Raw genomic sequence first — 57,671 nt, forward strand, 5'->3', positions numbered from 1 at the left:
AACCCATCAGAGGCGGAACAGGGCACGCCCTAGCGGCTTGACGAAAACCATAGAGGCACCCCCGAATCAGCCCAGCAGAACACCGCAGAAGAAGAGCCCATCGGCCCCGAAAACTACGGCACCTCAGCTACAGCCGAGGAAGGCCTCTGGGCCAGGAAAAGGCTGGGCAGGACGAGGATGACACGCCCAAGCCATACACACATTCTGGCCAATAACCCCCAATAACCCAGAAATGAGTGCACCCCCGTCCCCTTACTTCCCCTTGTTTTCGGGGTTTTTGGGAGGACGAGGGTGCGGTTGTGACCCCAGCGGGATTCGAACCCGCGTTACCGCCGTGAGAGGGCGGCGTACTAGGCCGCTATACGATGGGGCCCTATTCAGTTTGGAGGAATTTCCATCCCTCATAAGTAATGCCCCCGTCTCCGGGAGCTTGGATAGCCTATCAGGCCATCTGTCTGATGTTCAAATCAGAGCGCTGGGCTACTAGGACTCGAACCTAGAACGACGGTACCAGAAACCGCTGTGTTGCCAATTACACCATAGCCCAATGCTTTCCGGCCCAGCCGGGGCAACAGCACTCAATCCTACAGCACGCTGTGACCGGACAACAACTCAGTGGTGAGAATCAGCCCCGCACCTCGACCAGGTCGCGGAAACGAGCGATCCGCTTCAGCGAGGACTCACGTCCCAGCAGTTCCATGGACTCGAACAGCGGCGGTGAGACTCTGCGCCCGGACACCGCTGAGCGCACGGCGCCGAAAGCCTTGCGAGGTTTGAGCCCCAGGCCATCGATCAGCGCCTGACGCAAAGCGGCCTCGATGTTCTCCGTGTTCCAGTCCGGCTGGGCAACACTCTCCAGAGCCGAGCTGGCGGCGTCGAGCGTCTCCAGGACCTGATCCCCCAGTCCGCTGTAAGCCTTCTCCTCGATCTCCAGGGCCTCGTCGGGCACTAAGAGGAAAGCCATCATATCCGCGCCCTCGGCCAGCAGGGCGATGCGCTCCTGCACCAGCGGGGCGGCACCGTCGAGCAGTTCGGCTTCGCGCTCTGAGAGCTCCTCCCCGACCAGCCCCAGAGCACGCAGATACGGCACCAGACGGTCTCGGAAGTCCTGAGCTTCGAGCTTGCGGATGTGGGTGCCGTTGATCGCCTCGGCCTTCTTCACATCAAACCGTGCGGGGTTGCCGAGCACATCGGCGATGTCGAAGTTCGCCACCAACTCCTCCACGGTGAAGATGTCCTCATCAGCAGACAACGACCATCCCAGCAGGGCCAAATAGTTCAGCAGGCCCTCCCGGATGAACCCGCGGTCACGGTGGTGGAAGAGATTCGACTCCGGGTCCCGCTTGGAGAGCTTCTTGTTCCCCTCCCCCATCACATAGGGGAGGTGCCCGAAGGCCGGCAGGTATTTGGCCACGCCCACGGCGTAGAGGGCGCGGTAGAGGGCGATCTGGCGCGGTGTTGATGACAGCAGGTCTTCTCCGCGCAGCACATGGGTGATTTCCATGAGCGCGTCATCTACTGGGTTGACCAGGGTGTAGAGCGGCTGGCCGGTGGCGCGGACCACCACGAAGTCCGGGGTGGAGCCGGCCTTGAAGGTGATCTCTCCCCGCACAAGATCAGTGAAGGTGATGTCCTCATCCGGCATGCGCAGCCGCAGCACCGGCTCCCGGCCCTCGGCCCGGAAGGCGGCGATCTGATCGGCGGTCAGCTCGCGGTCGTAGTTGTCATAGCCCAGCTTGGGGTCACGCCCTGCCGCCTTGTGACGCTCCTCGACCTCGGCCGGTGAGGAGTAGGACTCATAGATGAACCCTGCCTCGGCCAGCTTGGCGATCACGTCCTGGTAGATCTCTCTGCGTGCTGACTGCCGGTAGGGCTGGTGCGGTCCACCGACCTCAGCGCCTTCGTCCCAGTCGATGCCCAGCCAGCCCAGTGCCTCCAACAGTTGGTGGTAGGAGTCCTCGGTATCGCGGGCCGCATCAGTGTCCTCGACCCGGAAGATCAGCTTCCCGCCGGTGTGCCGGGCGTAGGCCCAGTTGAACAGTGCGGTGCGGATCAGTCCCACATGCGGGGTGCCGGTGGGTGAGGGGCAGAAGCGAACACGCACCGGTGTGGTGGTCTCCACAGCCGGGATGTCACGGGGAGCAGCAGCGGGGGTACTCATGGTCAGGTGGGGTTCTCCTTGGAAGGTGAGGTCAGGCGTCGTCGTCTGCTCAGGCGCGGAAGGTGTTGAGGAGGGTGCCGATGCCCTCGATCTCGGCCTCAAAGGTGTCCCCGTCGGAGAGCAGACCCACCCCGGCCGGGGTGCCGGTGAGGATGACATCGCCGGGCAGCAGGGTCATCGCCTGGGAGATGTAGGAGACCAGCTCGGCCACGCCGAAGATCATCTGCGAGGTGTTCCCGTCCTGAACGGTGGTGCCGTTGTGCGTGCCAGTGATGCGCAGCGCCTCCGGGTCCAGCTCGGTCTCGATCCAGGGGCCCAGCGGCGCAGAGCCGTCGAAGCCCTTGGCCCGGGCCCATTGGTTGTCAGAGCGCTGAGCGTCGCGTGCGGTGAGGTCATTGGCCACGGTGTAGCCGAAGATGACCTCCGGCACCCGTTCCAGGGGCACGTCCTTACAGATCCGGCCGATCACCACGGCCATCTCGGCCTCATAGCTGACCTGATCCGAGAAGCTGGGCAGGGTCACCGGCTCATCGGGCCCGACGACAGCGGTGTTGGGCATCAGGAACAGCAGCGGGCTGCTCGGCAGCCCACCACCCATCTCCTCAGCGTGGGCGGCGTAGTTCTTGCCCACTCCGACCAGTTTGGAGCGCGGGATGATCGGGGCGACCAGCCGGACGTCGTCGAGCTGATGAGTCTGCCCGCTCTCCTGAATGCCCTGATAGAAGGGGTCCCCGGTCAGCTGGGTGATGATCTCTTCACCGGGCTCGCCGGTGACCACTCCGTAGACGGGGTCGGAATCGGTGACGAATCGTGCAATGCGCATGAAGACACTCTATCGTTTTGGGACTGACCAGTTCCCATTGTGGAACTGGCGGGATCCCATTTGGGCGTTGGCCCGCTGACTCTCTGGCAAGATAGTTGCTATGAGCAACGATTCTTCTGCCCCACGTGGTCCCGCCCGCACTCCCCGACAACTGGCCGATCAGTTCGTCCATGGGCTCGCCGAGCTCGAGCCCGCAGTGGCCACTATGCTCGGCCTGCGCCCAGGCGACGACCGGATGCCGGACTTCTCCCCCGCCGCGGCCACAGCCCGCGCGGAGCTGGGACGGCGGGTGCTGGCGGAGTTGGACGCCTTGGAAGCAGCCTCCGGTGCCCAGGGCTCAGGGGCTGGCGGCTTCGATGAGGTGGAGGACCGATGCGCCAGGCTGCTGCGCCAGAAGATCGGCGTGGAGCTGGAAGCCTACGAGTCCGGCGAGAGCCTGCTGGTGCTGCGGAACATCGCTTCACCCATCCACAACGCCCGTTCTCTGTTCCTGATGATGCCGGCCGGCACTGATGCGGACTGGTCAGTGATCGCCCGCCGCCTGGCCGCCTTCCCGCAGAGCTATGACTCGCTGATCGAGACCCTGGAGGAGGGACGGCGCTTAGGCCTCACCTCAGCGCCACGCCAGGTGGAGACCATCATCACTCAGTTGGATGCCTGGCTGACCGGCGGGCCGGGACAAAGCGGACACCCCAGCTGGTTCCACGAGTTCGTGGCCGGCGGCCCGGACTCTCTGCGCACCGACCTGGACAGAACCGCCGACGACGCCGCGGCAGCCGTGGCGTCGATGCAGCGCTATCTGCGCGATACCTACCTCCCCGCCGCCCAGGGGACCCCCGATGCTGCCGGCCGGGAACGCTATCTGCTCAACACCCGCCGGTTCATGGGGGCCAGCATCGACCCCGAGGAGGTCTATGCCTGGGGCTGGCAGGAGTTCACGAGGATCGACGCCGAGATGCGAGAACTGGCCGAGCAGATCAGGCCGGGCGCCACCCCGGTGGAGGCCATGGCCTGGTTGGATGAGCACGGCCGCCGGGTGGAGGGTGTCGAGGAGGTCCGCGACTGGCTGCAGAACATGATGGACAACGCCATCGCCGAGCTCGACGGCACGCATTTCGACATCGCCGAGCCGATCAAGGAGGTGGAGGCGATGATCGCGCCCTCGGGCTCAGCGGCTGCCCCGTACTACACCCGCCCGTCAGTGGACTTCTCGCGCCCGGGCCGCACGTGGCTGCCCACGCTGGGGCGGACCGTGTTCCCGATCTACGACCTGGTCTCCACCTGGTATCACGAGGGCGTGCCGGGCCATCACCTGCAGTTCGCCCAGTGGGCGCATGTCTCCGGGGAGCTTTCCATCTACCAGACCACCCTGGGTTCCTCCTCCGGGATGACCGAGGGCTGGGCGCTCTATGCCGAACGCTTGATGGACGAGCTGGAATATCTGGACCCCGAGGAACGGATGGGGTACCTGGACGCCCAGATGATGCGCGCCATCAGGGTCGTGATCGACATCGGCATGCACTTGGAGCTGAGAATCCCGGAGGACTCCCCGCTCGCCGCAGAACAGACCTGGACCCCTGAGCTGGCCGGAGACTTCTTCGCCATGCATTCCGGGCGGCCGAAGGACTTCATCGACTCCGAGATTGTGCGCTATCTGGGCTGGCCCGGTCAGGCAATCAGCTACAAGCTCGGCGAGCGCGCCTGGCTCAACGGTCGTGAGGCCGCTCGCGCGGCCTATGAGTCACGCGGGGAGGACTTCGATCTGAAGGCCTGGCATATGAAGGCGCTGAGCCTGGGAGCCCTGGGCCTCGACGATCTTGAAGAGGCTCTCGCTGACCTATAGCTCACGGCCGCTGCCTGACCGGACGCACGATGATCTCATTGACGTCGACGCTCGGGTCAGCGTTGATCGCATAGCTGATCGCCTCGGCGATCGCTGAGGCAGGAATCGCGTTGGCGCGGTATTCTCGCATCGCTTCACGTGCCTGCGAGTCCGTGATGGTCTCCGCAAGTTCCGATTCGGTGACACCCGGGGTGATGGTGGTGACCCGAAGCGAAGGGTCGGATTCGATCCGCAAGCCTTCGCTGATCGCCCAGGCGGCATACTTGGTCGCACAATAGACCGCTCCTGTGGGGACCACCTCATGCGCTCCGACTGAGGCCACGGTGATGATGTGGCCGGCTTCTTGCGCCCGCATGACCGGCTGCGCAGCAGCGATCCCATGGAGCACGCCGCGGATGTTCACATCGATCATCCAGTTCCATTCTTCGATTCTTCCCTCCGCCAGGGCGGATAACGGCATGACTCCGGCGTTGTTGATCATCACGTCCAACCGGCCGTAACGCTCGGTGACATGATCGACTGCTTTCTTGACGCTGTCTGCTTCGGTGACGTCCAGGTGCAGTGTCTCAGCGGTGCCACCGGCCTGTTGAATCCGGGCAGCCAGCTCCTTGAGCCGGTCGGCACGGCGAGCGCCGAGGACTACAGTGTGCCCGTCCTGGGCAAGCTGTTCGGCGGCAGCGGATCCGATGCCGCTGGAAGCTCCGGTGATGAGCACGGTCTTCGTTGTGTGAGCAGTATTTCCGGTCGCGGTATTTCTGATCATGGCGTTCCTTTCTCGGTGGGACAGGCCCCACAATTCCGGGATCATCGCAGCCGGACCAGGCCGCACTCCACCTGGCTGCGCGAGAGGGGCTGTGGCAGGGCCAGGCTGATCGCCGTGGTTCTGCCTAAGCTTGGTGAGCATGGAGATCGGTGAGTACTTGCGCAGCCTGCGCGCACGGCTGGCGCCTGAGGCCCTCGGGCTGCCAGGGACCGGGCACCGCCGCGTGACCGGGTTGCGTCGCGAAGAAGTCGCTGTGCTGGCGGGCATCAGCGTGGACTACTACCGCCGGCTGGAGCAGGGCCGGGAGCGAAATCCCTCCGCTCAGATCGTCGAATCCCTGGCCCGAGGCCTGAATCTCTCCGCGGAGGAACGGCGGCATCTGTTCAGACTGGCTGGCTATAGCCCGCCGGTCCAGGCAGCGGTCGACACGGTCCGGCCCGAACTCGCCCGGCTGCTCAGCCGCTGGCATGACCAGGCGGCCTTCGTACTCACGGGGACCCTCGATGTGCTGGTGCCGAACGCTGTAGCCCAGATGCTCTTCCATCCGCTGTCACAATCGAAGAATCTGGCCCGGATAGTATTCCTGGACCCGGCAGCCCAGACGTTCTACCTGGATTGGGAACATGTCGCCCAGGACACCGTTGCAGTGCTGCGGCACAACTCCACCTTGGTCCCGGCAGCCAGCTTCGAGCCACTTGTTGAGGAGCTGAGCACAGCCAGCGATCACTTCCGCACGCTGTGGTCGCGCCAGCAGGTGCGTGGCAAGACCCATGCGGCCAAGCGGATGCGACACCCTGAGGTCGGCGAGCTGACCTTGGAGTTCACCGCCCTGGACATTCCAGGCACTCCGGGGCATCAGGTGGTGATCTATGACGCCGAACCGGGTACCTCCTCCGCAGAGTCCTTCGCCTTACTGCGGCTTCAGGCACACAGCACACATCTAGGGAGCACCGAGACCATTGACCTCTGCGCTGAGCATCACCGGAGCCCACGTCCACACCAACGCTGGGCAGACCAGCACAGGGCAGAGAGTTCAGACTGATCTGCAGGTAGTAGGAACCCGCATCTCAATCCATGAGATCTCGCAGGATTCTGCATATCTGATCAATGCCGCAGGAGCCTCAGTGGTGCCACTACTGGTCAACACCGTTTTCGAGGATCCTGAGCCACCGGCGCCGGACGCCTTCGATCTGAAGCCCGGCAGGCCCGCAACCTTCGCAGTGGTCAGGGGCAGGGTCAGCAGCGCCCAGATCACACAGATGCTGGTGGTCCAGCCGCAGGACCTTGTGGCCCTCGTCATCGACGGAGAGCTCATCGCCTTCGCTGGCGCACCACAGAGGGCAGCGGGCACCGACAGGCTGGACACCGGCGATCCGCGGCTGGGTCCGTGGACCGACAGGCGGCGTGCAATGACCCAGTATCTGACTCAGGACGGACGCTACACCGAAACGCGCAATGGGCGTCGCCATGCCTACACCGGACACTTCTGGCTCAACGGGGATCGCATCACGTATCTGGACGACACCGGGTTCTGGGCATTCGGCCAGTATCACCGAGGAGTGCTCCACCACGCCGGATATATCCTGCGCCCGGGTGAGTCAGGATAAGACTCAACCCAGCTTGTGGAGCCAGCCGTGCCGGTCCTCGACGGTGCCGGTCTGGATGCCCAACAGCTCATCGCGGATAGCCTGGGTCACCTCACCGGTGCCGGTGGAGGCGATGCTCTTGTCCCCGTCGACCAGCTCGCCGATCGGAGTGATGACTGCGGCGGTGCCGCAGGCGAAGACCTCGGTGATGGTGCCGTCGCTGACCCCTCGGTCCCATTCGTCCAGGGTGATCCGCCGTTCTTCCACTTTGAGACCACGGTCCTTGGCCAGCTGGATGACTGAGGAGCGGGTGATGCCCTCCAGGATGGTCCCGGTGAGCTCGGGGGTCAGCAGTCGCCCGTCATTGGTGACCAGGAAGACGTTCATGCCGCCGAGCTCTTCGATGGCGTTCTCATGCAGAGGGTCCAGGAACAGCACCTGCTGACAGCCGTTGTCAGCCGCCTGCTGCTGGGCCACCAAAGAGCCCGCGTAGTTGCCGCCGGTCTTGGCCGCGCCGGTGCCGCCCGGTGCGGCACGCACATAGTCGCGGGAGACCCAGATCCGCACCGGCTTGAGCTCTCCGCCGAAGTAGTTGCCGGCCGGGGAGGCGATGACACGGTAGCTGACCTCGTGGGCCGGCCGGACCCCGAGGAAGGCCTCGGAGGCGAACATGAAGGGACGCAGGTAGAGGGCCTCCCCGTCACCGGAAGGCACCCAGGCCTTGTCGACTGCCACCAGCTGCTCCAGGGACTCGATGAACAGCTGCTCGTCCAGCTCCGGCAGGGCAAGCCGGCGGGCGGAGGTGTTCATCCGCGCCGCATTGGCCTCAGGCCGGAAGGTGTAGATGCTGCCGTCAGCGTGCCGGTAGGCCTTCATCCCTTCGAAGACCTCCTGGGCGTAGTGCAGCACACTGGCTGCGGGATCCAGGCTGATCGGGCCGTAGGGCTCCACCCGCGGGTTGGTCCAGCCATCCTGCAGCGTCCAGTCGATCACTGCGGTGTGGTCGGTGAAGTTGGTGCCGAATCCGGGATCCTTGAGGATCTCAGCGATCTGCTCCAGCGCGGTCGGGCTGGGGTGCTCGGTGTAGGAGAAGGCTGTCATCTGCGGTCCCTTCAGCTGATGCGGGCGGGTGTGTGGAAAGTCTAACGGTGCTCAGGCTGCGGGCAAGGCCCCGGCAGTGCTGCGGACGGCGGCCACATAGGCCTCACCTTTCTCCACGGTGCTCAAGCTGGTGCCTGACCCCTGTTCGGCCCAGCGGGTCAGCTGGCTGTGCACCGCCTGCTCGATCCGCTCCGCCGCGGAACTCAGACCGAGGTGATCGAGCATCAGTGCGGCGGAGAGCACCGCCGCGGTGGGGTCGGCGACGCCCTTGCCCGCGATGTCCGGGGCCGAGCCGTGCACCGGCTCGAACATGGACGGGGCGCTGGAGTCCACATTGATCGAGGCGGAGGGGGAGAGCCCGATGCCGCCGGTGACAGCCCCGGCCAAGTCGGTCAGGATGTCACCGAAGAGGTTGTCGGTGACGATGACGTCGAAGCGTTGGGGGTCGGCGACCATATGGATGGTGGCCGCATCCACATGCATATAGTCCCAGGTGACCTCTGGGTATTCGGCGGCGATACCCTCCACAGTGCGCCGCCAGAGACCACCGGCATGGGTGAGCACATTGTGCTTGTGCACCAGGGTCAGCTTCCCGCGACGGGCCTGTGCCCGCTCAAAGGCATCGACAACGACGCGGCGGACACCGTGGGCGGTGTTCAAGGAGACTTCAGTGGCGATCTCCTGCGGCGTGCCTGTGCGCAGAGTTCCCCCGTTGCCCACATAGGGACCTTCGGTGCCCTCACGGACCACCACGAAGTCGAACGCCTCATCGGAGGCCAACGGGGTGGTGACCCCAGGGTAGGTCTTCGAGGGCCGAAGGTTCACCGCGTGGTCGAGCTCGAAGCGCAGCTTCAGCAGCAGGTCACGTTCGATCACTCCGGAGGGGATGCGCTTGTCCTGCGGGTCGGCGCCGACGGCGCCGAAGAGGATCGCATCGTGGGTGCGCAACCTCTCCAGGGTCTCGTCGTCGAGCGTCTCGCCGGTCTGCACCCAGTGGCCGGTGCCCAGGGTGTATTCGGTGTAGCTGAGGGCGACGTCGTTGTCCGTCAGTGCTGCGTCGAGGACCTTGCGGGCCTCAGCGACCACCTCCGGGCCGATGCCGTCGCCGCCGATCACCGCGATGTTAAAAGTTGATGTCATAGGGTCTCCTCACTCGAACCTCACAGCGGTTGTGAGCTCTCACAGGTCTCTAGGTGCAGTGTTCGCCTGCCGCGGTGACGAACAGGTCAGTCGTCCTCATGGCGGGGGAAGATGGGCTTCGGCTTGGCGATATGTATGCCCGGCTCCAGCCGCTGCCCGAAGGCTGCAAAGGAGCGGGGTCCCTCGTTCGAGGCGTTGGTCGCCCCGGCGTCGCCCGAGGGCGGCACGCCCAGGGCGTCCAGCAGCTTGGTGGCGGACTCCGGTATGACCGGCTGGATGAGCAGCGCCACCTTCCGGAGAACCTCGGCGGTGACATATAGCACGGTGCGCATGCGGACCTCGTCGGTCTTCTTCAGCTGCCAGGGGGCCTGATCGGCGAAGTAGGCATTGGCCTCGCCGAGCATGTACCAGGTGCGCTCCAGGGCGCGGTGGAACTCTTGGACCTGGTAGGCCTCCCGTGAGATCCCCAGCAGAGAGTCGGCTTGCTCCAGGATCGCCCGGTCGGCCTCGGCGTACTCGCCGGGTTCAGGAATCGCGCCTTCGCAGTTCTTCACGATCATGCTCAGGCTGCGCTGGGCGAGGTTGCCCAGATTATTGGCGAGGTCGGAGTTCTTCCGGCCCACCACGGCGTCGTGGGTGTAGGAGCCGTCCTGGCCGTAGGGGAACTCACGCAGCAGGAAGAACCGCACCGCGTCCAGGCCGTAGGTGTCCACCCAGGCATCGGGTGCGACCACATTGCCCACCGATTTGGACATCTTCTCCCCTGCGTTGTGCAGGAACCCGTGGATGATGACCCGCTTGGGCAGCTCGAGCCCCGCGCTCATCAGGAAGGCGGGCCAGAAGATGCAGTGGAAGCGGGAGATGTCCTTGCCGATCAGGTGCAGGTCGGCGGGCCAGAACTTTCCGAAGGCCGCGGAGTCGGTGTCCGGGAATCCCACCCCGGTGAGGTAGTTGGTGAGGGCATCCACCCAGACGTACATCACATGCTCTGGGTTTCCCGGCACGGGGACACCCCAGTCGAAAGTGGACCGAGAGATGGACAGGTCATTCAGCCCGTCCTCTACGAAACGGATGACCTCGTTGAACCTGCTGCGCGGGCCTCCGAAGTCGGGATTCTTTCGGTAGAAGTCCAGCAGCGGCTGCTGGTACTTCGAGAGCCGGAAGAAGTAGGACTCCTCCTCCACCCAATGCACTTCGGTGCCGGTCTCGATGCTGTACCGCTCCCCGTCCTGACGGACCTCGGTCTCAGACTCTGCGTAGTAGGCCTCGTCGCGCACCGAGTACCAGCCGGAGTACTTGTCCAGGTAGATGTCTCCGGCCTCCACCATGCGCCGCCAGATGTCCTGGGAGGCCTGATAATGGTCGGGATCGGTGGTGCGGATAAACCGGTCGTAGGAGATGCCGAGCACCTCATCGTCGACCTGTTTGAACACCGCGGTGTTCTTATCGACCAGCTGCTTCGGCGTCAGTCCCTGGGCTTCGGCGTTCTGCTGCACCTTCTGGCCGTGCTCGTCGGTGCCGGTGAGGAAGAAGGTCTCATAGCCGTCGAGCCGCTTGAACCGGGCCATCACATCGGCGGAGATGTACTCATAGGCATGACCGATATGCGGCACACCATTGGGGTAGGTGATCGCGGTGGTGATGTAATAGGTGGGCTTGTCTGCCATGAGGTTCAGTCTCTCAGTTCTCCTCGAGGTCCACTTCGGCGGCCAGCGCGGCGTCGACCTCAGCGGCGATGGTTTCCAGCACTCCTGGCGGCAGCGCGGTATCCACCGATAACACCGCCAGGGCCCGGCCCTCCCTGGTGTTCTGGGAGACCTGCATGCCGGCGATGTTCACCTGGTGCTCACCGAGGATCCGTCCCAGGGCCCCGACCACGCCTGGCCGGTCGGCGTATTCGAAGACCACCAGATGGTCGGTCAGTGCGATCTCCAGGTCATAGCCGTTGATGCCGACGATCTTCTGGATCTGCTTGGGCCCGGTGAGTGTGCCGCGCACCGACAGATTCTGGCCCGAGGAGGTGGAGGCGCGGATGGTCAGGGCGTTGCGGTAGTCATCGACATCGGTGGTGGTGGTCAGCCGGGTGGAGATCCCCCGCTGTTCGGCCAGCACCGGAGCGTTGACATAGCTGACCGGGTCGTTGACCACATCGGTGAACACGCCCTTGAGCGCGGCCAGCTGCAGGGCGGAGACGTTGAGCTCGGCGATCTCGCCGGCAGCCTCGGTCTCGATGTCGGTGAGCGCCTCGGAGCTCAGCGCGGTGAGCACCCGGCCTAGCTTTTCGATCAGCGGGATGCCGGGGCGGACCAGCTGATCGATGGCACCGCCTGCCACATTGACCGCATCGGGCACCAGCTCACCGTCCAGGGCGAGCCTGACCGAACGGGCCACCGAGACCCCGGCCTTCTCCTGGGCCTCGTGGGTGGAGGCGCCCAGATGCGGGGTGACCACCACGTTCTCCCGTGTGAAGAAGGGCAGGTCGGTGGAAGGCTCGGTGGCGAAGACGTCCACAGCGGCCCCACCGATGGTCCCGGCAGCCAGGGCCTCTTCGAGGTCGGTCTCGTCAATGAGCCCGCCGCGGGCGACGTTGACCAAGAAGACCGAGTCCTTCATCTTCGCGAAGGCCTCGGCGTTGAGCATCCCGACCGTCTCCGGGGTCTTCGGCATGTGAATGGTGATCACATCGGCCTTGGCGTAGAGCTCGTCCAGAGTGACCAGCTGCGCGCCGAGCTGATGGGCCCGGGCGGAGGTCACATAGGGGTCGAAGGCGAGGATCTCCATGCCGAAGGCGGCCATGCGCTCGGCCACCAGACCGCCGATCCGGCCCAGGCCGATGACGCCGAGGGTCTTCTCGGAGAGTTCGATGCCGGTGTACTGGGAGCGCTTCCACTGGCCTGCGGTCAGCGACTGGTGGGCCGGTGAGATCCTGCGCGCCAGTCCCAGAATATGAGCGCAGGTCAGCTCGGCGGCGGAGGTGATGTTGGAGGTGGGCGCGTTGACCACCATCACCCCGGCGGAGGTGGCCGCGGTGATGTCCACATTGTCCAGGCCGACCCCGGCGCGAGCCACCACCTTGAGCTTCTTGGCGTAGCCGAACACCTCGGCGTCGACTGTGGTGGCTGAGCGCACCATCAGGGCGTCGGCATCGGCGATATCGGCGAACAGCCGGGGCCGGTCGGTGCCGTCGGACTGCCGGATCTCGAAGTCGGGGCCCAGGGCATCGACGGTGGCTGGTGAGAGCTCCTCAGCAAGGACAACTACTGGTCTGGTCACAGGTTCCTTCTTCTCAGGACGGTTGAAGTCAACGGGTGGGGGTGGCCCGGCGTGCCGGGCCACCCCCACAACTCTAGTACTAGATGAGCACCGGTGTTGACTGGACGACCTCATCCGGAATCACTCATCAAGTCTGCTCTACCGGCTACATTTCTCAGGCACAGCATGTCAGGTTCTTCAGTGAGGTCCTTGATGAACGGTGACCGATCACGGGGATCTGGACATCCAAGCCCCAGGTGAGGAAGCGTTCTCTTCCTCGAGCAGTCTCAGATGCTCCCGGAGGGGGTCGGCCCGAGGCGACTGCGCGGCTTCGAAGAAGCCGAGTGCAGCCCGCCACTGCTCTACCGCCGCTGGCCGATCACCAGCTTTATCCAGGCAGTCGCCCAGCATCTTGCGCGATTGCCCCTGTTCAAAGGGATCCCCGATCTCATCGGCGAGAAGAATGCCGGCGCGAGCATGCTCCCCAGCGGCGTTCAGATCCCCGAGATGCAATTGGCAGGTGCTGATGTTGTTCAGCTGAGTCACCTCGTGCTGTCTCAGTGCGGTCTGCCGTGCCCGCTCCAATGCCCGCTGACACCACGGCAATGCGGCTGAATAGAGGTTCCGGTGGATGAGGGAAGATGCCAGATTACTCTGGGCCACCACAATGCCGGCTGCGTGATCTGTCTCTTCAAATATGGACAGAGCCTCACGAGCACGCCGCTCGGCTTCCTCATGTTCTTTCAGTGAGATCAGCACAGACGCCAGATTCGCCAACCCGCGTGCCAGGCTGAATGGATCACCCACCCGGCTGCCAATCTCCACCGATTGTTCTAGGGCGTGGCGACCCTCAGCGATCCGTCCAGTGCGGTCATAGAGTCCTGCGAGGTTGTTCCAGGCGAATCCTGCCATGCCCCAGTTCCCCAGTTCCGAAGAGAGTTCGATGCTCCTGCGGTACCTCTGCTCAGCCCCAACGTTGTCTCCCGAGCGTTCCAGCACGATACCGTAGGCATTGAGCATCGTCACCTCCTCCTCGGGGTACTCCCTCACCAATGGCTCCACTGCGCCGAAGTGATGCTGGGCGTCTCTGAATTGTCCAGCCCAGGTAAGCACCGTTCCCAGATCCACGCGCGCACGGACTTCGCCTTCACGGTCTCTGAGATCTTGAGCCTGCCGCAAAGCCTTGCTATGAAGGGCCAGCGCCTCCCCGAAGCGTCCGACTCGCAGCAACCCACCCACCATGGTTTCGGATATCTGATTGATCCCAGCTATGCCTGCAACCTGTGAGTCCTCGTGCGCGATCAGCAAGAGGAGATCGGTACAGTCTTCGAAGAACTCAGTAGCCTGATCTTGACTCATCTTCACAAGGTCGACCTCGCTACGCGGTTGTCTCGGGTGCTTTCCCTGAGACTGCGTGATCATCTGATAGGCCGACCACGCGCGAGTGACGATGTTCGCCATCAATCGAGCATGCGCCTGGCTCCGCCACACAGGCGGATCGTTATCCAAACTCACATCGGCCGCGTGCACACGGAGCAGGCTGTGAATGACGTAGCGCTTCGGCCGCGGCATCGTCAGCAAATGATGCCGGACGAGTGTGCCGAGAGCCGACTCCGGATCCTCGACCTCGCCACCAGCTAGAGCCAAGGCACACTCATGGTCCAAAAGCGCCACAGGATGAACCGCCAGTAAACGAAACATGGTCTGCACTTCAGGCGAAAGCGTTCGGTACGAAGCATCGAATGCCGCTGCCACGTCGTCGTTGAGTCGTAAGCTGTGTTGCCTGGCGCTCACCAGACTCACGTGGTCCGCCAGTGTCCAGCCCTGCTGGACTGCGACTCGCGAGGCGACCAGATTCACCGCCAGCGGCAGATTGGCCGCAGCATGAATCAGTGATGCAGCGGCCTCAGGCTCTTCAGCAATGCGCGCCTGTCCAATGGAAGAGCTGAGCAGATCTAACGATTCGTCGTCAGTGAAGACATCGAGCTGAATATGAGCGAAGCTCCAGTGGGATCCAACGAGGTGGTCGGCAGTGGCCTGAGCAGTCTCCGGGTGCAGCCGGCTGGTCACCACAACGTTCAGTCCACTCGGTTCAGGAAGAATGCGCTGAACCTGTTCCACGCTGTGCGCGTCGTCCAGCACCAGCAGGTGCTGTCTCTGCTGCAGTATACTGCGGAGCTTTTCAGCTTTGGCTTCCTCGCTGACCGACCGCTCATGATGCGGCACACCGATCAGGCGCAACAGGCCGTCCAGCACAGCAGAGGGGTCCGCCGGCGGCCCCTCAGCGCTGAATCCTCGCAGATCTGCAAGAAGCGCTTGCGTCTTGTTATCCTGCGCCTTGAAAAGTCGTGCCGCTTCAAAGGCGAGTTGTGATTTTCCGACCCCGGGCATTCCAGATATCCAGAACAAACCGCCCAACAGGATGTTTTCCAGATGTTCTTCACGCCCAATGAATTCAGAGGCAGCATCCGGTACACGTTCGGTCACTGTGACCACGTGAGCTGCTGTCAGCCGACGCTGAAGCGCACTCAGAAGCGACTCCCACCGGTGACGCTCCGATGTGTCCGCAGTGAGTGCGAACACTATGTCCAAGACAAGTCGTGCGTCCAATCGTTTCCGACCGTCTCTGAAACAGTCGTACACGGTGATGCGTCCGACCTGCGCCTCGCTGTCCGGCAACCCCTGTTTCTTCCGGTTCTGAGTGATGCGACGTGCAATCGCGGTGAAAGATAGATTCCCATGATGCCCGCGAAGATCACGCAGCATTGAAGCAATATCAGACCACGACTCCGGCACTCCAGACACTGTGGGTGCAGTTTCCTTCTGACTACTCAACGGCATACTGGAGTTCTTTCTCTCAGGAAATCTCAGGCGCGAGAATGACTTCACCATAGGGTTGCTTTTCAGAGATAACAGTAACCTCATCCCATCAGCTGAGTCCTTACTCTGCACTTCGCATCGTTCGGAATTGTTCGAAGTTGATGACTAAAGCCCTATCGCATCACCAAAGTGTGTTGTGTCGCCATGGGTCTGCACCCACAGCGGTGACATTATCACCGGCTCGACACGGAACGGTGCCGGTGCCAGAGGAAGCACTTCGTGAGTAAGGACAACACACATTCATGAGCAGAGACACTCGTATCAGCGCTAAGGGCAGCGGGGAGGCGCCCTTGAGACGTCGCACCATCGCGCTGCTCACCGCATCAGCGGTGACACTGGGCATCGGAGGTTTCACGATGCTGCCAGCAGCGGCATCTAACCCCGCGGACACCGCAAGCGTCGAAGAACTCGAACACGACGAGCCGGATGAGAACGATGACTCAGGGGTTTCCGGCAGCACCGAGGATGATGAGGATGCTGACACTCCAAAGGTTGAGGACAGCGTCGAAGCTGATGGTTCTTCTGAGCTTGAGGATTTCATTGAGGCCCTTGCGGCCGCCGCCCCTGAGGAAGACTCTGAAGAAGATGCGCTTAGCGAGATTGACGATGAGACAGCGGCTGATCATGAGGCTGTTGCTGGGGAGGTCTCTGAGCGCGTTGAAGAGGGTGACTCAAAGGACCATAGTGAGACTTCCGAGAAGACCGAGCATGAAGGCTCTGCCGATGACATGAGCATTGAAGCTTTGAATGACGGTCACGTCATTGTTCCCCATGACCTTGAGGAGAGCGGTGAAGCACAGGGCATCGCGGAAGATGCCAACGATGTTGATGCACAGATTCTTACCGCTGCCGCCAGCTCACTATCAGACATCACGGTCTTTCTGACGCCGGATTCCCTCAGCGAATACAGTGTGGCGGTGACAGGAGTCGAGATTGCCGGAACCGGACTCGAGACCGGCGAGATTGTCACGCTCCACCTTGACGGGGTGGACATCATTACCCTCGAAGCCGACCAGCAGGGCCGGTTCTTTCACCGTCTGACGGACCGTCTCTTTCCAGGAACATATAAGGTCAGCGCGGTCACCGACGGCGGAACGGCCGAACGCGACTTTACGGTGATTGAGGGCGGATTCGAACCAGAGCTCTCGCTTGGCATCACCGATACATGGACCGGTGAGTCAAGAATCTCCGAGTGGGATGTGCAGCGCATCGGATTCTCCGTTGACGCCTACGGGTTTGCCCCTGAGTCTGCTGTGAGCATTCTCCTCGGAAACGATGTCGTCGACGAGGTCACCACTGACGAGGCCGGGCTTCTCACCAGTCATGTCTCAGCAGCACTTACTCCTGGCACTCACACCATTGCACTCACCGCTCCTGAGGGCAACGCATCCACAGAGTTCGAGGTGGTGTCAGATGATGATTATTACGACGACGAAGCCGAGGATCTCGAGGCGAGACTGTCTAGGACGGTAGTGACCCAGTCCGAGGTCGCAGCGGGTGAGCTGTCGGTGCAGGCCCGCGGATTCCCTTTCGACGCGGCCTTGGACCTCTATCTCAATGACGACCTCATCGCCGGCAACGTTCCTTATCAGTCCGGCACATGGTATGAGTACGTATTAGACGAAGTACCGGTGGGCGAACATGTTGTGACGTGGCGTCACGGTGTGGGGAGCGCCTCAGCCTCTTTCACCGTAGTGGCCGATGAGCAGGGCACTCCGCCCCCCGCGGGCGCCTACGCGGGAGAAGCTGCCACCAGCGATGACTCGTCCGTTCCATTGACGTTCACCATCGATGAGAACGGCGTGCTCACGCAGTTCTCGGCCCCGCGGACCTTCGTCTGCGTCGGCGTGGAGGGCATCCCCACTGATCCGTTCGAGTTCGACTGGGATGCCCCCGCCACGCCGATCACCGTGGATCAGCCTTTCGAGATCCGCTGGGGGCATTATGAAGGGGACATCAGCTTTGTCATTTCTGGCATCGTCCATTCCGACGGAACCGCCTCAGGTGAAGCCCGCTGGCTGATTCCATGCTTCGGGGCCATCCACGATCACTGGACCGCCCAGACCGACGTGGTGCCCGAGCCAAGTCCCAGCCCCACAGAAGAGCCGACTCCCACCGAAGAACCGACTCCGAGCCCGACTGAGGAGCCCAGCCCAACCGAGGAACCAACTCCCACCGAAGAACCCGCCCCTACAGAAGAGCCCACACCAACAGACGAGCCGACGTCTGACCCTACTCCCACAGCGGATCCCTCTGAGCCGCCTACAGACCGTCCAGACTCTTCTGACCTTGACGAAAGCAACAGCGGAGGAGTTGAGGCACCGGGACAGGCCGAAGCCGGTGACACCATCACCATCCGGGTTGACACCAGCTATGCCGGTGCACTCCTCAGTAGTTGGCTGTTGCCGGATGAGATTCATCTGGGCGCCGTCACGGTCTCAGAAGAGGGTACTTTGAGTATCACCGTGCCTGACAGCACGGCGGGAGACAAGCAGATCGCCATCTACGGTGAAGATGGTCAGCTCATCGGGTGGACTCCCCTTACTGTGCAGACACGTGAGGTCGCCCCGCCTGATGTCACACCAGACGATGATCAGGACCCTGTCGACGCTGGCGAAGCTCCCATCAGCGGTGACCAAGGCGACGGCGCATCCACCGATCCGGATCAGGAAGAGGTGACCACGGAAGAAATCAAGGACACTGCCGATGCAAGTGCTGGAACTGCCGAGTCACAGGAAGCATCCGCTGAGGATGGTTCGGCTCTGGCCGCAACAGGTGCCGACATTCGCTTGGGCCTGATCGCGGCTCTGGTGCTGCTGGCAGGCACCGGACTGCTGCTGATCGTCAGGGGAAGAGTCCACGCCAGCAAGTAGGCAGATACAGATTCCTGCCCGTGACGGTGGGGCTCGATGAACCTTAGGGTTCATCCAGCCCCACCGTCTTAGGCACTTCACAGCTCGTGAGCTGCAAGCGAAGCAGGGCCCTTGACGTCAGGAACCCGTGCAAACGCTGGCGGTTTGTTTGTGCGGGCCACGTCAGGGAGCAGCGACTTCTGGCGTGAAGGCTGGCGCGAGCCAGCCGAGAGCGGAGCGGGCTCTGCCCGCCCGCGGGACTAACGCGCAGCGGTGCCCTCGGTGTAGTCGTCGTCGTTGGGGATCCAGGAGAACAACTTGCGCAGCTCACGGCCGGTGGGCTCGATCGGGTGGCTCTGGTTCTTCTCGCGCAGCTGCTGGAACTCTTTGGCCCCGTTGCGCTGATCGTTCATGAACCGCTCGGCGAAGGCGCCGGACTGGATGTCGGCGAGCACGCCCTTCATGTTCTCCTTGACCTCCTGGGAGATCACTCGCGGGCCGGAGACGTAGTCGCCGAACTCCGCGGTGTCGGAGATGGACCAGCGCTGCTTGGTCAGGCCACCTTCGACCATGAGGTCCACGATCAGCTTCAGCTCGTGGAGCACCTCGAAGTAGGCGATCTCCGGCTTGTAGCCTGCCTCGGTGAGGACCTCGAAGCCGTACTGGACCAGCTGCGAGGCACCGCCGCAGAGGACGGCCTGCTCACCGAAGAGGTCGGTCTCGGTCTCTTCGGTGAACGTGGTCTCGATGACCCCGGCTCGGGTGCCGCCGATGCCCTTGGCGTAGGCCAGGGCGAGGTCCTTGGCCTGACCGGTGGGGTTCTGCTCCACGGCGATCAGTGCGGGCACACCGCGGCCGGCCTCGTATTCCCGGCGCACCACGTGGCCGGGGCCCTTGGGGGCGACCATGGCGACGTCCACATCGGCCGGGGGCTGGATGTAGCCGAAGCGGATGTTGAATCCGTGGGAGAAGAAGAGCGCGTTGCCGGACTCCAGGTGGGGGGCGATCTCTGTGGTGTAGACATCAGCCTGGTGCTGGTCCGGGACCAGCATCATCACAATGTCACCGGCCTTGGCAGCCTCGGCCACAGTCGCCACCTTCAGGCCCTGCTCCTCGGCTTTGGCACGGGAGGACGAGCCCTCTTTCAGCCCGACGACGACGTCCACACCGGAATCGCGCAGGGAGAGCGCGTGAGCGTGGCCCTGGGAGCCGTAGCCGATGATGGCTACTGCCTTTCCGGCCAGCAGGCCCAGGTCGGCGTCGTCGTCGTAATAGAGATCAGTCACGGTGTTCTCCTTGTAGTGTGTGGTGATCGAGGTCTGTTTACTTGATGGGTTTCTCAGCCAGGACTTTTTCTGACATGGATTTGGCTCCGCGGCTGATGGCCAAGGTGCCCGAGCGGACGATCTCCCGGACACCGAAGGGCTCGAGCACACTCAGCAGCGCGTCGAGCTTATCGGCCGCCCCGGTGGCCTCCACGGTGAGCGAGTCAGTCGAGACGTCCACGATCTTGGCGCGGAAGAGCTCCACCGCCTGGGTGACCTGCAGCCTTGCCGAGGCGTCGGCCCTGACCTTGATCAGCAGATGTTCGCGCTGGACGGAGCTGCCCGGTTCCAGCTCGATGATCTTGATGACGTTGATCAGTTTGTTCAGCTGCTTGGTGATCTGCTCCAGCAGCTCAGCATCGGCATAGACCACCACGGTGATGCGGCTGAGCCCGTGGACCTCTGAGGGACCCACGGCCAGGGAATGGATGTTGAAGGCCCGGCGGGCGAAGAGCCCGGCGACTTTGGCCAGGACGCCTGGGACGTCTTCGACCAGGACCGAGAGTGTGCGACGCTTTTGCATGGTCAGTCCTCCTCGTCGAAGTCTGGGGTGAGGTTCCGGGCCACCTGGATGTCGCTGTTGGAGACTCCTGCCGGGACCATGGGCCACACCATGGAGTCGCGGGAAACTACGAAGTCGATGACCACTGGGCGATCGTTGATCTCCAAGGCTTGGGCGATGACCGCGTCGATGTCCTCGTCGCGTTCGCAGCGCAGCCCTACGCAGCCATAGGCCTCGGCGAGCTTGACGAAGTCGGGGATGCGGACGATCTCCTCCCCGCTAGGGTTCAGCGCAGTGTTGAGATCGGTGTTGGAGTAGCGGGACTCGTAGAAGAGCGTCTGCCACTGACGGACCATGCCCAGGGACGAGTTGTTGATCACGGCGACTTTGATGGGGATGTTGTTGATCGCGCAGGTGGCCAGCTCCTGGTTGGTCATCTGGAAGCAGCCGTCACCGTCGATGGCCCACACGGTCCGGTCCGGGTTGCCGACTGCCGCACCCATGGCGGCGGGGACTGAGTAGCCCATAGTGCCGAGCCCGCCGGAGTTGAGCCACTGACGGGGCCGCTCGTAGCCGACGAACTGAGCCGCCCACATCTGGTGCTGGCCGACGCCGGCTACATAGACCGCTTCCGGGCCTGAGGCTTGGCCGATCTTCTGGATGACCTTCTGCGGTGCGATGGCGCCGTCTTCGGGGGCGGTCCAGCCCAGGGGGTAAGTCTCCACCAGTCTGCTGAGACGCTGCCACCAGGAGCCGAGGTCGGGACGCTGAAGCTTGGTGAAGGCCTCCTCCACCGCGGTCTTCAGCTCAGGGATGATCTCTTTGAGCGAGCCGACGATCGGCACATCTGCATAGCGGTTCTTGGAGATTTCGGCGGGGTCGATATCGGCGTGGATAACCTTGGCCTCGGGGGCGAAGGAGTCCAGCTGGCCGGTGACCCGGTCGTCGAACCGGGCTCCGAGGGTGATCAGCAGGTCAGCCTGCTGCAAGGCGGCCACGGCGGAGACGCTGCCGTGCATGCCTGGCATGCCGACGTTGAGCCGGTGACTGTCCGGGAAAGCACCGCGGGCCATCAGAGTGTTGACCACTGGGGCACCGACTGCCTCGGCAAGCGCGGTGAACTCTTCGGCGGCTTCAGCCTTGATGAGTCCACCGCCCACGTAGAACACCGGCTTACTGGCCGCGGCGATGAGCTTGGCAGCCTCCCGCACCTGTTTGGCGTGGCCCCGGGTCACCGGTTTGTATCCGGTCAGGCCGATCTTCGGCGGCCAGGAGAAGGCGGTCTGGGCAGTCTGGGCAGATTTGGTGATGTCCACCAGCACCGGCCCGGGACGTCCCGAAGAGGCGATGTGGAAGGCCTCGGCCATCACCCGGGGGATTTCGTCGGGATCAGTGACTAAGAAGGTGTGCTTGGTGATGGGGGTGGCGATACCGACGATATCTGCCTCCTGGAAGGCGTCTGTGCCGATCACTGAGGCATTGACCTGGCCGGTGATCGCCACCATGGGCACCGAGTCCATATGGGCGTCGGCCAGCGCGGTCACCAGGTTGGTGGCGCCCGGCCCGGAGGTGGCGAAGCAGACTCCGACCTTGCCGGTGACCATCGCGTAGCCCTCTGCCGCGTGGCCGGCACCTTGCTCATGACGCACCAGGATGTGGTTGAGCTGCTGGGAATCCATCAGCGGGTCATAGGTGGGCAGGATGGTGCCGCCGGGGATGCCGAAGACATCGGTGACCCCGAGTTCCTCGAGGCTGCGGATAATCGCCTGGCTGCCGGTGACAGTTTCGGGCGCAACACTGCGCCCGGGCCCGTAGAGCCGGCGGTCGGCCGTGGTGGTGGTCAACATGGTCACTGTCCAATCCCTATCTGCCCCTGCACAGACGAAACCCCGGCCAGCGGAGTCCCTGTGCGGGGCCCTCGTGCCGGGGTTATCGATCGGTTTGCGTCAGTTCGTGATGAGCTTTACCGTTCACGCCCCGGCGGGGGCAATGACGGGTACTACTACCACTAGCATCTGGCGCATGTCTCTATACTTCCGCCCTTCCGTGATCTGAGTCAACCCCCGCCACACCTGTCTCACTATTCGGACGCTCTATGGCCTCCCTGCCGGGCAAGGCGGCTCAACGCGCTCATCAGGGATCTCTCATTCTCGCTGGGCGAGGGCTCGATGCTCATCACCTGTTCAGCAATCCGCTGCCCTAGTTCCGCGGTGTCGCTTCCCATCTCCGGTCCGGCCATGGCCGGCAGCTCCGCCAGGACGGAGGCGACCGCGGCCTCCAGGGCCAGGGCCGCCTGACGCTCACCCCACCCAGCAAGGCACAGCGCAGCCGAGAGTGCGGCCGCGGCGGGATTCGCCCAACCTCTGCCGGCGATATCCGGGGCCGAGCCGTGCACCGGCTCATACATGCTGGGGGCTGATCCTGCCGGATTGTAGTTCGCGCTGGCGGCCAGCCCCAGACCACCCTGCACCGTGGCACCGAGGTCACTGATGATGTCTCCGAACAGGTTGTCTGTGACCACCACGTCGAACCGCCCGGGGTCCAGCGGCAGATGCTGGCACATGGCGTCGGCGTGCACATAGTCGTGCTGCACCCCGGGGTAACGCTGCGCGATGTGCTCAACCGTCTCCTGCCACAGCTGTCCGGCGTGGACCAGGATGTTGGTCTTGTGGCACAGCGTGACCCGGCGACGTCGCGCCTGGGCCAGGCGGAAGGCGAACTCCACGGCTTCTGCAGTGGCGGTGGCGGTGGTCAGTGAGTTCTGGATGGCGACCGCGTTCTCTGTGCCCAGGTGGGAGAGGGACCCGCCTCCGGTGTACAGGCTCTCGGTGTTCTCCCGGATCACCACCAGATCGCAGTTCTCCGCGGTCACGCCCCTCACGGGGCTCTGGACGCCGGGATAGAGACGCACCGGGCGGATATTGACCGATTGGGAGAAGGCAACCCGCAGGGCGACGATGAGGCCGCGCTCCAAAACGCCCGGAGCCACCCGGGGATCACCGACTGCGCCCAGGAGGACGGCATCGTGGGCTCTCAGCGCTGAAACGGTGTGGTCGTCCATGACCTGTGCGGTGCGCAGGTAGTTCTCAGCGCCCAGGTTGAAATCCGTGGTCTCCAGGGTGAAGCCGAACCGTTGCGCCGCGGCTTTCATGCCGGCTAGTGCTGCCGCGGTGACATCTGGTCCAATTCCATCGCCTCCGATGACGGCCAGTGTGTATGAGCTCATCTGTGTTCTGGTCCTCTCGGTGGTGACCTGCGGCGGGCTGCGTCGAGCCGGATTCTGGGATGAGGCTTGACCGCAGAGTGTGATCTGGATCAAACTATCACTGATTGACACTGGTCTGACCAGTAATTCGTTGCCAATAGTCCCACACCATGCCATCCACCCAGCGAGGAGGACCGCCCCGATGAGCCACCGCCCTGGAACCGGGCCGCCAACCGTTCCTGAAGGTCTCCCGATCGGGTCGGAGTGGGTGCGGGGCATGCCCACCTCCCCGGTGATCTTCCCCTATGACGGGTCAGTGGTCGCCCAGGCGCCGGTTGGTCAGCCCGAGCATGCCGCCCAGGCCCTGGCCGCCGGGTCCGCCGCCGTCAAGCCGGTACGCGGACTCACCTCCGAGGTCCGGCGAAAAGTCCTTCTGCACGTCCATGACGCCCTGAGCGGGCACAGGGAAGAATTCGTCGACCTGCTGATCGCCGAAACCGGAAAGGTGCGGCGGGACTGCGAGATGGAGTTCTCCCGCACGCTGTTCACCTGGTCGGCCTCCGCCGAAGAGGTGGCACATATCCACGGGGAGACGGTGCCGCTGGACATGCAGGCCTCGGGAGCGGGGATGCACGGGTTCTGGACCCGCAAGCCGATTGGGCTGGTGGTCGGCATCGCCGGGTTCAACGCGCCGCTGCTGCTGGCCAGCCACAAGATCGCCCCTTCCCTGGCTGCCGGCTGTCCGGTGATCTGCAAACCGGCACCGGCCACTCCGCTGACCACCCTGTGGCTTGCGGCCCTGGTCCGTGAGGCAGCTGCGGCACACGGTGCCCCGGAGGAGATGGTGCAGGTGGTCACCGGGGACGCCGAGGTCGGCCGTGCACTGGTCACCGACCAGCGGGTGGCTGCGGTGTCCTTCACCGGCTCGGACGCCGTGGGTCATCAGATCGCCAGAGATGCCGCGCCACGGAAGACCCTGCTGGAACTGGGCTCCAATGCGGCACTGATCGTTGACGCCGGGGCTGACCTCGCCAAGGCCGCCGAGGCCGTGGTGCGCGGCGGATACTACTTCAACGGCCAGGCCTGCATAGCAGTCCAACGGGTGATCTGCTGCGAGGCCGTGCGTGAGGAGTTCCTCGCCGAGCTCGCTCCCCGGGTCGAGGCTCTGCGGGTGGGCGACCCGCGGGATCCGGCCACCGATGTGGCGCCGCTGATCAACCAGGCAGCCACTGAGCGCACCCTGGACTGGATAGCAGAGGCCCAGCGGGCCGGGGCGCAAGTGGTTCACGGCGGCGCAGAGACTGCCGGGACCGTGGAGCCCACTGTGCTGCTGGATGTGCCGGAATCGGTGGCGGCGTGGTGCGAGGAGGTTTTCGCCCCCGTGGTCGCTGTCCGCTCGGTGCCCGATCTCCAGGCCGCACTGGAGACGGTCAACCGCTCCCGCTACGGGCTGCACGCCAGCATCTTCACCCGTTCGCTGGCCAGCGCGTTCCGGGCTCTCGATGAGCTCGAGGTCGGAGGCGTCGTCGTCAACGAGGTGCCGGGCTTCCGCTCGGACATCATGCCCTACGGCGGGGTCAAGGACTCAGGTATCGGGCGTGAAGGGCCCCGGTTCGCCATTGAAGAGCTGACCGTCACCCGCATGGCCATCATCAGGCCGGAATGAGCAGCCCCATGTCCTCAGAGAAGACCAGCTACACCGACCTGTTCCGGCTGGATGGACGCCGCGCACTGATCATCGGCGCCGGCGGCATCGGCGCGGAGACCGCACAGGCCCTTGCCGACCATGGGGCAGATATCATCTGCGCAGACCAGGATCTCGGCCTCGCCCAGGACAGTGCTGCCAGGGTGGGCGGCGAAGCCCTGCCGCTGGATGTCACCGACACCGAGGCAGTGCGCCGCACCGCCCAGGATCTGGGGGCCCTTGACGTGGTGGTGCTGACCGCGGCGATGAATGTCCGCAAGCGCATCCTGGACTACACCCCGGAGGAGTTCGACCGCGTGGTGGAGCTGAACCTCAAGGGGACGTTCGCCGTCATCAAGTACTTCGGCGCGACGATGGTCAGCCGCGGAAACGGAAGCATCATCGTCTTCTCCTCCATCAGGGAGCAGATGGTGGAGCCGGGCCAGTCGGTCTACGCCGCGACCAAAGCCGGTGCCGTGCAGCTGGTGAAGACCGCGGCCGCCGAGTTCGGCGAGGCCGGGGTCCGGGTCAATGCAGTGGCTCCCGGCGTGGTGGAGACCTCCCTGACCCAGCAGATCAAGGCCGACCCCCAGTGGTACCGGGCCTACGCGACCAAGAACGCTCTGGGCCGGTGGTCGAGACCCTCCGAGCTGGTGGGAGCGGTGGTCTACCTCGCCTCGGACGCCGCCAGCTACGTCACCGGGAGCAGCCTTCGGGTGGACGGGGGGTGGACCTCGGTGGACGGCCGCTTCACACCCCCGACACAGCCCTGATAGTCGCCGAACCTGGGTCAGCTCAGGCCGTTCTCGACACTCTACTGGTCTGACCAGTAATGCACTTTTTACCGTGATGTCACACATTCGAAATACCGGAAGCAGCAGGGTTAACACATGGACACTCCGACCGCCTCTCACCTCACGGACCTCGACGCCGGCCGGCTGACCTCTGCATACGGCTCAGGAGAGCTCAGTCCGGTCGACGTCGTCGCCTCCTGCCTGCACCGGATGGACCAGCTCGAACCGGCGCTGCGGGCCATGTACGACAGGTACGACGACGAGGCCCTCAGTGCCGCCGCTGACTCACAGCGCCGCTGGGAGCAGGGGAAGCCGCTCTCCGCCCTCGACGGAGTCCCGATCACGCTGAAGGAGAACCAGCAAGCAGCGGGCAGACCGACTATTCTGGGGTCCGCCTCGGCTGTTCCTGTGCCCGCTGAGCGCAATGCCCCGGTGCTGGACAAAGCGCTGCGGGCAGGTGCCTGTGTTCTGGGCCGGACCACCATGTCCGAACTGGGGATGCTCTCCTCCGGCATCGCCTCGGCCCACCCCATCACCCGCAATCCGTGGAACCTGGCATGGAGTCCCGGCGGCTCATCAGGCGGGGCCGGGGCGGCCTCAGCAGCCGGCTACGCCCCGATCAACCTCGGCTCCGACATCGGCGGATCCATCCGGCTGCCCTCCTCTTGGTGCGGGGTGGCCGGGCTGAAGCCCACCTACGGCACCATCGCCGTCGACCCCCCTTACCCGGGACGTACCATTGGCCCCATGGGCCGCACCGTCGCTGACCTGGCACGAGCAATGAGCGTACTCGCCGGAGAGCATCCTGCAGATCCCTGGTCCCTGCAGGACACCGGCACCAACTGGACCGACCTCAGCTTCGACCCCGCAGGCCGCAGAGTCGGCCTGGTGCTGGAGGTGGGCGACGGCGCCCCCCTGGATCCGGAGATCCGCTCCATCATCGAACGCGCCGCCGAGACCTTTGCCGCCGCCGGCGCAGAGATCGTGGAGGTTCCCCCGTACCTCGCACCGGGGACGGTGAGCCTGATCGACAAGTTCTGGCGAGCCAGCCACTGGCGGAAGTACCAGCAGCTGAGCCCGGAGCAGCAGGCCAAGATGCTGCCATTCATCGCCGAGTGGTGCCGGGGAGCCTCGGCGATCACTGCCGAGGAGGCGCTGGAGGCCCACGACGCCCAGATCGACCTTGCCCGCAGCGTCCTGAGAGCCGCTGAGGGGCTCGACGTCGTGCTCTCCCCGGTCTCCCCCGACCCCGCCTTTCCCGCGGAGTGGCCGATGCCCTCCAATGACGTGGAGGCCGCCATGTCCCATATCCACTTCTGCGTCGGCTACAACTTCGCCGGCATGCCGGCGGCATCGGTCAACGCCGGCTTCACCTCCGCCGGAAGCCCCGTCGGCGTCCAGATCGCCGCCGGCCGCCACCAGGACCGCTTGGCCCTGGCCGCAGCGGCGTTCTTCGAAGCCGAACGCCCGGAGGATGCTTCCCCTCACTGGCCCCAGGTCACACCCGCAGAGCACTTCACCCCCGCACCCTGAGAGAAAAGGACAACGACGATGAGAACAGTTCCCTCCGCCGGCGCGCTGACCGCCGCTGTGGCCATCAGCGCACTCACCCTCACCGCTTGCGACGCAGGCGCCGACGAGGCGACCACCCCCGCCGACGAGTCGGACAACGGCAACGGCACCGAGGTCTCGGAGGCACATGTGAGCATCGGCATGTTCGCCGTGCCGGCCAATCTCGACTACACCACCACCGGCGGTGCGGCGATATTCGAGGCTCTGCTCTACAACGTCTACGAGGGCCTGGTGCGCATCGACGCTGAGGGAGAGATCCAGCCGCTGCTGGCCGAGTCCTGGGAGATCAGCGACGACGGCCTGGAGTACACCTTCCAGCTCCAGCAGGGCGTGACCTTCCACGACGGCGCGGAGTTCGACGCCGAGAACGTCAAGTTCTCCTTGGAGCGCCTTGACGAATGGTCCGCCAACACCCCCGAGCTTCTCTCCGCCGTCGAGTCGGTGGAGATCGTCGACGACCACGAGGTGACCGTGGTGCTCTCTGAGCCTGACTACGACGCTCTGTTCTGGCTGGCAGGCCCCCTGGGAACGATGTTCGACCCGGACAGTGTCGAAGACCTGGCCACCGAGGCCAACGGCACCGGACCCTTCGAGTTCGTCTCCTATGAGAACGCCGTGCGCATGGAGCTGCAGCGCCATGACGACTACTGGGGCGAGCCGGCCGGTGTGGCCTCCGCCGAGCTGGTCTATTACGAGGACGCCTCAGCAGCGGCCAATGCCATCCGCACCGGGGGCGTCGACGCCATCCTGCGCTCCGAGGCCTACGACCAGCTCGAGAGCTTCGAGGAGGAACCGGACATCGATATGGTGGTGGGCTCCACCCAGGGTGTGGTCGTCATGGCGATGAACGATGATCATGAGGCACTCGCCGATCCCGAGGTGCGCACCGCGATCCAGCACGCCATCGACCAGGAATCGGTCCTGGCTGCCGCCACCGCAGGCTACGGGGAGGTCCTCGGCGGCCCCAGCGTGCCCACCGACCCCTATTACACCGACTTCTCCGGCACCTACGAGTACGATCCCGACACCGCAGAAGATCTGCTGGATTCGGCAGGGATCGATGACATTTCGCTCACGTTCAATGTGCCCAACAGAGCCTACGCCGAAGCAGCCGCCCAGGTGATCCAGGACAATCTGCGGGCAGTGGGCATCGAGGTGACTCTGGAGACCCAGGAGTTTCCCGCCGTCTGGGTGGAGGAGAACATGGTCAACCAGGACTTCGACCTGGCGGTGATCAACCACGTCGAGCCCCGCAACATGGCCAACTTCGCCAACCCTGACTATTACTGGGGCTACGACTCCGCCGAAGCCCAGGACCTCTTCGCTGAGGCTGCAGCGGCGACCGATGACCAAGAGTATGTGACAGCCATGCAGGAGCTGACCGAGCATATCGTCGGTGACACCCCCGCCGTGTGGCTGTACAACCCGCCGAACGTGGGACTGGCCACATCGGGCATCTCCGGGCTGCCGGAGAACGACCTGGGCGTGGGCATCGACCTCTCCGACGTCACCGTCTCCGAGTAAGCCCACCACCGGGGGATAACTGTGCTGCTGACTGTGCTCCGCCGTCTGGGGATCTTCATCCTGACGGTCCTGGTCGCCTCGGCCGTGGTCTTCTTCCTCCTCGGCGTGCTGCCAGGCGACCCGGCGCGGGCGCAGCTGGGGCTGCAGGCCAGCGAGGAGGAGGTCCAGGCGCTGCGCGAGCAGCTCGGCGTCGACAGGCCGCTGCCAGTACGTTACGTCGAGTGGGTCACCGGGTTCTTCACCGGGGACATGGGGGTCTCCTACGCCTCCAGGTCCCCGGTGGGGCCCCAGGTGTTCGACGCCCTCCAGGTGTCGCTGCTGCTGGTGCTCGGAGGCATCTGCGTGGCCGTGCTCATCGCACTGCCGCTGGGCATCCTCTCGGCGGTGCGCCACCACCGGCCCGAGGGCACGCTGTTCTCCGCGATCAGCCAGTTGGGAATCTCGATCCCGAACTTTCTGGCCGGTCTGCTTCTCATCGCGATCTTCGCCGTGGCACTGGGCTGGCTGCCCTCGGGAGGATGGGCAGCACCGGCCGCCGGGGTGGACTTCTTCCGGCACATCGCGCTGCCAGCACTGGCCCTCGGCCTGGTCAACGGCGCCATCCTGGCCCGCTACACGCGGGCCGCAGTCCTTGAGGTGATGCGGGAGGACTTCATGCGCACGGCCAGGGCCAAAGGCCTCACACCGGGCTCGGCCCTGATCCGGCACGGACTGCGCAACGCGTTGGTGCCGGTGGTGACGGTGACCAGCATCGAGTTCGCCAACCTCATCATCGGCGCGGTGGTCATTGAAACGGTGTTCGTCATCCCTGGGTTGGGATCCAACCTCATCCGGGCGGTGGCCAATCGTGACCTGGTGATGATCCAGTCCATCGTGATGTGTGTGGTCATCCTGGTCCTGGTGGTCAACCTGCTGGTGGACCTTCTGCGCCCGATCATCGATCCCCGCCTCAGGAGCGCCTCATGAGAGAAAGACTCGCAGACACCGCCGGGGCCGCGGAACCCACTGAACAGGCCCATCCCAGCAGGCGACGCCGCGGTGGGACTCCGCTGATCATCGCCGGCAGCGCATTGGTCTCGCTGGTCCTGCTCATGGCGCTGGCGTCCCTCTTCTGGACCCCCCAGGACCCCACCGCCACCAATGCCGTCAACCGCTTGGCATCCCCTGGAGCCGAACACTGGCTGGGGACCGACGGGCTGGGCCGCGATACCGCCTCGATGCTGCTGGCGGGGTCCCGGGTTCCGCTGCTGGTAGGGCTGGGGACCGTCGCTGTGGGCTTCACCATCGGTGTCCCGCTGGGCATCATCGCGGCTATGACCGACCGTGGGGCCGGGATGTGGATGATGCGCGGCAACGACATCCTCCAGGCGTTCCCGGCATTGCTGCTGGCCATCATTCTGGCCGCTGTTTTCAGCCCAAGCACGCTGACAGCCATCATCGCGCTCGGCCTGGGCCTGGCCCCGGGAGTGGTACGAGTGGTGCGCTCCGGCACGCTGCAGGTGCTCAGCCGCGAATTCGCCCTCGCCGCCCGCGCAGCAGGACGGGGCCCCCTCTACCTGGCGGTGCGTCATGTGCTCCCCAATATCCGGGGAATTCTCATCGTTCAGGCGACAGTGGGCTTCGCCATCGCCATTCTCGCCGAAGCGGCGCTGAGTTTCCTGGGCCTGGGCACTCCCCCGCCCACTGCCTCCTGGGGACGCATGCTGCAGGACGGTCAAGCCGTCCTGCATGTGGCGCCTCTGAACGTGCTGTGGCCAGGGCTGGCCGTGGCCGTGGCGGTGCTGGGGTTCAATCTGCTCGGAGACGGGCTCAGAGACCGGTTCGACCCCCGGATGGAGGTGGCCCGTTGAGCCTCACCGACACAGAGCCCCTGCTCAGCGTAGAGAACCTGACCGTCAGCAGCGGCAGGAATCAGTTGGTCCGTAGCATCGATTTCAAGATCTCCCGCGGCGAGCGCGTAGGTCTCATCGGCGAATCCGGGTCCGGAAAATCGCTGACCTGCCTCTCTGTCATCGGTCTCTTGGGGCAGGGCCTGCGAGCCGAGGGCCGCGTTGCGCTCCACGGCGGCCCGCCCAAGGATCGGACCGGTGCCGGCGGCGGACGGGTGGACCTGCTCACCGCCACGGAGAATCAGCTGGCAGCCATCCGCGGCAACCGGCTCTCCATGGTCTTCCAGGAGCCGATGACCGCACTCAACCCGCTGATGAAGGTCGGCGACCAGCTCGCTGAGATCATCGCCATCCACCGGCCGAAGACCAAGAACCTCACCCCGCGCGTGCTGGAGCTGCTCTCTTCGGTCCGGATACCCGAGCCTGCCCGTGCCGCGAAGGTCTACCCCCACCAGATGTCCGGGGGGCAGCGGCAGCGGGTCATGCTGGCGATGGCAATGGCCAATGAGCCCGAGCTGCTGCTGGCCGATGAGCCCACCACCGCCCTGGACGTGACCGTTCAGAGGCAGGTGCTGAAGCTGATGACCGAACAGGTCGAACGCGCAGGGGCGTCGCTGCTGTTTATCACCCATGATCTCGGTGTGGTCTCAGAGGTCTGCGACCGGGTGCTCATCATGCGCCACGGAAAGATCTTGGAGAGCGGACCCATCGACCGGGTGTTCACCGCACCGGAGCATCCCTACACCCGCGCGCTGATCGCCGCTTCCTCCCTGGCCACGCACCCTGAGACCGGGCGGCTGCTGACACTGGACCGCCCTGGGGCTGAGCCGATGGCACCCGAGGACTGCCAGAAGGGCTCCCCCGCCGAACAAGACACTCCGACCACTGAGCCGGAGGCTCCCAAGGCACCGGGCGTCCAGCACCTCACCCTGCCGGCGGAAGGCCCAGAGCCGGTCTTCAACGAGTCGGAGAACCCGATGATCAGGGTCCGCGACCTCACCCGGACCTACGGCAGGCACGGGCCTTTCGGCCGCGGTCGAGTCGTGCCGGCGCTGCGCGGGGTGTCCTTCGACGTGCCCGTTGGTCAGCGCTTCGGCATCGTCGGGGAGTCCGGGTGCGGGAAGTCGACTCTGCTGCGGCTGCTCACAGCCCTCGATGATCCCACCTCGGGCCATGTGGAGGTCGCCGGAGAGACCATCACCGGACGCAAAGAGCGTCGGCTTCGGTGGCTTCGCGAGAGCATGCAGATCGTCTTCCAAGATCCCATGGGATCACTGGACCCGCGCATGAACATCACCGATGTCATTGCCGAACCGCTGCGCCGAGCGGACTCCGCCGAGCGCCGCCACCGTGTGGAGGAGCTGCTGGAGCAGGTCGGACTGCCGGTCAGCTCCGCGAAGAAATACCCGCATGAGTTCTCCGGAGGGCAGCGTCAGCGCATCGCCATCGCCCGCGCGCTGGTCACCAGGCCCAAGGTGCTGATCGCTGACGAGGCGGTCTCCGCCTTGGACGTCTCCGTGCGGGCACAGGTGCTGAACCTGCTGGAGGACCTGGTTCAGGAATATCGGCTGACCATGGTCTTCGTCTCCCACGACCTCAACGTGGTGCGTCACAGCTGTGATGTGGTCGCGGTGATGAATGCCGGCCGCATCGTGGAATGCGGACCCGCCCAGACGGTGTTCGCCTCGCCTGAGCACCCCTACACCGCTGAGTTGGCCGCGGCCATCCCAAGGATCAGAGATAGGGTGAGCTAGATGCGATTCGAACCGGTGAAGAAGATCAGCTCCTACGAGATGATCGTGGAGCAGATCGAGTCTGGGATCCGCGAGGGGAACCTCCACCCTGGTGACCGGCTGCCGGGCGAGCGGAGACTGATGGAGACCTTCTCGGTCTCCCGGGCCACCGTGCGTGAGGCCATGCGTGTGCTGCATGCCACCGGTGTGGTCAACACCCGCGCAGGTGATCCCCGCGGACCTGAGGTGCTGCCTTTCACCCCCGAGGCCCTGGAACGCCCACTGCTGCGGATGACGTACCAGGAGGGCACCACACGGGCCGATCTCATCCAGTTCCGGCTGCTTCTGGAGGGGCAGTCGGCTCTGTTGGCCGCGGCGTCGGGCGACCAGGATGCCAAGGAGGTGATCGCTGCCCGCGCCGCAGATCTGATGGCCCTGGCCGATGGAGCAGCCGGTGCCGACACCGACCTGCCCGAGGAGTTCGGCGTGCTGCTCTCGAACTTCCACAGCGCCATCCGTGCCGCCTCCGGCAACCAGCTGCTGCAGGCCACCGGACAAGCGGTCGACGGCGCGCTGACCACGCTTGCCCGGCAACGTCTGGGCGATGAGCCTGGCAGCACCGCGCTGGTACAGCGGCTGCGCTGTTCTGCTCAGGATGCGGCTGCGCTGACCGAATACATCCACGACGGTGACGCCGTGGGAGCCCGGAAGCTGGCCACCGAGAACATCTACCGGTTCTACAAGGACCGGCTCACCGACCAGGAGCTCGCCGTCCTCGAGCCCCTCGTCGGCTGAGGGACCTCCTCCTCAGCCGCAGTAGGCGCCCTCAGCCGCTGAGCGGACCAGCTTGGCGTACTTGCCCAGCACTCCGGTGGTGACGTACGGGGCCAGCGGCTTCCAGTCAGGGCTGGACCGGCGGGCTTCGAGCTCAGCCTCGTCCACCTCCAGGTCGATGGTGCGTCCAGCGATGTCCACCCGGATCCTGTCACCGTCGGCGATATAGGCAATGGGGCCGCCGTCGACCGCCTCAGGCGCGATATGCCCGATGCACAGCCCTGTGGTCCCCCCGGAGAACCGTCCATCGGTGATCAGCAGCACGTCCTTGCCCAGGCCCGCTCCTTTGATGGCGCCGGTGATGGCCAGCATCTCGCGCATGCCGGGACCGCCTTTGGGCCCCTCGTAGCGGATGACGACCACGTCGCCGGCGGTGATCACTCCCTCTTCGAGCGCTTTCAAGGCTGCCTGCTCGCGTTCGAAGACCCGGGCGGTGCCCTCGAAGATCTCGGCGTCGAAGCCGGCAGACTTCACCACCGCGCCCTCGGGCGCGAGGCTGCCGCGCAGCACTGCGATGCCGCCGTTGTGGTGGATGGGGTTGTCCAGGGTGCGGATGATGGTGCCGTCGATGTCCGGCGGGTTGATCTCGGCGAGGTTCTCGGCCACCGTCTTGCCGGTGACGGTCAGGCAGTCTCCGTGCAGCAGTCCGGCGTCCAGCAGGGCACGCATCACCACCGGGACACCGCCGACCCGGTCGACGTCGACCATCACGTGCTGGCCGAAGGGCTTGAGGTCACCCAGGTGCGGAACCTTGTCGCCGATCCGGTTGAAGTCTTCGAGCTCCAGGGCCACGCCGGCCTCGCGGGCGATGGCCAGCAGGTGCAGGACCGCGTTGGTGGAGCCGCCGAAGGCCATGGTGACGGCGATGGCGTTCTCGAAGGCCTCTTTGGTGAGGATGTCGCGGGTGGTGATGCCCTGACGCAGCAGCTCGATGACGGCTTCGCCGGATTTGCGGGCGTAGGCGTCCCGGCGGCGGTCGGCGCTGGGCGGGGCGGCCGAGCCCGGCAGGGAGAGGCCGAGGGCCTCGCCGATGCAGGCCATGGTGTTGGCGGTGTACATCCCGCCGCAGGCGCCCTCGCCGGGGCAGATGGCACGTTCGATGACGTCCAGGTCCTCTTCGCTCATGGTGCCGCGGGCGCAGGCTCCCACACCTTCGAAGGCGTCGATGAGGGTGACTTCCTTCTCTGTGCCGTCGGAGAACCTCGCGACGCCGGGCATGATGGATCCGGCGTAGAGGAACACGCTGGCCAAGTCCAGACGAGCTGCGGCCATGAGCATCCCGGGGAGCGACTTGTCGCAGCCGGCCAGCAGCACCGTACCGTCCAGGCGCTCTGCCTGCATGACGGTCTCCACCGAGTCGGCGATGACCTCGCGGGAGACCAAAGAGTAGTGCATTCCCTCATGACCCATGGAGATGCCGTCGGAGACGCTGATGGTGCCGAACTCCAGCGGGTAGCCGCCGCCGGCGTGCACGCCTTCCTTGGAGGCTCTGGCCAGCCGGTCCAGCGAGAGGTTGCAGGGGGTGATCTCATTCCAGGAGCTGGCGATGCCGATCTGCGCCTTGGCGAAGTCCTCGTCGCCCATGCCGACCGCGCGCAGCATTCCGCGTGCCGGGGCTCGGGTGTAGCCGTCGGTGACCTGCCAGGAGCGTGGCTTCTCCGGGCTTGAGGGGCCGGTGACGGCTTGAGGTGGTGTAGCGGTGGTTTCTTCAGTGGGTGCGGACATGTGTGCCATATTACGCCGGTGCCTCCGACAGGCTCACACCCGGTCAGCGACGTCTCACAACGTGGGAAGCCGCGCGCGGTGCTCTGCGCCCGCTCTGAGAACCGCTGGAGACGCCCTACCACGGTCGCCTCCAGCGCGCCTTTCCCCGGCGCTGCACTACGCATACTTCGCTTAACACCTTCAGCAAAAAGTACGATTGAGCCTTAAGAGAGCAGGTGACCTCGATGGGCAAGAAGAAGGCAGCTTTCGCTCAGCAGGAAGTCCAGGTGCGTTCAGAGGCTCCGCGTCCGATGCGTAAAATCAGCTATCCTCTGCGATTCACGCCGATGACTGTGGAAACCGCAGAGGACATCACCCCGACGATGAGGCGAGTGGTGATGGCCCCCGTACGACCATCCCCGAGAGAGCCGTTCGAATCCCAGGCGCTGATGGGCGAATATGTACGGGTAGTGGTCCCGCCCACCGGCGCACCGGAGGTGCCGGAACCCCAGTGGCAAGAGGGCACAAGGGGCCTGTGGCCGGTGTGGCAGAAGCCAGCACCGCCGTCGAGAAAATACACGGTGCGCAACTATTGGTCCCAGACCCAGCGTGTGGAGATCAATGTGACGCTGCATGAGAAGGGACCCGGCTCTGACTGGGCCCGTTCGGTGCAGCCTGGTGCCACCACCTATGTGCTGGGGCCGAAATCCGGCTACCGGGTCTCCTACGACTATGACTTTTATCTGATGGTGTGCGATCAGACCGGCCTGCCGGGGGTTGCCCGCTGGCTCGAACAGCTGCCCAGCACCGCCGGTGGCCATGTTTTCGTGAAGATACCGGCGGAGACTTCTGTGCAGGATCTGACGGCTCCGCCAGGAATGCAGATCAGCTGGGTTCTGCCTCCGCAGGACCTTGCCGGCACCGTGATGGCCTCGCCTCGACCCGCCGGCTACGTCTTCACCTGGATCGCCGGGGAATCAACGTCGATCAAGCCTCTGCGCAGCTGGATCCGCCACGAGTGGGGGCTCTCGAAGTCCGACGGCTACTCCTCCGGATACTGGAAGGACAAGAGCCTTCGCTGAGAGAACGGTCGCACGGCCCAGCCCGTCGCCACGCCGCGTGCCAGTCCGCCTACCTGACATCACCGTTTCAGGTCATGCGGGACCTCTCAACCCGACCACACAGGCCAGGTTCCTTGCCACCACAGGGCGCATATCAAGGCCGCCAATCCCTTCACCGCAGTCAAGCATTTGTTCTATTTCCACTAGAATAAATAGACTGATCCCATGCTGTTCCGCATTGACACCAGTTCACAGCGCCCGCTGTTCGAACAGCTGGCTGCGCAGGTGCGGCGCGCTGTGCTGGACGGGGAGCTTGCCGACGGCGAGCGCCTGCCTGCCGCACGCGAACTTGCCGAATCACTGCGCATCAACCAGCACACGGTGCTGCACGCCTACCAGCTGCTGCGCGACGAGGGTCTGATCGAGCTCAGGCGCGGACGTGGAGCAGTGATCACCGCCCGTTCTGCCCAGCGCTATCAGCGCCTGTCCGAGGCACTCGACGCTGTACGCCAGGAAGCGCGCCGCCTGGGCCTGCCGCTGTCAGCGGTGGCCACTATGATCGAACACCCTGTGGAGGAGACCGCATGAGCAACCCAGCCAAGCAGACCAGGGCACCGATTCCCCATCTCGGCCGCAGAGTGCTGTGGGGCGTCGTCGTCCCGGTCACTGTCACCGGTGCGGCGTTCGCACTGGTCCGCAGCTGGCTGCCACGGCTGCCGGACGAGGTGGCTCTGCACTGGGGGCCTGGCGGGGTTAACCGCTACGGCTCGGTGGCCGAGCTGCTGTGGCCCCTGCGCGGATTTGCGGTGACGGGCGTCGTCGTGCTGGCTCTCTTCACGCTGATTACCGGGCGGACCTCCTTCATCCGGCGCACCGTGCTGGGCACGGCCGCGGGACTGTCGGTCTTCCAGGCTGGGATATTTGTGGTCGTGATTGTCACACAGCTGGACCTCGAGCCCGGTGGTACTCCCGCGAGCATCGACCTTGGCATGCTGATCGCGCTTGGAGTCGGACTCTCCGCCGCCGCGCTGGCTCTGGCCACCGCCGGCAAGGACCCCAGGATGCCGGCCAGCGGTGAGGTCTCCGGAGCGCAGGCGGAGCTGAGGCCCGGCGAACGTGCCGTGTGGATCCGCCGGGTCTCCCCCGGCCCGAAAGTCCTGTTGTGGGGAGCGCTGGCGGCGGCAGCATACACAGCACTGATGGCATTCACTGCGTGGATCTCCGGCATGTGGTTCACCCTGGTTCTGGCACTGCTACCGGTTCTGCTGGTGGCGACGATGCTGGTCTGGCAGGTCAGGATCGATTCGGGCGGCTTGACCGCCAGGAGCTCCCTGGGATGGCCCCGTCTGCATATCCCCGCCGATGAGGTGGAGGGATCGAAGGTGCGGCAGGTGGAGCACCCGATCGGCGAGTTCGGCGGTTGGGGCATCCGGGCCTCGGTGATGGATCTCAGCGGCACGGTCGGAGTGATCATCCGCAAGGGAGAGGCGCTTGAGGTCCTACGCACCGGCGACCGGCGCACCGTGATCACCGTCGACGACGCCGCCACAGCCTCTGCCCTGCTCAACGCCAAGGCCCAGCGCTCCCGCACTCCGTGACGCTCAGCGACGCTGCGGGCAACCGGTTCGACGCGATGTTTCTCAAACGGCCACAGCCTTGCTGGCAGTGTGCTGCTCAGAGCCAGGTCCGGCGGAATCCCTCAGCAAGCTCTGACAGCGGCGAGAGGCCGAGATCTGCATATGAGGCCTTTGCATGCTTGGCGTCACACCAGCGAGATCGGCCTGCCTGCACCAGGCGCGCGACTCATCAATCAGAGTCTCCCCACGTCGAAGACGACAGCTCGAACACCTGGTGGCGGCACGCATGGCGGTGGCATCCCTCCGCCCTCCCATAGGAGGGCCGTGGATCTCGCCGGCTGTGGTGCGGCGGTCAAACCGAGCGAACCATCACCAAACCCTTCAAGAATAGAACAAACATTCTAAAAAATACTTGACCCCTCTCACACTCGAACATATAATCGAACCATGAAGTGCAGCGACGAGCTACCCGCACCGGTTCTGCCGGATCACCTGGCCCCTCTGGCCCGGGAAGCGGAGCTCGCTGACGCGTGGAAGCAGCACGCGATGATGCGGAAGGCCGAAGCTGCCGCTGTCGAGTCCCTTCTGGCCTATAAGGCCCGGAAACTGGAAGAAGCCAAAGACAGGCATACCTTTCACCGCCGGGCTGTCGAAAAAGCCGTCCTCCAGGATGCCGCCGTGGTGCTGGGCATGACCACCAGTGCGGTACGCAGATTCATGGAATCCGCCCTGTTTCTGCAGAACACACTGCCCAAGACCTGGGAGGCCTACAGGACCGGGGTCATTGACCTCAGCCGGGCCACACGCGCCGCCCAGGCAGCAGAGGACATCGCCCACCGGGACGATATCCTGCCGACCTTCGATGCTGAAGCAGCCGAAAAGACTCCGGGGATGAACATCAGCGAGGTCGACCAATGGGTCAAACGCCGAGTTCCGGAGCTTGACACGGAGGCCTACAGCGCCCGGTGCGAACGGGCGAAGAAGAACCGCTATGTGGCTTTCACCCACCGCGACGACGGTATGACCAGAATCCACGCCCTACTGCCCACTGTCTCCGTGGTGGCCCTGGAGCGTGAACTGCAGGCTGAAGCCAGGACAACCGTCAGGGGAAACCGCGACGCTGCGGCCGGCGGAACTGCCATCACCCAGAGCAGCGACCCGATCGATGACAGCGACGACGGAGGCCGGCTGTCTCTCACCCAGGCCATGGCCGATGCCTTTTCCGCCAGGCTGAGCGCTGCACCCGCAACGACCGTGCCCGGAGCAACCGTGCCCGGCAGAGTGGGACGCACCGCTGAGAGACACGAGCTGTCCGGCTCTGATGGTGAAAACGCCAGCGGTATCCCTAACCAGTACTCCGGCTCAGGCCCTCGCGCACCTATCAATGCGAAGATCGGCATCCTGGTCCCAGCTGAGACGCTCACGGGGCAGGGCAACGACCCTGCGGTCAGCGAGGACGGTTCCTTTGTCCTGCCCGCCGCAGAGGCCCGTCGAATCGCGCAGGATCCCCGCGCCGATCACGACTGGTACGCCGCCGGGACAATCACCAGCGCTCAGGGCGAGGCTGAGATCAGTGCAGTGCTGCCGCTGAAAAGCCGGAGCGCCGCCAAGGGAGTCACCGGCGGATTCGGCTTATCCCGGGACGCCGATCTGCTGACCAAGACCTCACCATCCCGGTTCGCCGGTGGAAAGCTCAAAGAAGCCGTCCTGCTCAGAGACGGCCAATGCCGAGCACAGGGCTGCACCCGCCCTGCATGGAGCGGCGAGATCGACCACAGGACGCCGCACGAGCAAGGCGGTGCCACCACGGCAGCAAATCTGCAGACCCTCTGCAAAGAACACCACACCGTAAAATCCCACGGACTGCTGACCATGCCCGGAGAGAACGCCTCCGGTCACCAGCATCCTCCCGATGAACGGGCCCGCCCTTCCGGAACCAGCACATGGGACGAACCCCCTGACTGGCTCAGCGACCAGGGGCCACCACCAGCCTGGGCAGTCGGCAGCGCAGCGACCAGAACAAGGGACAGCACAGAAAGCCTGAACGGACAGCAGGTACCTGTACAGAGACACTGACGGATCAGTACAGCCAGGCAGAGTGCCCCGATCAGCCCATCTGCTCGATGACCGTTTCGGCCACCTCACGCATGGTGAGCCGCCGGTCCATCGAGGTCTTCTGGATCCATCGGAAGGCCTGTGGCTCGCTCAGGCCCATCGTGGAGATCAGCAGCGACTTGGCCCGGTCCACCAGCTTGCGGGTCTCGAACTGTTCGGCCAGTGAGGAGACTTCCCTCTCCAGCGCGCGAAGTTCCTCGAACCGTGCCGCGGCGATCTCAATGGCCGGGATCAGATCGTTCTCACCGAAGGGCTTGACCACATAGGCCATTGCTCCGGCCTCACGGGCGGCCTCCACCAGGTCCCGCTGGGAGAACGCGGTGAGCATGACCACCGGGGCGATCTTCTCCTCAGCGATGGTCTTTGCCGCGGTGATCCCGTCCATGACCGGCATCTTCACGTCCATCACCACCAGGTCGGGCGTATGCTCGCGGGCAAGCTCCACGGCCCGCTCGCCGTTCTCCGCCTCACCAACCACCTGGTATCCGGCACCGGTGAGGATCTCCACGATGTCCAGCCGGATCAGCGTCTCATCCTCGGCCACCAGGACCCGTCGCTGCGTGCCCTCCGCAGTGCCTGCCTGATCCGGCGCAGCCTCGGGCGCCAGGTTCTCCTCTGTCACACGTCTCCTTCAATCACCAGTGCGGCGCAGGCCGCACCCCGGGGTGCCTCAGCACGATTACAGTCGCCCTGATCCTACCGTCACCATTGCGGCAGCACATAGCTTCTCTGCGAGGATGCACTGCTGAATGCCCTTCTGCTGGCGGCTCATCGCATCAGTCACCGATCATCAGCTGACGGATGTCCTCAGCGGTGAGCTGGCCGGACTCTGCGGCACCTGAACCGTCAAGCACCCGGTTGAACAGCTCCAGCTTGGACTCCTTGAGGGCCATCACCTTCGACTCGATCGTGTCCTTGGAGACCAGCCGGTAGACCATCACGCTGCGCGTCTGGCCGATCCGGTGCGCCCGGTCAATGGCCTGCTCCTCCGCCGCTGGATTCCACCAGGGGTCAAGAAGCACCACATAGTCTGCCTCCACCAGGTTCAGCCCGAAGCCCCCAGCCTTCAGCGAGACGAAGAACACCGACGCCGCGCCGGAGCGGAACTGCTCGATCACCGCCGCCCGGTCAGAAGTCCCACCGTCCAAATACGCGCTGCTGAGACCTGCCGAGACTGCTGCCTGACGCGCCTTGTCCAAGAACCGGGTGAACTGGCTGAGCACCAGCACCTGATGCCCCTCCCCCACCGCTTCCCGGAGCAGTCCCTGCAGGGCGCTCAGCTTGGCCGAAGGCGCACTGCCCTCATCCACCAGTTCCGGGTCCAGCGCCAGCTGGCGCAGAAGCGTCAGGGAGCGGAAGATCTCGAACCGGTTGACCCGCATATTGTCCACCAGACCCAAAATCTTCTGCCGCTCCCGCTGCAGCCTGAGGTCATAGAGGCGCCGGTGCTCACTGTCCAGCTCCAGCTCCAGCACCTGCTCCTGCTTAGGCGGAAGCTCGGCAGCCACCCGGTCCTTGGTCCGGCGCAGCAGGAACGGCCTGAGCCGACGCTGCAGCAGCGCCAGCCTACCGGCGTCGCGCTCCTTCTCGATCGGGGTGCGGAAGACACGGCCGAAATCCTCCCGGCCGCCGAGCAGACCAGGGCAGGCGATCGAGGTCAGTGACCACAGCTCCTGCAGGCTGTTCTCCATCGGTGTGCCGGTGACCACCAGTTTGAACGGGGTGCGCAGCCGCCGGGCAGCCCGGTACCCGCGTGAGGCGTGGTTTTTGATCATCTGTGCCTCATCGAGCACCAGGCCCGACCAGCTGAGCGCGTCATAGGATTCGAACTCCAGGCGGAAGAGCCCATAGGAGACCACGACGACGTCGGCGCCGGCCACTGCCTCCGCCAGACCGGTTCCGCGGCGGGCCTCCGTGGCGCTGATCATCACCACCGAAAGCCCGGGCGTGAAGACTGCCGCCTCCACCACCCAGTTGGACATCACCGAGGTCGGGGCGACGATGAGGAAGGGCGCTGCCTCCTGGTCCGCGTTGTGGGCCCGCTGAATCATCGCCAGTGTCTGCAGCGTCTTGCCCAGACCCATGTCATCGGCCAACACCCCGCCGAGCCGATGCTCGAAGAGAAAGCTGAGCCAGCTGTAGCCGGCCTTCTGATAATCACGCAGCTCCGCCTGCAGGCCCGCAGGCTGCTCCAGCAGCTCCAGCCGCGTCTGATCAGTCAGCTGGGAGACGGACTGCCACCAGCTGTGCTGCTGGGCTGAGACCAGCTGCAGCTCCGCCAGCTCCTCCCAGAGGTCCACCTGATAGCGGCTGATCCGCAGCGGAGCACGGTGGTCGTTGAGGTCCCGTGCCTCTTGGATGATCCCGCGCAGGGCCTCCAGCTCGGGCGCGTCCAGGGCGAACCAGGTGCCCGAGGGCAGCACGAACATCGGCTCATCGCGGACCAACGCGGCGAAGAGCTCCCCGAAGTCGATCTCCTCGCCCTCGATGCTGACCCGCACCTGCAGATCGAACCAGTCACCGTCTACGGTGGAGGTGCCGATCTCCACCTGCGGGGCCTCCTGGGCGCGCCTGTGACCCGGGCCCAGCGGCGGCAGAACCAGGCCTGCGGCGATCAGCGTGGCTTCGGCATGGACGCATTCCGCCCCGGCACCTTCAGGTGAGCCCGGGCAACTGCAGGTGATGGAGGCGTCGTCGCGATGGTGGACGATGACGCGCTCATACCACGTGCCGGGCACCCCCGAGGCCACCACAGCCTCGATGCGCTGGGCCGCACCCTGCTGGTCCCGGCTGACGATGAAGACATCATCGGCCAGCTCAGCTGCCGCGGGGCTCGCTGTATTCACCGGCCTGGGGTGAGCGGGTTGGTGGGTGGTGTTGCCGTCTGATGGCCTCCGGGGTCTATGTGCTGCCACGAGCCGAGACCTTAGCCAGCCGCGTCGCCTTTTTCGGAATCTGTATCAACTCATTCTCCACAGGTTAGATGTCACTACAGGTCAGACCGGTGTATCCTGTGAACAACGTGTACCCGAAGTGGGACTCGAACCCACACACCTTTCGGTACTCGATTTTGAGTCGAGCGCGTCTACCAATTCCGCCATTCGGGCCCAGAGTGCAAGCACCCTGAACCCGTCCAGCTTACCGGTTGAGCCCTCAGGGAGCAGAATCGGCGCAGATTCACTCTGCCTTCTCCCCCGCCAGCTGCAGCCAGGTCTGCACCACGGTGTCGGGGGTCAGCGAGACCGATTCAATGCCCTGAGCCACCAGCCATTGGGCCAGGTCAGGGTGATCGGAGGGTCCCTGCCCGCAGATCCCCACGTACTTGCCGCGGGCCCGGCAGCGGCCGATCACCTCGGCCAAGACTTTCAGCACCGCCGGGTCGCGTTCATCGAAGACATGCGAGACCAGATCCGAGTCCCGGTCCACACCCAGCACCAGCTGAGTCATGTCATTGGACCCGATGGAAAAGCCGTCGAAATGGTCCAGGAACTCATCGGCGAGCAGCACGTTGCTGGGCAGTTCGCACATCATCATCACCTGCAGCCCGTTCTCACCACGACGCAGCCCATTGGCCGCCATCAGCTCCATCACCTCCTCCGCCTCATTCACCGTCCGCACAAACGGCACCATGATGGAAAGGTTCTCCAGGCCCATCTCCTCGCGGACCATGCGTAGCGCCTCGCACTCCATATCGAAGCACGCACGGAAGTCCTCAGAGACATAGCGGGAGGCACCCCGGTAGCCGAGCATCGGATTCTCCTCACGCGGCTCGTACCGCTCTCCCCCGATCAGGTTGGCGTATTCATTGGTCTTGAAGTCGCTGAGTCTGACGATCACCTGTTCCGGGGCGAAGGCCGCGGCGATGGTGGCGACCCCCTCTGCCACTCTGCGGATGAAGAACTCACGCGGGGAGGGGTAGGCGCCGGCCTTCCTGTCCACCGCGTCCCTGATCCGCTCCGGGAGGCCGTCCCGCTCCAGCAGGGCCCGTGGGTGCACGCCGATCTGGTGGTTGATGATGAACTCCAGCCGCGCCAGGCCAACGCCCTGGTGCGGCAGCTGCGAGAAGGAGAACGCCTGGTCAGGGGTTCCCACGTTCATCATGATCTTCACCGGCGCTTCGGGCATCCGGTCCAGATGGGTCTCCTCCTCCTCGAACGCCAGCGCCCCGGCGTAGATGACGCCCTGATCACCGTCGGCGCAGGAGATGGTGACCTCCTCGCCGTCAGTGAGAACCTCGGTGGCATTGCCCGTTCCCACCACTGCCGGCACACCCAGCTCCCTGGCGATGATGGCCGCGTGACAGGTCCGGCCCCCACGGTTGGTGACGATGGCCGAAGCACGCTTCATGATCGGCTCCCAGTCCGGGTCGGTGATGTCGGCGACCAGAACATCGCCGGGCTTGAGCCGCTCCATGTCTGTGACCGACTTCAGAATCCGCACCGGACCCGTTCCGATCCGCTGGCCGATGGCCCGGCCGGCGCTCAGCTCGGTGCCGCTTTCGCGCAGCACGAACCGGCGCAGCACCTGGCTGGCATTCTGCGAGACCACCGTCTCCGGGCGGGCTTGGAGGATGTAGAGCTGACCATCAACACCGTCCCTGGCCCACTCAATGTCCATGGGACGTCCGTAGTGGTCTTCGATCACCACAGCATAGTGACCGAGTTCGATCACCTCCTGATCGGTGATGGAGAACCTGCCCTGGTCAGCCGGATCCACCTTCTCGAACACTGTGCTGGTGTCCAGACCTTGTCCGCCCGCATAGCGCATCGCCACAGCCTTCTGACCCAGAGTCCGGCTCAGAATGGCCTGCCGGCCCTGGCGAAGCGCAGGCTTGTACACATAGAATTCGTCAGGGTTCACCGCCCCCTGGACCACGGCCTCGCCCAGCCCGTAGGAGCTGGTGACGAACACCGCACGGTCGAATCCGGTTTCGGTATCCACGGTGAACATCACCCCGGAGGCGCCGATGTCAGCGCGCACCATGCGTTGAACACCGGCAGAGAGAGCCACCTCGTGGTGGGCGAAGCCATGATGGACGCGATAGGCGATGGCGCGGTCGTTGTACAGGGAGGCGAAGACCCCGTGCACACCGGCGATCACGTTCTCCACCCCGCCGATGTTCAGATAGGTCTCCTGCTGGCCCGCGAAAGAAGCATCGGGCAGATCTTCGGCGGTGGCGCTGGAGCGGATCGCCCAGGTGACAGAATCCGGATCCGGATCCTCCCGGATGAGCGTGGCATAGGCTTCGCGGATCTCGTGCTCCAGCTCGGCGGGAAAAGGCTGCTCCATGATCCAGGACCGAATCTGTGAGCCGACCCGGGCCAGCTCGGAGACGTCGTCGATGTCCAGCCCGTCCAGAGCATCCTTGATCCGGTCACCGAGGCCGCCCACGGCCAGGAACTCCCGGTAAGCCTGGGCAGTGGTGGCGAATCCGCCGGGCACCCGCACTCCCGCATCAGAGAGGTGGGCGACCATCTCCCCCAATGAGGCGTTCTTGCCGCCAACCTGGGCAAGATCGGACATCGAAATCTCATTGAACCATAAGATGCTTCCCATGTGCTCCTCCGTTGGGGTGTGTATGTCAGTGAATCCGTACTGGGGACTTCCTCAGGCCCATCCTCTGGAGAATCACCGCGGCAATCTCCTCCACGCTCTTATTCTGCGAGTTCAGGAAGGGAATCTGGTGCAAGCCGTAGAGAGTCTCGGCCTGCAGCAGTTCGCGCCGGCACTGCTCAAGGCTGGCATAGGGGCTGCCGGGGCGGCGCTGCTGACGGACCTGACTCAGCCGGTGCGCTGAGCTGGTCAGCCCGAAGCATCGTTCGGAATAGGGCCTCACCGGGCCCGGAAGCTGCTGGCCCGGGTAGTCGTCCTCGGTCAAGGGGTAATTGGCCACCCGCAGCCCGTGCTGCAGGGCAAGGTAGAGCGCGGTCGGGGTCTTGCCGCAGCGGGAGGGGGCGAGGATGATCAGATCGGCCAGCTCCAGCATTCTCAGGCTCTGGCCGTCGTCGTGCTCGACGGCGAACTCCACCGCCCGCATGCGGGCGTGGTAACGGTCCGTGTCCCCCATTCCGTGGGGGTGGGCGTGATCGCCCTGGGTGCGGGGCATGCCGAGTATGCGCTCAAGCTGATTGAGATGCTCGCTCAGGAGGTCGACGACGTTGCTCAGTCCGGCGGTCAGCACCGCGGCGGCATCGACATTCCTGACGGTCATGAAGACCACTGCCTGCGGCATCCGCTCCGATATCTGCCGGACCACCTCACGGGCGGTGTCCACCGTATCGACGAAGGAGAAGGTCCGGCGCAGGAACCCAGCGTCAGGGAAGTGGACCAGCAGGGCGTTCCCCAGAGTCTCGGCCGTGATGGCGGTGCTGTCAGAGATGAAGCAGACCGGTAGTGGGGCGCTCGATGACGCGGTGACGGCGTCACTGCCTTGCTGATGGCCCATGTCGTCCCTGGATGGTGATGCCCGACGGCTGCACCCTCATGATATCAGCGCAGCAGGACCGGGCGAGCCGGCGCCTCAGCCGGGGCTTGCGGCGCTGGCCGCGGGCCAGGGGTGTATGGGCTCACGCTTCGGCAGCCCCCCGTCCCCTCTGATCACCGAGTGGGTGCTCGCATCGAAGACGTCACCTACTCGGTGCACCTTGACCATGTTGGTGGTGCCTGCCTGTCCGGGAGGTGAACCTGCGGCGATGACCACCAGATCACCAGTCTCAGCAATGCCCTCCTCCAGCAGCAGCTTGTCCACCTGCGCGGTCATCTTGTCCGTATGCGAGGCGAACTCCACCCAGCGCGGCTGTACGCCCCAGGACAGGCACAGGATGTTGTGGGTGTGCTCGACGTGGGTGAAGGCGAAGATCGACTGCTTGGGCCGCAGCCGGGACAGCCTGCGCGCGGAGTCGCCGGAGCGTGTGAACGTGGCCAGATAGGCCACATCAAGCTGCTCGGCGATCTCATTGGCGGCTCGGGTGACGGCACCACCGCGAGTCCTCGGCTTGGTGCCCAGCTGGGGGATCCGCTCCAGGCCTTTGACCTCAGTGGCCGCAATGATGGAGGCCATCGTCTTGACCGTCTGGACAGGATACTTGCCCACTGAGGTTTCTCCGGAGAGCATCACCGCATCTGCACCATCCAGCACGGCGTTGGCACAGTCGGAGGCCTCCGCGCGGGTGGGCCGGGGGTTGTCGATCATTGACTCCAGCACCTGGGTGGCCACAATCACCGGCTTGGCCCAGCGCCGGGCCAGCTCGACAGCACGCTTCTGTACCAGCGGCACTTCTTCCAGCGGCAGCTCGACTCCGAGGTCTCCGCGGGCGACCATCACCGCGTCAAAGGCATCGATGACGTCCTGCAGGGCCTCAACAGCCTGGGGCTTCTCGATCTTGGCGATCACCGGGACACGGCGGCCCTCCTCATCCATGATCCGGTGTACGGCCTCAACGTCGGCAGCATCGCGGACGAAGGAGAGGGCGACCATGTCGAAGCCGGTGCGCAGTGCCCAGCGCAGGTCCTCTTCGTCCTTCTCGCTGAGCGCCGGCACCGAGACTGCCACCCCGGGAAGGTTGATGCCCTTGTTGTTGGATACTTCACCGGGAACCACCACCTCGGTGACGACGTCGGTGTCGGTGACCTCTAAAGCGCGCAGACTGACCTTGCCGTCGTCGATCAGCAGGGTGTCCCCGGGCTCAACATCCTCGGTGAGGGTCTTCAGCGTGGTGGAGCAGATCTCCTGGGTGCCTTCCACCTCTCGAGTGGTGATGGTGAAGCCGCTGCCCACGGACAGGTAGTGCGGCCCCTCGATGAACCGGCCCAGCCGAATCTTCGGCCCCTGGAGGTCGGCGAAGATCCCGACGGCGCGGCGCAGATCTTTGGCCACCTCCCGCACTGTGCTGTAGGTGGCCTCGTGGACGTCGTAGTCGCCGTGGCTCATATTGACCCGGACCACGTCGACGCCGGTCTCGATCAGCTCCCGGGTCTTCTCATAGCCTGCTGTGGCAGGGCCGAACGTGGCAACGATTTTGGCGTGTCTCATGCCTGACCTTCACTGGTTGTCGAGCGGTACGGGGTGCGGCACGGCGTTGGGCCAGATCAGCGCTGGTTCCGGCGGCAGGGAAACCCCGCTCGCCTCTCGCCCGGCTGACGCCGAGCTTCACGCCTCAAGTCGGTACCCACGCTATGCGTGGCACCTCACTGACTCAAGCTTATCGCACGGTCGCTGGGAGCCACCGGAGCGGGCAGACGGGTGCTGCCCTCCAGGTACTGGTCCACCTTCGCCGCCGCTGCCCGGCCCTCGGCGATCGCCCAGACCACCAGGGAGGCGCCCCGGCCGGCGTCGCCGACGGTGAATACTCCCTCCACATTGGTCTGGTAGTCCTCTGCCCGGCCGATCGTGCCCCGGGAGGTGAAGTCCACCTGCAGCTGATCAGTGAGCGTCTGACTCTCCGCACCGGTGAACCCCAGGGCCAGCAGCACCAGGTCGGCGGGGATCTCCCGCTCGCTGCCGGGCTTAGGGGTGCGGGTGCCGTCGTCGTTGTACTGGGTCTCAGCCACCCGCAGGGCCCGGATATGGCCGTTCTCGTCTCCGAGGAACTCCACGGTAGAGGCCAGCCACTGGACCTCACCGCCCTCCTGGTGGGCGCTGGAGACCTCGAAGACCCGCGGATCCATCGGCCAGGGTTCGTGCTCGGCGCGCTCAGTGGGCAGCTCTTTGCCGATGGCCAGGGTGGTCACCGACTTGGCCTGATGACGGTGGGCGGTGCCGATGCAGTCTGCACCGGTGTCGCCGCCGCCGAGGATCACCACATGCTTGTCCTTGGCGTGAATCTGGTCCGGCACCTCGTCGCCGGCCACAGCCTTGTTCGACTGGACCAGGTACTCCATGGCGAAGTGGACACCGCCCAGCCCCCTGCCGGAGATGGGCAGATCGCGCGGGACCATGGCACCGGTGGCGACGATGACGGCGTCGTAGGACTCCTGCAGGGCGTCCCAGGCGATATCGGCGCCGATCTCCGTGGAGGGGTAGAACCGGGTGCCCTCGGTCTCCATCTGGGTGACGCGGAAGTCGACCAGGCTCTTCTCCATCTTGAAGTCCGGGATGCCGTAGCGCATCAGTCCGCCGATGCGGTCATCACGCTCATAGACGGCAACGGTGTGCCCGGCGCGGGTCAGCTGCTGGGCCGCGGCCAGGCCAGCTGGGCCGGAGCCGACCACGGCCACGGTCTTGCCGGTGAGCCGCTTGGGCGGAAGCGGCTCGACGTAGCCCTTCTCCAGGGCCTCGTCGGCGATCTCGGCCTCAGACTGCTTGATGGTGACCGCCGGCTGGTTGATGCCCAGCACGCAGGAGGTCTCACAGGGTGCGGGGCAGACCCGGCCGGTGAACTCCGGAAAATTGTTGGTCATATGCAACCGGTGGGACGCCTCCTCCCACTGGTCGCGCCAGATGAGGTCGTTCCACTCCGGGATGAGGTTGCCCAACGGACAGCCGGTGTGGCAGAACGGGATGCCGCAGTCCATGCACCGGCCGGCCTGGGTCTGCGTCACTCCCCGCTGCTGGCGCTCATAGACCTCTTTGAAGTCCATGATGCGCACCGGCACCGGGCGCGAGGGCCGGTCCTGGCGTTCGCGGTGCTTGAGAAATCCACGCGGATCAGCCACTGGTCACCTCCAGAATCTTCTGCCATGCGGCATCGCCGTCGGGGTCGAGGCCCTCCTCGAGGGCGGCGCTGCGGGCGGCCAGCACCTTGTCGTAGTCACGCGGGAGGATCTTGGTGATCCGCTCCAGCACGTCCTGCGGGTCGTGGAGCAGCCGGTGGGCCAGCGGCGATCCGGTCTCCTCGTGGTGGCGGCGCAGCAGGTCCAGGACTATCTGCTTGTCCTCCTCGTCGGTGGTCAGCAGCAGCAGCTCACCGTTGGCGGCGGCCTGGGTGTTGAGCTTGGTGCGGTCGAAGTCCAGCACGTAGGCCGTGCCCCCGGACATCCCGGCGCCGAAGTTGCGGCCCACCGGCCCGATGATCAGGGTCTGGCCGCCGGTCATGTACTCGCAGCCGTGGTCGCCTACGCCCTCGACGACGGCGGTGGCACCGGAGTTGCGCACCAGGAACCGTTCGCCGACCTGCCCGGAGAGGAAGATCTCGCCTGCGGTGGCACCGTAGCCGATCACATTGCCGGCCAGCACATTGTCCTCAGGGTGGAAGGGAGCCTGGGGGTCAGGAGCAAGGATCAGCCGTCCGCCGGATAGTCCCTTGCCCACGTAGTCGTTGGCGTCGCCGGCCAGCCGGATGGTGATCCCCTGCGGGAGGAAGGCCCCCAGCGACTGTCCGGCCTGGCCGGTGAGGCTGATATCGATGGTGTTGTTCTCCAGGGCGGAGAGTCCCAGCGCCTTGGTGAGCTCATGGCCGAGCATGGTGCCCACCGCACGGGCGGTGTTCTGCACGGTCTTGGTGATCTTCACCTGCTCACCGCGCTGGATGGCCGGCTGGCACTGCTCGATCAGATCGACGTCGAAGTGGTTCTCCAGCCCGTGGTCCTGTGTGGTGGTCCGCCGCAGCTGTCGAGCGATCTCCGGGTCATCGGGGTTCCAGCCGGTGAGCACCTTGCCCAAGTCCAGCCCTTCGGTCTTCCAGTGGCGCTTGGCCTCATCGAGATCCAGGGAGTCGATATGCCCGATGGCCTCGTCCAGGCTGCGGAAGCCCAGCTCAGCCAGGTACTCGCGCACCTCCTGGGCCACGAACTCGAAGAAGTTCACCACATGGTCGGCCTTGCCTGTGTAGCGCTCACGCAGCGTGGGGTTCTGCGTGGCTACCCCCACCGGGCAGGTGTCCAGGTGGCAGACCCGCATCATCACGCAGCCGGAGACCACCAGCGCACTGGTGGCGAAGCCGTACTCCTCAGCGCCCAGCAGCGCGGCGATGACCACATCGCGTCCGGTTTTGAGCTGGCCGTCCACCTGGACGGTGATGCGTTCGCGCAGTCCGTTGAGCATCAGCGTCTGCTGCGCCTCGGCCAGGCCGAGCTCCCAGGGGGTGCCGGCATGCTTGAGTGAGTTCAGCGGGGAGGCCCCGGTGCCGCCGTCGTGCCCAGAGATGAGCACGACGTCGGCGGTGGCCTTGGCCACTCCGGCAGCCACCGTGCCCACACCATGCAGGGAGACCAGCTTCACGTGGACCCGGGCTCCGGTGTTGGCGCGCTTGAGGTCGTAGATGAGCTGCTTGAGGTCCTCGATGGAGTAGATGTCGTGGTGCGGGGGCGGTGAGACCAGGGAGACTCCGGGGGTGGAGTGGCGTGTCTCGGCCACCCAGGGGTAGACCTTCTTGCCCATCAGCTGGCCGCCTTCGCCGGGCTTGGCGCCCTGGGCCATCTTGATCTGCAGGTCATCGGCGTGGGTGAGGAACTGGCTGGTCACCCCGAACCGGCCGGAGGCGATCTGCTTGATCGCGCTGCGCCGCTCGGGATCGATCAGGCGTGCCGGGTGCTCGCCGCCCTCACCGGTGTTGGAGCGTGCCCCGAGCCGGTTCATGGCGATGGCCAGGGTCTCGTGGGCCTCCTGGGAGATGGAGCCGTAGCTCATCGCACCGGTGTTGAACCTCTTGACGATCTCGGAGACCGGCTCCACCTCGCTGATCGGCACCGGCTTGCGGCGGGCAGTGAGCTTGAAGAGCCCGCGCAGGGTCATCAGAGCCGATGCCTGGTCGTCCACCGCTTTGGTGTACTGCTTGAAGATGTCGTAGCGGCGGGTCCGTGAGGCGTGCTGGAGCCTGAACACCGTCTCCGGGTTGAACAGGTGCGGCGGTCCTTCACGGCGCCACTGGTACTCACCGCCGACCTCCAGCTCATGGCCGCGGCCCAGATCATTGCCGTCGGGCGGGTAGGCCTTGGCGTGCCGGGTCATGGCTTCGGCGGCGATGACATTGACACCGACACCGCCCATCAGGGAGTCTGTGCCGGAGAAGTACTGGTCCACCACGTTCTGGGCCAGGCCGACTGCCTCGAAGGTCTGGGCTCCGCAGTAGGAGCTGACGGTGGAGATGCCCATTTTGGACATGATCTTCAGCAGCCCTTTGCCCAGGGCCTTGATCAGGTTGGCGACCGCCTGCTCTTCGCTGACATCGGTGATGTCGCCGCGGCGGACCATGTCTTCGGCGGTCTCGATGGCCAGGTAGGGGTTCACTGCTGAGGCTCCGTAGCCTATCAGGCAGGCCACATGGTGGACTTCGCGAACGTCGCCGGCCTCCACCAGCAGCGAAGCCCGTGTCCGATTGGCCGATTTCAGCAGGTGGTGGTGAATGGCTGAGACCAGCAGCAGCGACGGTATGGGCGCCCACTGGGCGTTGGAGTCGCGGTCGGAGACGATGATGTAGCTGACACCGCGGTTCACGGCGGCGGAGACCTGCTCGCAGAGGGTCCTGATCCGCTGGCGGAACTCATCCTCCGTGGAGCCCACCCGGAAGAGTCCCCTGACCCGCAACGCCGCTTTGGCGCCCGTTCGGCCGCTTCCCCCAGAATCCTGAGGACTCTGCGAGTCCCCTGTGTCCTCTCTTGGGTTCCGATGGTTGGCGATCCGGGCCAGCTGGTCATTGGTGAGCACCGGAAAGTCCAGCTGGATCTGCTTGGACTTCACCTGCCCGGTGGCCAGCAGGTTTCCCTCCGGCCCCACATGGCGGCCCAGGGCGGTGACCAGTTCCTCACGGATGGCATCCAGCGGAGGGTTGGTCACCTGGGCGAAGGTCTGCACGAAGTAGTCGAAGAGCAGCCGGGGCCTCTCGGCCAGCACCGCGATGGGGGTGTCAGTGCCCATGGCGCCCAAGGGCTCGGCGCCGGTGGTGGCCATGGGACCGATGAGGATCTTCAGCTCCTCATGGGTGTAGCCGAAGGTCTGCTGGCGAATCCGCACCGAACCGGCAGGGTGCTTCACGTGGAGGCGCTCGGGCAGATCCTCCAGGGTGACACGATTCTCCTGGACCCACTGCCGCCAGGGCTGTGTGGAGGCGAAGTCGGCTTTGACCTCCTCGTCTTCGATGATCCGGCCCTCTTTGGTGTCGGCCAGGAACATCATGCCCGGGGCCACGCGTCCCTTGCGTACCACCGAGGCGGGCTCCAGATCGGCGACTCCGACCTCGGAGGAGAGCACGACCAGTCCGTCCTCGGTCACCCACCAGCGGGCTGGGCGCAGGCCGTTGCGGTCTAGGACGGCTCCCAGCTGATCACCGTCGGTGAATGCGATGGCGGCCGGCCCGTCCCATGGCTCCATCAGAGTGGAGTGGTACTCGTAGAAGGCTTTCAGGTCTGGGTCCATGGACTCATGGTTCTCCCAGGCCTCGGGAATCATCATCCGCATGGCCATCGAGAGCGGACGTCCGGAGAGCATCAGCAGTTCGGCGGCCTCGTCGAAGCTGGTGGAGTCGCTGGCCCCGGGGGTGCAGATGGGAAACAGGTACTCCGGGTCATCACCGAGCACCGGGCCGGACATTGTGGCCTGGCGGGCGCGCATCCAGTTCCGGTTGCCCTCCACCGTGTTGATCTCCCCGTTGTGCGCCATGTACCGCAGGGGCTGGGCCAGCGGCCAGGAGGGGAAGGTGTTGGTGGAGAACCGGGAGTGGACAATGCCCAGGGTGGACTTGTACCGCTCATCGGAGAGGTCCGGGTAGAAGGGCTCCAGCTGCGCGGTGGTCAGCATGCCCTTATAGGTGATGGTCCGTGAGGACAGCGAGGCGAAGTAGATCCCCAGCCGCACCTGGGCGCGTTTGCGCAGCCGCCAGGCCCGCTGGTCCAGAGTCCCATCGGCGGACTCCTGGAACTCGATGGAGTCTTCATCGGCCAGGGTCAGGAAGGCTTGTGTGAAGAACGGCATGGCGTCGCGGGCCAGGCTGCCGATCATGGAGTGGTCCACCGGCACCTCTCGCCAGCCGAGGACCTTGAGCCCCTGCACTGCGGCCATCTCCTCGAAGCTTGCGATCACATCCTGGCGCTCATCAGGCTCCTGCGGGAGGAAGGCGGTGCCGGCGGCGTACTGGCCGGCTGCCGGGAGCTCGAACTCGCAGACAGCCCGGAAGAGCTCGTCCGGGATCTGGGTGAGGATTCCTGCCCCGTCTCCGGTGCCCTCGTCACCGCCGACTGCTCCTCGGTGCTCCACACAGCGCAGGGCGTGCAGGGCGTAGTCGACAATGTCGTGGCCAGGCTCTCCGCGCAGAGTGGCGATAGCCGCCATGCCGCAGTTCTCATGCTCCTTGGCCGGGTCATAGAGGCCGGACTTCTCGGGGAAGGCGGCGTAGCGCTGGTAGGGGGAGATCACCTTCTGACCTGTGGTCTCAGCGCTCAACCCGGCAGCTTCCGACGCGGAAACGGACATGGCGGGGTTCCTTCCTGTTGGCCTTGGCGCACTGAGCACGCTACGCGTGAAGCTCGTGCAGGCTGTTAGACGGCATCGTCGTGAAGAACAAGCACCGGGGGTGGGGCACTGTCTTGAGCACCTGCAAAGGTTCGGGGTGCGGTGCTGCAGGCGCACTGGCCACTCTGCGTGCGAGTGGTCGATGTTCTATCTTGCGCCTGTGACTGGTCAGGTGCAAGTCAGCGTCATTAGTTTTCACTCCGTGGACCTGGCTCTGCGGCCTCCGTGTCCACCTCGTCAACTGAGTGCTCAGCCTTGCCGGGCGGGGTCTCGGGCCCGTTAGCACTGTCGCCCGCACTCCCTCCACTCACCTCGGAGGACTCCGCGCGAGCGCGGGCCTTCTCTCGGCTCGCCCGGGTGTAGACCTCAGCGTGCTCGGCGATCTCTTCCTCGGTCTGCGGACGCTTGACGAACAGCCAGACCAGAGCTGCCGCAGCGATGACGAAGATGACGATGGCGATGATCTGGTTCAGCCGCCAGTCCAGGCCGAGTCCGGACAGCGGGTACTGGGTGGACTTGCTGAACTCGTCGATCCGCAGTGATTCGATCCAGAAGCGGCCCAGCGCGTAGTAGGCCACATAGCTCCAGGCGATCAGGCCCTGGCGGAACTGGAAGCGGCGGAACAGCAGGATCAGTGCGATGAAGCCGACAAGGTTCCACACCGATTCGTAGAGGAAGGTGGGGTGGAACAGCGTGTTTTCGGTCGCACCGGCGGGCAGCGGCTGGTGCTGCTGGTCGGTGTCGATACTCAGCCCCCAGGGCAGGTCGGTGACGCGGCCGAAGAGCTCCTGGTTGAACCAGTTGCCCCACCGGCCGATCGCCTGGGCAAGGATGACCCCGGGAACCACCGCATCGGCGAAGGCACCGAATTTGATGCCGTGGCGGCGGCAGAAGAACCAGACCGCCAGGGATCCGGCCATGACTGCGCCGATGATCGAGAGGCCGCCCTGCCAGACCTGCGGGATGCGGGTGAGATCACCGCCTTCGCCGAAGTAGTTGTCCGGGGAGCTGATCACGTGGTAGATCCGGGCACCCACAATGCCGATGAGCACCGCCCAGAGCATGGCGGAGAAGACATCGTCGCTGCTGCCCCCCCGGGACTTCCAGAGCCGGGTGGCGACCACCACGGCCAGCACGATGCCGGCCATGATGGCCAGGGTGTAGAACGCGAGGAAGAACGGGCCAGGCAGGTCAATGCCGCGTGCCGGTGGTGGCGGGAAGCCGGCAAGCACGTCGGCGGTCAGAGCGGGGATGGTCATAGTGGGCACCGTATCAGGAGTTGGCGAAGAGTTCAGAAGCCAGCCGGCCCACGGCGTCCGGTCCCCCGTCACGCAGAGCTGCCACCAGTGCGGTGCCGACGATGACACCGTCAGCGTAGGCGCCGATCTCCTCCACATGCGCCCGGGTGGACACGCCCAGACCCACGCAGACCCGTTGGGCACCGGCGGCTTTGGCTGCGCTGACAACCCGTTCGGCGGCGTCGGAGACATCGGACCGGGCACCGGTGACGCCCATCAGCGACACCCCGTAGACGAACCCACGAGAGGATGAGGCGATCCGAGCCGCACGTTCGGGGCTTGAGGTGGGCGCGGAGAGGAACACCCGGTCAAGCCCATGGGCGTCAGTGGCAGCAATCCACTCCTCGGCCTCATCGGGGATCAGGTCCGGGGTGATGGCCCCGGCCCCGCCTGCCTCGGCCAGCCTGCGGGCAAAGGTGTCAGCACCCATCCGGTCGATGAGGTTGTAGTAGGTCATCACCAGCACTGCTGCGCCGGTGGCGTCAGTGACGGCTTGGACGATGTCGAAGACCTCACTGATCCTGAACCCCCTGGCCAGCACCTCAGCGGTGGCCTGCTGGATGACCGGTCCGTCCATCACCGGGTCGGAGTAGGGAATACCGAGCTCCAGGACATCGGCACCGTTGTCCACCAGGGCGATGGCCGCAGCGATGGAGGTCTCTTTGTCCGGATACCCTGCAGGCAGATATCCCACAGACGCCGCACGTCCCTGGGCCTTGGCGGCGTCGATGGCTGCTGCTGTCCTGCTCACCGTGCGCTCACTTCCCGCCGCATCCTGCGGCTGCGTCGGGTCCCTGGTTCGCTCACTGTTCGACTCCCGTCTCAGGCGCCTGGCTATTGTCATCAGCCGGCAGCAGGTCGAACCACGTGGCCGCGGTCGCCACGTCCTTGTCACCGCGCCCGGAGAGGTTGACGATGATCACCCGGTCCGCACCACCTTCGCCCCAGTCGGCTGCCAGCCGTGCGGCCCCGGCCAGGGCATGGGCGGACTCGATGGCGGGAATGATGCCCTCGGTGCGGCACAGGGATTCGAAGGCGGACATGCATTCGGCATCGGTGACCGGTGAGTAGGTGACGCGTCCGGCGTCGTTCAGATAGGCGTGTTCGGGCCCGACCGAGGGGTAGTCCAGACCTGCTGAGATGGAGTGGCTGTCGATGGTCTGCCCGTCCTCGTCCTGCATCAGGTAGCTGCGTGCCCCGTGCAGCACACCAGAGCGGCCCAGGGTGATGGCGCTGGCGTGGCGGCCGGTCTCCAGGCCGTCACCGCCGGCCTCGAACCCGTACAGGGCGACCTCCGGGTCGTCCAGGAAGCCGTGGAAGATGCCCATCGCGTTGGAACCTCCGCCCACACAGGCGGCCACGGCATCCGGCAGCTTTCCGGTGGCACTGAGGATCTGTTCCCGGGCCTCCTCGCCGATGACCTGGTGGAACCAGCGCACCATCTCTGGGAATGGGTGGGGCCCGGCCACCGTGCCGAGCACATAGTGGGTGGTGTCCACGGAGGCGACCCAGTCGCGCAGTGCCTCATTGATGGCGTCCTTCAGCGTCTGCGCCCCGTGCTCCACCGGCACCACCTCGGCGCCGAGCAGCCGCATCCGGGCCACGTTCAGCGCCTGCCGGCGGGTGTCCTCGGCCCCCATGTAGACCACACAGTCCATGCCGAACAGCGCCGCCGCGGTGGCGGTGGCCACGCCGTGCTGTCCAGCTCCGGTCTCGGCGATGAGCCGGGTTTTGCCAAGCCTGCCGGCGATCAGCGCTTGGCCGAGCACATTGTTGATCTTGTGGCTGCCGGTATGGTTCAGGTCCTCCCGCTTGAGAAAGATGCGGGCACCGCTGGGGGTGTTCGCCGCCTCGGCCGCGAAGCGCGGCACTTCGCTCAGCAGGGAGGGCCTGCCGGTGTAGTCTCGGCAGAGCCTGGAGTATTCCTCGGTGAACGCGGGGTCAGCCTTTGCCTTGGCGAAGGTCTCGGCCACCTCGTCGAGTGCGGCCACCAGCGATTCGGGCATCCAGCGTCCGCCGTAGTCGCCGAAGTAGGGGCCTGCGGCGTCACGGTAGGCGGTAGGTGGTGTG

At 65.0% G+C, this 57,671-nt stretch carries 39 protein-coding genes and 3 tRNA genes (1 of these 42 running past the window's edge); 16 read left to right on the forward strand and 26 right to left on the reverse strand.

All coding sequences use genetic code 11. The annotated features are described in order from the left end of the window. Positions 1-300: 300 nt before the first annotated feature. From DVO78_RS08520 to DVO78_RS08535, 4 genes are all read right to left on the reverse strand, one after another. Positions 301-373: transfer RNA gene (locus DVO78_RS08520), tRNA-Glu, on the reverse strand. Positions 374-475: 102 nt separating this feature from the next. After that, positions 476-547, reverse strand: a tRNA-Gln gene (locus tag DVO78_RS08525). Positions 548-625: 78 nt separating this feature from the next. Further along, positions 626-2,161 (reverse strand): glutamate--tRNA ligase, encoded by a 1,536-nt coding sequence (gene gltX / locus DVO78_RS08530; protein WP_120004395.1) that lies wholly within the window; start codon positions 2,159-2,161, stop codon positions 626-628. A 49-nt stretch (positions 2,162-2,210) separates the two neighbouring features. Beyond that, on the reverse strand, positions 2,211-2,984 hold the full coding sequence (locus tag DVO78_RS08535; RefSeq protein ID WP_120004396.1) for a fumarylacetoacetate hydrolase family protein: 774 nt from the start codon (positions 2,982-2,984) through the stop codon (positions 2,211-2,213). Between the two features lie 100 nt (positions 2,985-3,084). On the opposite strand from DVO78_RS08535, the gene DVO78_RS08540 reads away from it, so the two are divergent. After that, positions 3,085-4,827: a DUF885 domain-containing protein gene (locus tag DVO78_RS08540; protein ID WP_120004397.1), complete on the forward strand. Its 1,743-nt coding sequence runs from the start codon at positions 3,085-3,087 to the stop codon at positions 4,825-4,827. A 1-nt stretch (position 4,828) separates the two neighbouring features. On the opposite strand, the gene DVO78_RS08545 is transcribed toward DVO78_RS08540, so the two are convergent. Beyond that, positions 4,829-5,590, reverse strand: coding sequence for an SDR family oxidoreductase (locus DVO78_RS08545; RefSeq protein WP_120004398.1), 762 nt, complete (start codon positions 5,588-5,590; stop codon positions 4,829-4,831). A 139-nt stretch (positions 5,591-5,729) separates the two neighbouring features. Here DVO78_RS08545 and DVO78_RS08550 point away from each other — a divergent pair, with 139 nt between their 5' ends. Together DVO78_RS08550 and DVO78_RS08555 are read left to right on the forward strand one after the other, a co-directional pair. Beyond that, positions 5,730-6,632 carry a helix-turn-helix transcriptional regulator gene (locus DVO78_RS08550; RefSeq protein WP_238385210.1) on the forward strand — a complete coding sequence of 301 codons (903 nt, stop codon included), beginning with the start codon at positions 5,730-5,732 and terminating at the stop codon, positions 6,630-6,632. 85 nt (positions 6,633-6,717) lie between these two features. Beyond that, positions 6,718-7,197: an Atu4866 domain-containing protein gene (locus tag DVO78_RS08555; protein ID WP_202912134.1), complete on the forward strand. Its 480-nt coding sequence runs from the start codon at positions 6,718-6,720 to the stop codon at positions 7,195-7,197. A gap of 3 nt (positions 7,198-7,200) precedes the next feature. Here the strand turns inward: DVO78_RS08555 and DVO78_RS08560 are convergent, their stop codons facing one another. The 5 genes from DVO78_RS08560 to DVO78_RS08580 all read right to left on the reverse strand — a co-directional run bounded on the left by DVO78_RS08560 (position 7,201) and on the right by DVO78_RS08580 (position 15,156). Further along, positions 7,201-8,277 carry a branched-chain amino acid aminotransferase gene (locus DVO78_RS08560; RefSeq protein WP_120004399.1) on the reverse strand — a complete coding sequence of 359 codons (1,077 nt, stop codon included), beginning with the start codon at positions 8,275-8,277 and terminating at the stop codon, positions 7,201-7,203. Positions 8,278-8,328: 51 nt separating this feature from the next. Continuing rightward, positions 8,329-9,417: a 3-isopropylmalate dehydrogenase gene (locus tag DVO78_RS08565; protein ID WP_120004400.1), complete on the reverse strand. Its 1,089-nt coding sequence runs from the start codon at positions 9,415-9,417 to the stop codon at positions 8,329-8,331. 86 nt (positions 9,418-9,503) lie between these two features. Continuing rightward, positions 9,504-11,084, reverse strand: a complete 1,581-nt coding sequence (metG, locus tag DVO78_RS08570; RefSeq protein ID WP_120004401.1) for a methionine--tRNA ligase — start codon at positions 11,082-11,084, stop codon at positions 9,504-9,506. 13 nt (positions 11,085-11,097) lie between these two features. Beyond that, a complete protein-coding gene (serA, locus tag DVO78_RS08575) occupies positions 11,098-12,690 on the reverse strand; it encodes a phosphoglycerate dehydrogenase (RefSeq protein WP_238385211.1) in 1,593 nt (530 codons plus the stop codon). Positions 12,691-12,897: 207 nt separating this feature from the next. Beyond that, complete coding sequence (locus DVO78_RS08580; RefSeq protein ID WP_162301580.1) at positions 12,898-15,156, reverse strand: tetratricopeptide repeat protein; 2,259 nt, start codon at positions 15,154-15,156, stop codon at positions 12,898-12,900. 635 nt (positions 15,157-15,791) lie between these two features. Here DVO78_RS08580 and DVO78_RS17750 point away from each other — a divergent pair. After that, the gene (locus DVO78_RS17750) at positions 15,792-18,422 is read left to right on the forward strand and encodes a hypothetical protein (protein ID WP_202912135.1); all 2,631 of its coding nucleotides are present in this window, start codon (positions 15,792-15,794) and stop codon (positions 18,420-18,422) included. A 239-nt stretch (positions 18,423-18,661) separates the two neighbouring features. On the opposite strand, the gene ilvC is transcribed toward DVO78_RS17750, so the two are convergent. The 4 genes from ilvC to DVO78_RS08605 all read right to left on the reverse strand — a co-directional run bounded on the left by ilvC (position 18,662) and on the right by DVO78_RS08605 (position 23,454). Then, on the reverse strand, positions 18,662-19,687 hold the full coding sequence (ilvC, locus tag DVO78_RS08590; RefSeq protein WP_120004404.1) for a ketol-acid reductoisomerase: 1,026 nt from the start codon (positions 19,685-19,687) through the stop codon (positions 18,662-18,664). Between the two features lie 37 nt (positions 19,688-19,724). Further along, positions 19,725-20,249, reverse strand: coding sequence for an acetolactate synthase small subunit (gene ilvN, locus DVO78_RS08595; protein WP_120004405.1), 525 nt, complete (start codon positions 20,247-20,249; stop codon positions 19,725-19,727). Positions 20,250-20,251: 2 nt separating this feature from the next. Continuing rightward, positions 20,252-22,075: an acetolactate synthase large subunit gene (locus DVO78_RS08600; protein ID WP_120004440.1), complete on the reverse strand. Its 1,824-nt coding sequence runs from the start codon at positions 22,073-22,075 to the stop codon at positions 20,252-20,254. A 233-nt stretch (positions 22,076-22,308) separates the two neighbouring features. Continuing rightward, positions 22,309-23,454: a 3-isopropylmalate dehydrogenase gene (locus DVO78_RS08605; protein ID WP_120004441.1), complete on the reverse strand. Its 1,146-nt coding sequence runs from the start codon at positions 23,452-23,454 to the stop codon at positions 22,309-22,311. Positions 23,455-23,635: 181 nt separating this feature from the next. Between DVO78_RS08605 and DVO78_RS08610 the strand changes: the two genes are divergently transcribed. From DVO78_RS08610 to DVO78_RS08645, 8 genes are all read left to right on the forward strand, one after another. Further along, complete coding sequence (locus tag DVO78_RS08610; protein WP_120004406.1) at positions 23,636-25,099, forward strand: aldehyde dehydrogenase family protein; 1,464 nt, start codon at positions 23,636-23,638, stop codon at positions 25,097-25,099. An 8-nt stretch (positions 25,100-25,107) separates the two neighbouring features. Then, the gene (locus tag DVO78_RS08615) at positions 25,108-25,890 is read left to right on the forward strand and encodes an SDR family NAD(P)-dependent oxidoreductase (RefSeq protein ID WP_120004407.1); all 783 of its coding nucleotides are present in this window, start codon (positions 25,108-25,110) and stop codon (positions 25,888-25,890) included. A gap of 117 nt (positions 25,891-26,007) precedes the next feature. Continuing rightward, complete coding sequence (locus tag DVO78_RS08620) at positions 26,008-27,444, forward strand: amidase (RefSeq protein WP_120004408.1); 1,437 nt, start codon at positions 26,008-26,010, stop codon at positions 27,442-27,444. Positions 27,445-27,462: 18 nt separating this feature from the next. Next, on the forward strand, positions 27,463-29,007 hold the full coding sequence (locus DVO78_RS08625; RefSeq protein ID WP_120004409.1) for an ABC transporter substrate-binding protein: 1,545 nt from the start codon (positions 27,463-27,465) through the stop codon (positions 29,005-29,007). A 21-nt stretch (positions 29,008-29,028) separates the two neighbouring features. Beyond that, a complete protein-coding gene (locus tag DVO78_RS08630) occupies positions 29,029-29,973 on the forward strand; it encodes an ABC transporter permease (protein WP_120004410.1) in 945 nt (314 codons plus the stop codon). Beyond that, a complete protein-coding gene (locus DVO78_RS08635) occupies positions 29,970-30,857 on the forward strand; it encodes an ABC transporter permease (protein ID WP_120004411.1) in 888 nt (295 codons plus the stop codon). The genes DVO78_RS08630 and DVO78_RS08635 overlap by 4 nt, the downstream gene beginning before the upstream one ends. Then, entirely contained in the window at positions 30,854-32,650 is a 1,797-nt protein-coding gene (locus tag DVO78_RS08640) for a dipeptide ABC transporter ATP-binding protein (protein WP_120004412.1), read from the forward strand. Before DVO78_RS08635 ends, DVO78_RS08640 begins: the two co-directional genes overlap by 4 nt. Beyond that, a complete protein-coding gene (locus tag DVO78_RS08645; RefSeq protein ID WP_120004413.1) occupies positions 32,651-33,424 on the forward strand; it encodes a FadR/GntR family transcriptional regulator in 774 nt (257 codons plus the stop codon). Positions 33,425-33,436: 12 nt separating this feature from the next. On the opposite strand, the gene ilvD is transcribed toward DVO78_RS08645, so the two are convergent. Continuing rightward, on the reverse strand, positions 33,437-35,188 hold the full coding sequence (gene ilvD / locus DVO78_RS08650; protein ID WP_120004414.1) for a dihydroxy-acid dehydratase: 1,752 nt from the start codon (positions 35,186-35,188) through the stop codon (positions 33,437-33,439). Between the two features lie 224 nt (positions 35,189-35,412). On the opposite strand from ilvD, the gene DVO78_RS08655 reads away from it, so the two are divergent. The 4 genes from DVO78_RS08655 (at position 35,413) to DVO78_RS08670 (ending at position 39,881) form a co-directional block, all read left to right on the forward strand. Further along, positions 35,413-36,249 (forward strand): siderophore-interacting protein, encoded by an 837-nt coding sequence (locus tag DVO78_RS08655; protein ID WP_157983956.1) that lies wholly within the window; start codon positions 35,413-35,415, stop codon positions 36,247-36,249. A 204-nt stretch (positions 36,250-36,453) separates the two neighbouring features. Continuing rightward, on the forward strand, positions 36,454-36,816 hold the full coding sequence (locus DVO78_RS08660) for a GntR family transcriptional regulator (RefSeq protein WP_120004416.1): 363 nt from the start codon (positions 36,454-36,456) through the stop codon (positions 36,814-36,816). Then, positions 36,813-37,826 (forward strand): SdpI family protein, encoded by a 1,014-nt coding sequence (locus DVO78_RS08665; protein ID WP_120004417.1) that lies wholly within the window; start codon positions 36,813-36,815, stop codon positions 37,824-37,826. The genes DVO78_RS08660 and DVO78_RS08665 overlap by 4 nt, the downstream gene beginning before the upstream one ends. Positions 37,827-38,252: 426 nt before the next feature. Continuing rightward, positions 38,253-39,881 carry an HNH endonuclease gene (locus tag DVO78_RS08670; RefSeq protein ID WP_120004418.1) on the forward strand — a complete coding sequence of 543 codons (1,629 nt, stop codon included), beginning with the start codon at positions 38,253-38,255 and terminating at the stop codon, positions 39,879-39,881. 31 nt (positions 39,882-39,912) lie between these two features. Here the strand turns inward: DVO78_RS08670 and DVO78_RS08675 are convergent, their stop codons facing one another. The 11 genes from DVO78_RS08675 to trpB form a co-directional block, all read right to left on the reverse strand. Further along, the gene (locus DVO78_RS08675; protein ID WP_238385215.1) at positions 39,913-40,527 is read right to left on the reverse strand and encodes an ANTAR domain-containing response regulator; all 615 of its coding nucleotides are present in this window, start codon (positions 40,525-40,527) and stop codon (positions 39,913-39,915) included. 169 nt (positions 40,528-40,696) lie between these two features. Further along, on the reverse strand, positions 40,697-42,766 hold the full coding sequence (locus tag DVO78_RS08680; protein ID WP_202912137.1) for a DEAD/DEAH box helicase: 2,070 nt from the start codon (positions 42,764-42,766) through the stop codon (positions 40,697-40,699). A 179-nt stretch (positions 42,767-42,945) separates the two neighbouring features. Further along, positions 42,946-43,027 (reverse strand) — tRNA-Leu (locus DVO78_RS08685). Between the two features lie 70 nt (positions 43,028-43,097). Further along, positions 43,098-45,476: a phosphoenolpyruvate synthase gene (gene ppsA, locus DVO78_RS08690; RefSeq protein ID WP_120004421.1), complete on the reverse strand. Its 2,379-nt coding sequence runs from the start codon at positions 45,474-45,476 to the stop codon at positions 43,098-43,100. A gap of 25 nt (positions 45,477-45,501) precedes the next feature. Next, complete coding sequence (locus DVO78_RS08695) at positions 45,502-46,365, reverse strand: pyruvate, water dikinase regulatory protein (RefSeq protein ID WP_120004422.1); 864 nt, start codon at positions 46,363-46,365, stop codon at positions 45,502-45,504. Between the two features lie 75 nt (positions 46,366-46,440). After that, positions 46,441-47,952 (reverse strand): pyruvate kinase, encoded by a 1,512-nt coding sequence (gene pyk, locus DVO78_RS08700; RefSeq protein WP_120004423.1) that lies wholly within the window; start codon positions 47,950-47,952, stop codon positions 46,441-46,443. A gap of 155 nt (positions 47,953-48,107) precedes the next feature. Next, positions 48,108-49,574, reverse strand: coding sequence for a glutamate synthase subunit beta (locus DVO78_RS08705; protein WP_120004424.1), 1,467 nt, complete (start codon positions 49,572-49,574; stop codon positions 48,108-48,110). Then, positions 49,567-54,264 (reverse strand): glutamate synthase large subunit, encoded by a 4,698-nt coding sequence (gltB, locus tag DVO78_RS08710; RefSeq protein ID WP_120004425.1) that lies wholly within the window; start codon positions 54,262-54,264, stop codon positions 49,567-49,569. The genes DVO78_RS08705 and gltB overlap by 8 nt, the downstream gene beginning before the upstream one ends. A gap of 227 nt (positions 54,265-54,491) precedes the next feature. Further along, on the reverse strand, positions 54,492-55,562 hold the full coding sequence (lgt, locus tag DVO78_RS08715; RefSeq protein ID WP_120004426.1) for a prolipoprotein diacylglyceryl transferase: 1,071 nt from the start codon (positions 55,560-55,562) through the stop codon (positions 54,492-54,494). Positions 55,563-55,575: 13 nt separating this feature from the next. Next, positions 55,576-56,352, reverse strand: coding sequence for a tryptophan synthase subunit alpha (gene trpA, locus DVO78_RS08720; RefSeq protein ID WP_238385213.1), 777 nt, complete (start codon positions 56,350-56,352; stop codon positions 55,576-55,578). Between the two features lie 52 nt (positions 56,353-56,404). After that, positions 56,405-57,671 carry the 3' portion of a tryptophan synthase subunit beta gene (gene trpB / locus DVO78_RS08725; RefSeq protein WP_120004428.1) on the reverse strand. It continues 8 nt past the right edge of the window, so the window shows 1,267 of its 1,275 coding nt (coding positions 9-1,275); its start codon lies off the right edge, out of view; its stop codon occupies positions 56,405-56,407.

Source organism: Nesterenkonia muleiensis, assembly GCF_003600155.1.
In the GTDB taxonomy this organism is placed as follows: Bacteria; Actinomycetota; Actinomycetes; order Actinomycetales; family Micrococcaceae; genus Nesterenkonia; species Nesterenkonia muleiensis.

Excerpts from the sequence above, each read along its gene's own strand:
- gltX (WP_120004395.1), bottom strand. The coding sequence starts at position 2,161 with ATGAGTACCCCCGCTGCTGCTCCCCGTGACATCCCGGCTGTGGAGACC.
- DVO78_RS08535 (WP_120004396.1), bottom strand. The coding sequence starts at position 2,984 with ATGCGCATTGCACGATTCGTCACCGATTCCGACCCCGTCTACGGAGTG.
- DVO78_RS08540 (WP_120004397.1), top strand. The coding sequence starts at position 3,085 with ATGAGCAACGATTCTTCTGCCCCACGTGGTCCCGCCCGCACTCCCCGA.
- DVO78_RS08545 (WP_120004398.1), bottom strand. The coding sequence starts at position 5,590 with ATGATCAGAAATACCGCGACCGGAAATACTGCTCACACAACGAAGACC.
- DVO78_RS08550 (WP_238385210.1), top strand. The coding sequence starts at position 5,730 with ATGGAGATCGGTGAGTACTTGCGCAGCCTGCGCGCACGGCTGGCGCCT.
- DVO78_RS08560 (WP_120004399.1), bottom strand. The coding sequence starts at position 8,277 with ATGACAGCCTTCTCCTACACCGAGCACCCCAGCCCGACCGCGCTGGAG.
- DVO78_RS08565 (WP_120004400.1), bottom strand. The coding sequence starts at position 9,417 with ATGACATCAACTTTTAACATCGCGGTGATCGGCGGCGACGGCATCGGC.
- metG (WP_120004401.1), bottom strand. The coding sequence starts at position 11,084 with ATGGCAGACAAGCCCACCTATTACATCACCACCGCGATCACCTACCCC.
- DVO78_RS17750 (WP_202912135.1), top strand. The coding sequence starts at position 15,792 with ATGAGCAGAGACACTCGTATCAGCGCTAAGGGCAGCGGGGAGGCGCCC.
- ilvN (WP_120004405.1), bottom strand. The coding sequence starts at position 20,249 with ATGCAAAAGCGTCGCACACTCTCGGTCCTGGTCGAAGACGTCCCAGGC.
- DVO78_RS08600 (WP_120004440.1), bottom strand. The coding sequence starts at position 22,075 with ATGTTGACCACCACCACGGCCGACCGCCGGCTCTACGGGCCCGGGCGC.
- DVO78_RS08605 (WP_120004441.1), bottom strand. The coding sequence starts at position 23,454 with ATGAGCTCATACACACTGGCCGTCATCGGAGGCGATGGAATTGGACCA.
- DVO78_RS08610 (WP_120004406.1), top strand. The coding sequence starts at position 23,636 with ATGAGCCACCGCCCTGGAACCGGGCCGCCAACCGTTCCTGAAGGTCTC.
- DVO78_RS08615 (WP_120004407.1), top strand. The coding sequence starts at position 25,108 with ATGTCCTCAGAGAAGACCAGCTACACCGACCTGTTCCGGCTGGATGGA.
- DVO78_RS08620 (WP_120004408.1), top strand. The coding sequence starts at position 26,008 with ATGGACACTCCGACCGCCTCTCACCTCACGGACCTCGACGCCGGCCGG.
- DVO78_RS08625 (WP_120004409.1), top strand. The coding sequence starts at position 27,463 with ATGAGAACAGTTCCCTCCGCCGGCGCGCTGACCGCCGCTGTGGCCATC.
- DVO78_RS08635 (WP_120004411.1), top strand. The coding sequence starts at position 29,970 with ATGAGAGAAAGACTCGCAGACACCGCCGGGGCCGCGGAACCCACTGAA.
- DVO78_RS08645 (WP_120004413.1), top strand. The coding sequence starts at position 32,651 with ATGCGATTCGAACCGGTGAAGAAGATCAGCTCCTACGAGATGATCGTG.
- ilvD (WP_120004414.1), bottom strand. The coding sequence starts at position 35,188 with ATGTCCGCACCCACTGAAGAAACCACCGCTACACCACCTCAAGCCGTC.
- DVO78_RS08655 (WP_157983956.1), top strand. The coding sequence starts at position 35,413 with ATGGGCAAGAAGAAGGCAGCTTTCGCTCAGCAGGAAGTCCAGGTGCGT.
- DVO78_RS08660 (WP_120004416.1), top strand. The coding sequence starts at position 36,454 with ATGCTGTTCCGCATTGACACCAGTTCACAGCGCCCGCTGTTCGAACAG.
- DVO78_RS08665 (WP_120004417.1), top strand. The coding sequence starts at position 36,813 with ATGAGCAACCCAGCCAAGCAGACCAGGGCACCGATTCCCCATCTCGGC.
- DVO78_RS08670 (WP_120004418.1), top strand. The coding sequence starts at position 38,253 with ATGAAGTGCAGCGACGAGCTACCCGCACCGGTTCTGCCGGATCACCTG.
- ppsA (WP_120004421.1), bottom strand. The coding sequence starts at position 45,476 with ATGGGAAGCATCTTATGGTTCAATGAGATTTCGATGTCCGATCTTGCC.
- DVO78_RS08695 (WP_120004422.1), bottom strand. The coding sequence starts at position 46,365 with ATGGGCCATCAGCAAGGCAGTGACGCCGTCACCGCGTCATCGAGCGCC.
- pyk (WP_120004423.1), bottom strand. The coding sequence starts at position 47,952 with ATGAGACACGCCAAAATCGTTGCCACGTTCGGCCCTGCCACAGCAGGC.
- gltB (WP_120004425.1), bottom strand. The coding sequence starts at position 54,264 with ATGTCCGTTTCCGCGTCGGAAGCTGCCGGGTTGAGCGCTGAGACCACA.
- lgt (WP_120004426.1), bottom strand. The coding sequence starts at position 55,562 with ATGACCATCCCCGCTCTGACCGCCGACGTGCTTGCCGGCTTCCCGCCA.